The 51,427-nt window shown below is 73.0% G+C and carries 37 protein-coding genes and 1 pseudogene; 19 read left to right on the plus strand and 19 right to left on the minus strand.

The window, feature by feature from the left end; translation table 11 throughout:
- Positions 1-139: 139 nt before the first annotated feature.
- From AB0G28_RS40540 to AB0G28_RS40560, 5 genes are read right to left on the minus strand one after another with little or no spacing between them, the layout of a single operon-like run.
- Complete coding sequence (locus tag AB0G28_RS40540) at positions 140-1,579, minus strand: hypothetical protein (RefSeq protein WP_361102448.1); 1,440 nt, start codon at positions 1,577-1,579, stop codon at positions 140-142.
- 3 nt (positions 1,580-1,582) lie between these two features.
- Complete coding sequence (locus AB0G28_RS40545) at positions 1,583-3,949, minus strand: PKD domain-containing protein (protein WP_361102555.1); 2,367 nt, start codon at positions 3,947-3,949, stop codon at positions 1,583-1,585.
- Positions 3,950-3,968: 19 nt separating this feature from the next.
- Positions 3,969-6,350, minus strand: coding sequence for a transglutaminaseTgpA domain-containing protein (locus AB0G28_RS40550; RefSeq protein WP_361102451.1), 2,382 nt, complete (start codon positions 6,348-6,350; stop codon positions 3,969-3,971).
- The gene (locus tag AB0G28_RS40555; protein ID WP_361102454.1) at positions 6,347-7,495 is read right to left on the minus strand and encodes a DUF58 domain-containing protein; all 1,149 of its coding nucleotides are present in this window, start codon (positions 7,493-7,495) and stop codon (positions 6,347-6,349) included. Before AB0G28_RS40555 ends, AB0G28_RS40550 begins: the two co-directional genes overlap by 4 nt.
- 6 nt (positions 7,496-7,501) lie before the next feature.
- Complete coding sequence (locus tag AB0G28_RS40560) at positions 7,502-8,482, minus strand: MoxR family ATPase (protein ID WP_361102457.1); 981 nt, start codon at positions 8,480-8,482, stop codon at positions 7,502-7,504.
- Positions 8,483-8,629: 147 nt separating this feature from the next.
- Here AB0G28_RS40560 and AB0G28_RS40565 point away from each other — a divergent pair, with 147 nt between their 5' ends.
- Positions 8,630-10,969, plus strand: a complete 2,340-nt coding sequence (locus AB0G28_RS40565) for an Hsp70 family protein (protein WP_361102460.1) — start codon at positions 8,630-8,632, stop codon at positions 10,967-10,969.
- A gap of 93 nt (positions 10,970-11,062) precedes the next feature.
- Here AB0G28_RS40565 and AB0G28_RS40570 read toward each other — a convergent pair whose 3' ends face one another.
- The 5 genes from AB0G28_RS40570 to AB0G28_RS40590 form a co-directional block, all read right to left on the minus strand.
- Complete coding sequence (locus AB0G28_RS40570; protein ID WP_361102463.1) at positions 11,063-13,333, minus strand: DUF4157 domain-containing protein; 2,271 nt, start codon at positions 13,331-13,333, stop codon at positions 11,063-11,065.
- Positions 13,334-13,341: 8 nt separating this feature from the next.
- The gene (locus AB0G28_RS40575; protein ID WP_361102466.1) at positions 13,342-17,949 is read right to left on the minus strand and encodes a DUF4157 domain-containing protein; all 4,608 of its coding nucleotides are present in this window, start codon (positions 17,947-17,949) and stop codon (positions 13,342-13,344) included.
- Complete coding sequence (locus tag AB0G28_RS40580) at positions 17,946-19,487, minus strand: GTPase (protein ID WP_361102470.1); 1,542 nt, start codon at positions 19,485-19,487, stop codon at positions 17,946-17,948. The genes AB0G28_RS40575 and AB0G28_RS40580 overlap by 4 nt, the downstream gene beginning before the upstream one ends.
- Positions 19,488-19,767: 280 nt before the next feature.
- Positions 19,768-21,564, minus strand: coding sequence for a dynamin family protein (locus tag AB0G28_RS40585; RefSeq protein ID WP_361102473.1), 1,797 nt, complete (start codon positions 21,562-21,564; stop codon positions 19,768-19,770).
- A 2-nt stretch (positions 21,565-21,566) separates the two neighbouring features.
- The gene (locus AB0G28_RS40590) at positions 21,567-23,021 is read right to left on the minus strand and encodes an NlpC/P60 family protein (protein ID WP_361102475.1); all 1,455 of its coding nucleotides are present in this window, start codon (positions 23,019-23,021) and stop codon (positions 21,567-21,569) included.
- Between the two features lie 85 nt (positions 23,022-23,106).
- Between AB0G28_RS40590 and AB0G28_RS40595 the strand changes: the two genes are divergently transcribed.
- Entirely contained in the window at positions 23,107-25,053 is a 1,947-nt protein-coding gene (locus AB0G28_RS40595; RefSeq protein ID WP_361102478.1) for an ATP-binding protein, read from the plus strand.
- Entirely contained in the window at positions 25,037-25,810 is a 774-nt protein-coding gene (locus AB0G28_RS40600) for a DUF4255 domain-containing protein (RefSeq protein WP_361102481.1), read from the plus strand. The genes AB0G28_RS40595 and AB0G28_RS40600 overlap by 17 nt, the downstream gene beginning before the upstream one ends.
- Here the strand turns inward: AB0G28_RS40600 and AB0G28_RS40605 are convergent.
- Both AB0G28_RS40605 and AB0G28_RS40610 read right to left on the minus strand, forming a co-directional pair.
- Positions 25,791-27,197 (minus strand): alpha/beta hydrolase, encoded by a 1,407-nt coding sequence (locus AB0G28_RS40605; protein ID WP_361102484.1) that lies wholly within the window; start codon positions 27,195-27,197, stop codon positions 25,791-25,793. The genes AB0G28_RS40600 and AB0G28_RS40605 overlap by 20 nt on opposite strands.
- A 420-nt stretch (positions 27,198-27,617) precedes the next feature.
- Positions 27,618-28,793 carry a LacI family DNA-binding transcriptional regulator gene (locus tag AB0G28_RS40610; protein WP_361102487.1) on the minus strand — a complete coding sequence of 392 codons (1,176 nt, stop codon included), beginning with the start codon at positions 28,791-28,793 and terminating at the stop codon, positions 27,618-27,620.
- Here AB0G28_RS40610 and AB0G28_RS40615 point away from each other — a divergent pair.
- From AB0G28_RS40615 to AB0G28_RS40640, 6 genes are all read left to right on the plus strand, one after another.
- Positions 28,792-30,024, plus strand: coding sequence for an extracellular solute-binding protein (locus tag AB0G28_RS40615; RefSeq protein WP_361102490.1), 1,233 nt, complete (start codon positions 28,792-28,794; stop codon positions 30,022-30,024). The two genes, AB0G28_RS40610 and AB0G28_RS40615, sit on opposite strands and share 2 nt — an antisense overlap.
- Positions 30,025-30,032: 8 nt before the next feature.
- Positions 30,033-30,998, plus strand: coding sequence for a sugar ABC transporter permease (locus tag AB0G28_RS40620; RefSeq protein WP_361102493.1), 966 nt, complete (start codon positions 30,033-30,035; stop codon positions 30,996-30,998).
- The gene (locus AB0G28_RS40625; protein WP_361102496.1) at positions 30,995-31,804 is read left to right on the plus strand and encodes a carbohydrate ABC transporter permease; all 810 of its coding nucleotides are present in this window, start codon (positions 30,995-30,997) and stop codon (positions 31,802-31,804) included. Before AB0G28_RS40620 ends, AB0G28_RS40625 begins: the two co-directional genes overlap by 4 nt.
- Before the next feature lie 26 nt (positions 31,805-31,830).
- Positions 31,831-33,495, plus strand: coding sequence for a trehalase family glycosidase (locus tag AB0G28_RS40630; protein ID WP_361102499.1), 1,665 nt, complete (start codon positions 31,831-31,833; stop codon positions 33,493-33,495).
- Between the two features lie 191 nt (positions 33,496-33,686).
- Positions 33,687-34,913 carry a DUF222 domain-containing protein gene (locus tag AB0G28_RS40635; protein WP_361102502.1) on the plus strand — a complete coding sequence of 409 codons (1,227 nt, stop codon included), beginning with the start codon at positions 33,687-33,689 and terminating at the stop codon, positions 34,911-34,913.
- A 521-nt stretch (positions 34,914-35,434) separates the two neighbouring features.
- Complete coding sequence (locus AB0G28_RS40640; protein WP_361102505.1) at positions 35,435-38,311, plus strand: glycoside hydrolase family 9 protein; 2,877 nt, start codon at positions 35,435-35,437, stop codon at positions 38,309-38,311.
- 20 nt (positions 38,312-38,331) lie between these two features.
- On the opposite strand, the gene AB0G28_RS40645 is transcribed toward AB0G28_RS40640, so the two are convergent.
- A complete protein-coding gene (locus AB0G28_RS40645; RefSeq protein WP_361102508.1) occupies positions 38,332-39,228 on the minus strand; it encodes an ANTAR domain-containing protein in 897 nt (298 codons plus the stop codon).
- A 125-nt stretch (positions 39,229-39,353) separates the two neighbouring features.
- Here AB0G28_RS40645 and AB0G28_RS40650 point away from each other — a divergent pair, with 125 nt between their 5' ends.
- Positions 39,354-39,704, plus strand: coding sequence for a hypothetical protein (locus AB0G28_RS40650; protein WP_361102511.1), 351 nt, complete (start codon positions 39,354-39,356; stop codon positions 39,702-39,704).
- A 241-nt stretch (positions 39,705-39,945) separates the two neighbouring features.
- Here the strand turns inward: AB0G28_RS40650 and AB0G28_RS40655 are convergent, their stop codons facing one another.
- Positions 39,946-40,509, minus strand: a complete 564-nt coding sequence (locus AB0G28_RS40655; protein WP_361102514.1) for an ester cyclase — start codon at positions 40,507-40,509, stop codon at positions 39,946-39,948.
- 93 nt (positions 40,510-40,602) lie between these two features.
- Between AB0G28_RS40655 and AB0G28_RS40660 the strand changes: the two genes are divergently transcribed.
- Positions 40,603-41,274, plus strand: a complete 672-nt coding sequence (locus tag AB0G28_RS40660; protein ID WP_361102517.1) for a TetR family transcriptional regulator — start codon at positions 40,603-40,605, stop codon at positions 41,272-41,274.
- Between the two features lie 30 nt (positions 41,275-41,304).
- Here the strand turns inward: AB0G28_RS40660 and AB0G28_RS40665 are convergent, their stop codons facing one another.
- The 4 genes from AB0G28_RS40665 to AB0G28_RS40680 all read right to left on the minus strand — a co-directional run bounded on the left by AB0G28_RS40665 (position 41,305) and on the right by AB0G28_RS40680 (position 43,558).
- Complete coding sequence (locus AB0G28_RS40665) at positions 41,305-41,733, minus strand: Rieske (2Fe-2S) protein (protein ID WP_361102520.1); 429 nt, start codon at positions 41,731-41,733, stop codon at positions 41,305-41,307.
- Positions 41,734-41,742: 9 nt separating this feature from the next.
- Positions 41,743-42,288, minus strand: coding sequence for a DUF6529 family protein (locus AB0G28_RS40670; RefSeq protein WP_361102523.1), 546 nt, complete (start codon positions 42,286-42,288; stop codon positions 41,743-41,745).
- Positions 42,288-42,971 (minus strand): hypothetical protein, encoded by a 684-nt coding sequence (locus AB0G28_RS40675; RefSeq protein ID WP_361102526.1) that lies wholly within the window; start codon positions 42,969-42,971, stop codon positions 42,288-42,290. The genes AB0G28_RS40670 and AB0G28_RS40675 overlap by 1 nt, the downstream gene beginning before the upstream one ends.
- A gap of 122 nt (positions 42,972-43,093) precedes the next feature.
- Entirely contained in the window at positions 43,094-43,558 is a 465-nt protein-coding gene (locus AB0G28_RS40680) for a GNAT family N-acetyltransferase (RefSeq protein WP_361102529.1), read from the minus strand.
- Between the two features lie 94 nt (positions 43,559-43,652).
- Here AB0G28_RS40680 and AB0G28_RS40685 point away from each other — a divergent pair, with 94 nt between their 5' ends.
- From AB0G28_RS40685 to AB0G28_RS40695, 3 genes are read left to right on the plus strand one after another with little or no spacing between them, the layout of a single operon-like run.
- Positions 43,653-44,372 carry a dihydrofolate reductase family protein gene (locus tag AB0G28_RS40685; protein WP_361102532.1) on the plus strand — a complete coding sequence of 240 codons (720 nt, stop codon included), beginning with the start codon at positions 43,653-43,655 and terminating at the stop codon, positions 44,370-44,372.
- Between the two features lie 14 nt (positions 44,373-44,386).
- Entirely contained in the window at positions 44,387-44,749 is a 363-nt protein-coding gene (locus AB0G28_RS40690; RefSeq protein ID WP_361102535.1) for a YciI family protein, read from the plus strand.
- Positions 44,746-45,945, plus strand: a complete 1,200-nt coding sequence (locus tag AB0G28_RS40695; protein ID WP_361102538.1) for a DUF6596 domain-containing protein — start codon at positions 44,746-44,748, stop codon at positions 45,943-45,945. The genes AB0G28_RS40690 and AB0G28_RS40695 overlap by 4 nt, the downstream gene beginning before the upstream one ends.
- 27 nt (positions 45,946-45,972) lie before the next feature.
- Here the strand turns inward: AB0G28_RS40695 and AB0G28_RS40700 are convergent, their stop codons facing one another.
- Entirely contained in the window at positions 45,973-46,764 is a 792-nt protein-coding gene (locus AB0G28_RS40700; RefSeq protein ID WP_361102540.1) for a DUF3592 domain-containing protein, read from the minus strand.
- 163 nt (positions 46,765-46,927) lie between these two features.
- On the opposite strand from AB0G28_RS40700, the gene AB0G28_RS40705 reads away from it, so the two are divergent.
- The 5 genes and pseudogenes from AB0G28_RS40705 to AB0G28_RS40725 all read left to right on the plus strand — a co-directional run.
- Positions 46,928-47,443: a VOC family protein gene (locus tag AB0G28_RS40705; RefSeq protein ID WP_361102543.1), complete on the plus strand. Its 516-nt coding sequence runs from the start codon at positions 46,928-46,930 to the stop codon at positions 47,441-47,443.
- A gap of 90 nt (positions 47,444-47,533) precedes the next feature.
- Positions 47,534-48,610 (plus strand): substrate-binding domain-containing protein, encoded by a 1,077-nt coding sequence (locus AB0G28_RS40710; RefSeq protein WP_361102546.1) that lies wholly within the window; start codon positions 47,534-47,536, stop codon positions 48,608-48,610.
- Positions 48,611-48,690: 80 nt separating this feature from the next.
- On the plus strand, positions 48,691-49,998 hold the full coding sequence (locus tag AB0G28_RS40715) for a sugar ABC transporter substrate-binding protein (protein WP_361102549.1): 1,308 nt from the start codon (positions 48,691-48,693) through the stop codon (positions 49,996-49,998).
- A 9-nt stretch (positions 49,999-50,007) separates the two neighbouring features.
- On the plus strand, positions 50,008-50,958 hold the full coding sequence (locus tag AB0G28_RS40720) for a sugar ABC transporter permease (protein WP_361102552.1): 951 nt from the start codon (positions 50,008-50,010) through the stop codon (positions 50,956-50,958).
- A pseudogene (locus AB0G28_RS40725) lies at positions 50,955-51,427 on the plus strand (carbohydrate ABC transporter permease); the annotation flags it as partial. The gene AB0G28_RS40720 and the pseudogene AB0G28_RS40725, both read left to right, overlap by 4 nt.

Below are 51,427 nucleotides of genomic sequence, written 5' to 3' on the forward strand. Positions count from 1 at the left end.
GCTGCTGCTGTAGCAAGCGCCCCAATGTGGCGTTCGGTGCGTCCAACGCACCGAACGCCACATTGGGTGCGTTGGACGCAACCAACGCCACATTGGGTGCGTTGGACGCAACCAACGCCACATTGGGGCGCTGGGGCGCTTACTGCACCACGGTGTAGGACAGGGCCTTGATCGCCGTGTACTCCTTGGCCGTCGGGTCCGGGTTCGTGTGGCCGAACGTCACCGACGCGACCGACGTGCCCGCGGGCGCTTCGAACGCCACGTTGCCCGCCTGCACGGTGGCCGCGACCTGCTGGGTCGAGCCGTCGTCGAGCTGGGCCGTCAGCGTGTAGCTCGTCGTCGCGGGGGAGCCGGTGAAGCTCACCCGGACCCAGTGCGCCGGTGCCGTGAAGTCGATGCGGACCGGGTCGGTGTTGCACACGTCCGCGCCCGCCTGGCCCGAGCTGGTCAGGAAACTGCCGAAGCTGCCCGCGGTGCGCAACGCCACCGCCGTCGCGTCCTTGCAGCCCGGCGGCGCGTTCTGCGTGTCCGCCGACAGCTTGACGCCCTTGGCCGCGTACAGGTCGCCGGAGATGATCCGGTTGCCCGGGGGTGAGCCGTCCGGCAGGCGGCTGAAGTCCACCAGCCGCGCCCCGCTCGGGGTCGCCGTGCTCGCGGACGACGACGCCGCCGGCGCCGAAGACTGCGCCGGTGGCGGCGAAGACGACGGCTGCGCAGCCGAAGAAGCCGATGACGCCGGCTGCGAGGGCGAGGGGCTGCCCGGCGCGGACGGCGCTCCGCCGGGAGCCGCCGGCTGGCTCAGCGGCGCGACCTGCGCCGTGGGTGTCTCCTTGCCGCTGCGGATCAGCAACGCGCCACCGAGGGCGGCCCCGGCGAGGACCGCGACCCCGGCCGCGACGGTGGCGACCCGCAGCAGGCCGCCCGCGATCCGCGGCCGCTGCAGGAAGGTCACCGGCCGTTCCGCCTCGACGTCGCCGGCGTGCGCGCGCAGGGTCAGCCCGCGCCGCGCCTCCTGGCCGGTCAACGGCGGATCGGCCCGCACGACGACTTCGGCGCCGGCCGACATGCCCGGTTCGAGGTAGACCTCGCGGGGCCGGAACTCGAAGCCGACCCGGTTCTCCTGGTCCCGCCCGGCCAGGGCGACGGCCAGCGGTGTGTTGCCCTCGTTGGCCAGGTTCAGCACGTAGAGCCCGTTCTTGCCGCCGGTGACGATCTCCGGCTGCACGCCCAGCGTCAGCCCCGGAGCCGGGCGCACGTCGAGCGGCAGCTCTTCGCACCGGGAGACCTCCCGCTGGTACGGCGACCGCACCAGGACACCCAGCGCGTACGCCCCGGCGACCATCCCACCGTGGTCCGGCACGCTCACCCGCAGCCGGACCGTGCCCGTCTCCATCGGCCGCAGCTTCATCACGGCCGGTTCGGCCGAGAACAGGTCGTCCCGCGGCAGCCCGACGACCGTCGTGCCGAAGTGCTCCACGACGCGGCTCGCGTTCTGGATGGTCACTTCGAGCTCGGCGGACTCGCCGGGCCCCAGCGTGAGCCGCTCCGGCGTGAACGTGACCTTCAGTGCCCCGGCCATGGGTCAGCGCCAGTACTCGAGGATGTAGCCCCGGCGGTCGGAGCGCTTGTTGTCCCGGCCGATGAAGCACTGCTTGCTGTACTGCCGGGCGACGATCAGCCCGCGGACGGCGTCGGCCTGCGAGGTGAACGCTTCCATCAGCATGCCGCCGTCCCGCAGCGACCACCAGCGCCCGTCCGCGTCGTTGACCTCGACGATCGTCAGGTTCGAGCGGTTGAACGAGAGGCAGTCCTCGTTCGACACCGGCCCGGCGACACCCCGGCCGCCCTTCCAGTACTCCATCAGCCAGCGCGACTTCTTCGGGCTGTTCCGGCTGTCGAAGCAGTGCTGGGTGAAGCCCCGGGCGACCGACAGCGCGTTGTCCGCGTCCTGCCGGTTGTCCAGCGTGGCCATGAGGTGGTTGCCGCTGTCGACCAGGGTGAACCCGGCCGCGCCCTTGTCGACGATGGTCAGCTGGTTCGGGTCGTGGCTCACGCAGTCCTCCGGGGACGGCGGCGGCAGCGTGCTGGTGAAGGTGGCGCTCACGGCCTTGTCGGCGTCCATGGTCACCGTGCACGGACCCGCGCCGGAGCAGGCGCCACCCCAGCCCGAGAAGGCGAAGTCCCGGCCGGGCTGCGCGGCCAGGGTGATCGACTGTCCTTTGTCGACGGTCACGGTGCAGGTCGACGGACAGCTGATCCCACCGCCGGTGACACTCCCGGTCCCGGTGACGTTCACGGTCAGCCGGGCCTTCGGGATCTCGCTCACCGTGAGGCTCACGGACGTGGTGGCCTGCTGCCCGTCGGGCATGGTGGCCTGCACGCTGACCTGGTACGTCCGCGCGGTCGCCCAGTGGTGCACGACGAGCGCGCCGTCGCCCTGCGTGCTGTCCCCGAAGTCCCAGTGCGCGGTGGCCGGGGCGGTGCCGTGCTGGTCGGCGACCTTGGCCGTGACGTCCTCGCCGGCCATCGGGCTGCTCTTGCTCAGCGTGACCTGCAGGACCGGCGGCTCCGGGGGAGTGGTGCTCGGCGGGACGCCGGGGTCGGTCGGCGGCCCCGGGACGTCCGTGCCGGGCGGGAACTGGCCGTCGGTGGGCGGGATCCCGCCCGGCGGCACCTGGCCGTCGGTGGGGGTGACCTGGCCGCCCGGCGGGACCTGCGTGCCGCTCGGCGGGTTGTCGGTGCTGCCGGGTGACGCCGGCGGCGGCTGCTGGCCGGTCGGCGGCTGCGGTGCGGGTGCCTGGCCGCTGTCGGAATGCACGCCCTTCGCCGGGTCCTTCGGGTCGTACTTCGCGATGTCCCGCTTGGTGCCGTCCAGGTGGATGACGCCGGCGCGCTCGGTCGCGGGGTCGTTGAAGAAGACGATGCCGTCGCGGGTGAGCAGCTGGAACGTCGTCGGCGGGGTGAGCACCTGGGTCTTCGCGATCACCGCGGGCCGGGTGAGGTCGACGATGTAGACCTGGCCGGTCGTGTAGTCCGGGACGAACAGCCGGTCACCCGCCTCGACCGCGGCACCGAGCCGCCGGGTGGCGGCGTCGAGCGGGACCGTCGTGTCGCACGTGGCGGCGCCGAGGTCGCAGATGTCGAGAACGCCGCGGGAGGCGACGACGTACAGGCGGTCGCCGTGCGGTGAGCCGCTGATCTGCAGGGCGTCGTCGGGACGCAGGTCGAGCGGGATCGAGCCGGTGGTTTCGCCGCTGAGCGCGTCGACCGTCGTGGCGGTGCGCTCGGCCGGGTTGACCACGACGGGGTTGCCGTGTGCGACGGTGAGCAGGTTGCGGCCCGGGCGGGTGAACTGCCGGTGGGTGACGCGCTTGCCGTCGGCGATCCGGGTGAGGTCGCCGGTCGCGTCGTCGAGCGTCCAGAGCCGGTCGGCGTCGTCGAGCGCCGCCGTGCCGGCGGCGAGCTTGGCGGCCAGCGGCAGCGGCTCGCCACGCGGCTGGAGCGTGCGCGGGTCGCTGCTGGCGAGCAGCCCGCGCTGACTATCCAATGTGTACAGCGTGGTGCGGCCGGCGAACGCGGTCAGCCCGCCGCGGGCCGCGTCGATCGGGGCGACCGGCGGGGTGGCGTCGTAGGTGGCGCCGTCGACGCGGCGCACGGTCCCCGCGGTGCGGTCGACCGCGTAGGCGGTGGAACCCTGCTGGACGACGTCCACGGCGTGGCCCGGTGTGGCGACCTGGACCTGGGCGGCGACCTCGGCCGACGGGCCGTCGAGCAGCGTCAGCTGGCCGACGTTCGACGACGCCAGCCACGCCGAGCCGGACAGCAGCCGCACGTCCTGCTCCGGGTACCCGGCCCCGGCGACGGCGATCCCGCCCACCGCCACCGCCGCGGCGAGCCCGAGCAATCCGCCCCTCGCCCAGCGCCGTCGCAGGAACCCGAGACCAGCCATCACCACGTCATCCCCTCGGTCATCCCCTTGTCAGCTTTTCCAGCGCCCGCCGCCGGCGGCGGGCATCGCGCCGCCGGTCGAACAGCGGGCGCGGGTCGAACCAGGCCCGCAGCGCCACGAACGGCCCGCGCGTGCCCCGCAGCTCGCGGCGCAGCCGGGCGTCCAGGCCCCAGGCCTCGGCGACCGCCGTGTCGTCCGGTTCCACCGGGCTGTACACCGCGGCGGTGACCAGCGGCGCCAGCAGCGCGACGGCACCGGCGCGTTCGCCGAGCACCTCGCCCGCCTGGTGCGCGACCTCGCCGGCGGTCGACGACGCCGAGACGCGCACCCCGTTCTCGGTCAGCCGGTCGGTGGTTTCCTGCCACGCGCCGGTGATCCGCGCGGCCCGGCTGCCGCTCCGGCGGGCCCGGCGCCGCCGGACCTTCTCGACGGCCACCGCGATCGGCGTGAGCAGCACCAGCGCGCCGAGTCCGATGAGGACGATCAACGCCCAGTCGAGCGCGCTCAGCCGGCCGCCGGCGAGCTTCGGCAGGTCGGGGTCGACGCCGACCTGCGACGCCTTGCCGTGGTCGTCGGGCCGGTCGTTCGCGGTGTTCCCGGCCGGCGGGGTGTCCGGCTGCTTCGGCGCGACCCCGCCGTGCCGCAGCGGGTCCGTGGGGTCGAACGCCACCCAGCCGTAGCCGGCCAGGTGCACCTCCGGCCAGGCGTGCGCGTCGGCCGAGGTGACCGTGTAGGTGCCGTCCTTGAGGCGCGCCGGGTTCAGCAGGTAGCCGACCGCCACCCGGGTGGGGAACCCCTGCGAACGGGCCAGCACGGCGAACGCGGCGGCGAACTGCTCCGCGTAGCCCACCTGATCGGCGGGGTTGGCGCCGAAGAGGCGCCGCAGCGCGTCGTAGGAGTGGCCGGGCCGCGCGTCGAGGCTGTAGGGCAGCCGGCGCAGGCGCTCCTGCATGGCCATCAGCTTGGCCCACGGCTCGTCGACGGCGCCGGCCAGCGCCGCGGCCTGTTCCTGCAGTTCCGGCGGGAGCCCGGGTGGCAGGGCCGAGTCGTGGCCGTCGTCGGCGGCGGGCACCGCGTGCTCCAGCCCGTCCTTGCGGCCGACCTGGGTGACGAGGTCGTAGGCGAGCCCGGACAACGTCGGCGCGTCCGTCGCCAGCACCCCGGACTCCGCGCTGTAGCCCACGCGCGACGCGGTGGTGCGGACCGGCTCGCCGGCCTCGGGCAGGTAGGGACCGGACAGCCCGCTGATCCGCACGCTGAGCGACACCTGGCGCGGCGCGGTCAGGCTGTCGCTCGCCGGAAGGCTCTTCCCGGCCAGCAGGAACCGGTCGTGCGCCGCCCAGAGCGCGCCGTCGTAGTCGTCCAGCGCGGCGGTGCGGACGCGGTCGACGCCGGCCGGGTCGCCGGTGAAGCGCACGGTGAACAGCTCGCGGGCGGGTGCGCGCAGCTGGCTCTTGAGCGTGGCCAGCGGCGAGATCGTGTCCCCGATGTCGAGCTGCACCGGCAGGACCGTCCGCGGGTCGAACCGGTGCTGCCCGGTGGCGAGCGGGAGGTAGTGCATCCCGGCGAGCCCGGCGGCGGCCGCGACGAGCACGACCGGCACCCCGAACGCGAACCGGCCCCAAGCGGCGCGGGTGTCGGCGATGCGCGCGGCCGGATCGGCCGCGCCGGCGCGGGCCAGGACCAGGGTGAGCACGGAAACCAGGAACGCGCCCACGGGCAGGAACCCGCCGAGCGGGTGACCGGCGGTGAACAGCAGCGCGACGACGAAGGTCAGCAGCGGCGGAACCGCCGGTGCCAGCAGGGATTTCGTGCGCACCACGAGCGTCGCCGAGACCGTGGCGGCGATCCAGGTCAGCAGGGCCGGGGTGAACACCAGCTCGGGCGTGGCGTCGGCGGGGAGCGTGACGCTCAGCATCCGCGCCCAGCCCGACGTCAGCCCGGTGCCGAGGCCGCGCAGCGTTTCCCAGGTGGGCACGCCGTGCCGCAGCGTGGTGTGCCCGACCGCGAACACCGCGACCGGCAGGAAAGCGAGCAGGCAGGCCAGCAGCGTCGCCCATGTCCCCAGGCGCCGGGCCCCGGCGACGCCGGCGGTCAGCACGCCGCCGCCCGCCGCGACGAGCAAGGCGATCAGGAAGTCCAGGCCGCCGAAGAACGACAGGTACGGCAGGGCGGTGGTGGCCACCGCGACGGCGGCGAGGACCAGCTGCGGGTAGGCCGCCGCGCGCAGCACGCGTTCCACGGTGGACGACCGCGGCCTGGCCGGACGGCGACCGCCGTCGTCGGCGAGCGCGGTCTGGGCGGCTTCCACGGTCTGGGTGATCCGGCCGCCGTCGGCGGGTTCGCCCCGCGGGACGGTCTCCTCGCGGATGCGGACGGGGGTGGTGTGGCCGGTCGTCATGACGTCCGCGTCAGCTTGTTCCAGGCCTGCACGAACTCCTCGGTGCTGTGCGCCATCAGCGTCACGATCCCCGGCAGCCCGGTGGACCAGGCCTCGGGCCGCTCGGAGAACTGGACCAGGCTGGCCATCAGGAAGTGCCGCCGGACGACGGGCAGCACGCTCAGCGTGCGCGGGTCGGGCTCACCGGTCACCACGCCGAGCGAGACGCTGTCGTCGAGGGTCACCATGGACGGCAGCGCGGCCAGGCCGGGGTCGCCGGGGGAGCGTTCGGCGGCGGCCAGCAGGTCCATCGCCGCGAGGACGCCGCCGCTGCGCCCGTCGCCGGCGACCGCGCCACCCGCCGTGGTCCGCAGCTCCAAGGGGAAGCCGCCGCGGATCGCCGCCACGGCCAGCGACGCGGCCGCGCTGACCGCGTACTCGAACGTGGCGTCGGTGTAGCCCGCCGGGCTGGTGTCGAGCACGACCAGCAGCCGCGGCTGGTTCGGCACGACGTTGTGGCGCACCATCAGCCCGCCGGTCCGCGCGGTGGACTTCCAGTGGATCAGCCGGTAGTCGTCGCCCGGCACGTACTCGCGCAGGCTGTGGAACGCCACCCCGCCCTGCGGCGCGTAGCTCGACGTCGGGCCGTCCATGTCCCGCGTCTGCCCGGTGGGCACCGGTTCCACCCGGTGCAGTTTCGGGTGGACGTACAAGGTGGAGTAAGTGGAGTAGGTCTTGCCGACCTGCATCAGCCGCAGCGGGTCGGTGTGCCCGATGGTCAGCGGGCCGACCTGGTAGATGCCGCGTTTCCCGGTCGGCAGCGGGTAGTTCGCGGTGTGCTCCTGACCGGGCCGCAGGCTCGGCACCGGCACCTGCAGCCGGCCGCCCGCGACCGTTTCGCCGGCGAGGATCGGCGGGCTGCGCCGCCGTGCTTCGTTCGTCAGCGTGAGGACACCGAACGCCTCCTCGCCCGGCGACACCCGTTGCGGCCGGACGTCGCGGACCGCGGCCAGGTCGGGGCGCAGCAGCATCCACGCGGCCGCGAGCAGCAGCGCGGCCAGGCAGGCGAACCCGATGGCCACCAGTTCCGGGTAGTCGGCGAGCCAGCCGAGCGCGAGCAGCGCGACCGCGGTGGCGGCCAGCAGGAGTCCCGATCCGGTGGGCATCGCGCGTCACACACCGGCCGGGGACTGCGGCACCGGCACGGCCGCGAGGATGCGGTCCACGATGCCGTCGGCGGTGAACTCCTGCACCGCCGCCTCCGGGGTGAGCACCAGCCGGTGGCACAGCACCGCCTTCGCCATCTGCTTGACGTCGTCGGCGGTGACGAACGGACGCCCGTCGACGGCGGCGCGCGCCTGCGAGGCGGCCGCGAGCGCGTTGCTCGCGCGCGGGCTCGCGCCGAGCTTGAGCTGCGGGATCGTGCGGGTGGCGTTGGTGATCGTGACGATGAAGGCCTGCAGCGCCGGTGCCACGTACACCCCGCGCACGACGTCGATCATCTGCTGCAGCTCTTCGACGGTCGTGACCGGCCGCAGCTGTTCGGGCAGCCGGCGGGCGACGGCGTCGGCGACGATCCGGACCTCGTGCTCCGGGCTGGGGTAGCCGATCCGCAGCAGCATCATGAACCGGTCGAGCTGCGCTTCCGGCAGCGAGTAGGTGCCCTGCTGGTCGACCGGGTTCTGGGTGGCGATCACGAAGTTGGGGCGCGGCAGGGCGTAGGCGACGCGGTCGACGGTCACCTGGCGCTCGGCCATCGCCTCCAGCAGCGCGGACTGCGTCTTGGGGGAGGCGCGGTTGATCTCGTCGCCGAGCACGATGTTGGCGAACACCGGCCCTTCGCGGAACTGGAATTCCCGCTTTTCGGAGTCGTAGATCTGCACCCCCGTGACATCGGAGGGCAGCAGGTCCGGAGTGAACTGAATACGGTGCATCGAACCGCTGATGGAATGGGCCACGGCCTTCGCCAGTGAAGTTTTGGCGACACCGGGAACATCTTCGACAAGAATATGCCCCTCGGCGAGCAGCCCGACCACCACGTTCCACACCACGTTCGTCTTTCCGTGGATGAAATGCTCGATGTTGCGGACAAGATCGTTGCAGCGCCGCTGAACCCAGCCGACCCGCTCCCCGAGGTCAGTGCTGTAGGTCATTCGCTCCCCCAGGCTCCGGGTGTTCCGGAGCAGAAGGTTACTCGATTTCCGCCGGGCGTCCATGTCCGTTCGGGCTAAAATCCGTCCGCCGAATACCGATTTGACGTCGGCCGGGGGATCACCGGGCGTCCCCAGTACGGTTGGCCGGTGAGCTATCCCCTCGGTATCGACGTCGGGACCACGTATACGGCGGCCGCGCTGTGGCACGACGGGCGGGCGCAGACCGTGCCGCTCGGCGACCGGGCCAACGCGGTGCCGTCGGTGCTGTTCCTGCGCGAGGACGGCGCGGTGCTGGTGGGCGAGGCCGCGGCCCGGCGCGGCGTGCTCGAACCGGACCGGATGGCGCGGGAGTTCAAGCGCCGCATGGGCGACGACGTCCCGGTGCTCCTCGGCGGCCGCCGCTTCCCGGTGCACGAACTGACCGGGCGCGTGCTGCGGACGGTCGTCGAACGCGTTTCCGAGCAGCGTGGCGGACCACCGGGACACGTGGTGCTGACCCATCCGGCCGAGTGGGGCGACTACCGGAAGCGGCGGCTCGCGGAGGCGTCGCGCGCGGCCGGGCTGACCGACGTCGGCCTGCTGCCGGAACCGGTGGCCGCGGCGACCTGGTACGCGGCCCAGGAACGCGTCGAACCCGGCGCGCTGATCGCCATCTACGACTTCGGCGGCGGCACGTTCGACGCGAGCGTCGTCCGCAAGACCGCCGACAGCGTGCAGATCCACGGCGAGCCCGGCGGTGACGACCGGATCGGCGGGATCGACTTCGACCACGCGCTGTTCCGGCGGGTCTGCGCGAACGCCGGGGTGGACCCGGCGCGGTTCGACCCGGGCGACGGCGCGGCCGCCGCGGCGCTGGCGCAGCTGTTCGCGTCGGTGGTGGAGGCCAAGGAGGCGCTGTCGGCGGACATCGAGGTGCGGGTTCCGGTGGTGCTGCCCGGAATCACGCGCCAGGTGCTGGTCACCCGGGCCGAGTTCGAGGACCTGATCCGGACCCGCCTGGAAGGCACGGTCGGGGTGTTCGGCCAGGTGATCCGCCGCGCGGGGGTCTCGCCGTCGGACCTGCACGCGGTGCTGCTGGTCGGCGGGTCGAGCCGGATCCCGTTGGTGCGCGAGCTGTTGTCCGCCGAGCTGGGCATCAGGGTCGCGGTCGACGCGCACCCGAAGTACACCGTCAGCCTCGGTGCCGCGATCGCCGCGGCGCCGCGCGTCGCCGGCCCGCCCGCGGTGGTGCCGGGGCCGGTGCGGCAACCCCGGCCGCCGGTGCCGGTGCCGGGCCGTCCGGAGGTGAGCGCGCCGGTCGACCTGGTCCGCACCGGGCTGACCGGCGCCCCCGACGTGCCGGTGCCGGTGGTGCTGGTCCCGCCCGGCACCGCCGCCCCGCGGGAGGTGCTGCGCACCCGGGGGAACGCCGGCGTTCCGGCGAAGGGGCACGGCAGGCTGGTCGCCGTCCTGGTGACCGTCCTGGTGCTGGGGATCGTCGCGGCCGTGGCGTTCTTCGTCACCCGGCCGGCGGGCGACGCCGCGCCGAAGTCCCCGGCCCGTCCGGTGCCGGGCGGACCGGGCGCCGCGGCGGCGGGCACCCTGGAGCTGACCGGCGAGCTGGTCGTCCCGCCGGACGGCGCGGACGTCATGCGCGCGGTGGCGCGGCTGCCGTCCGGGACGCTGGTGGCGGTGGGGTTGTCCGCCGACCAGAAGCCGCGCGCGTGGCTGCGCCGTCCCGGTGCCGCGGTGGCCGCGGTATCGCCGCCGGGAGACGGGCAGGCGGCGCTGGCCGACGTCGTGGCTTCCGGGCCGGGCGTGGTCGCGGTGGGCTGGACGGGCGGCGGTCGTGACCGGCGGCCGGCGGTGTGGCTGTCGGCGACCGGCGAGCAGTGGCAGCTGCTGCCCGCGGGCGGTTCGTTCGTCCCCGGCGGCGGGGTCACCGAGCTGACCGCGGTCACGGCGGGCGGCGACGGGAAGCTGTACGCGGCCGGCGTCGACCGCGGCGGCGACCCGGCCGACGGCGACGTCGCGATTTTCGCCTCCGCGGACGGGAAAACGTGGGACCGGCTGCCGGCCACCGGGCTCGGCGGGCCGGGCCCGCAGGCGGTCACCCGCCTGATCCGCACGGCCGGCGGCCGGTTCCTCGCGGCCGGGTCGGCCCTGACCGGCGCGCGCCGCGGCCCGGCGCTCTGGACGTCCCCCGACGGCGTCGCGTGGACACCGGACGCGTCGGTCCCGCCCGGCTCGCCGTCGCTGCTCGGCCTGACCCAGCAGGCCGACGGCACGGTGCTCGCGTGCGGCTCGGTCGGCGCGGCGGACCAGCCGGCGGCCGGGTGCTGGACCCGCCGGGACGGCGAGGCGTGGCGACCCTGGACGGTCAAGGGCACGCCGTCGCCGCTGTACCTCTACGGCCTGGTGTCCACTCCGGACGGTGTGGTGCTCGCCGGCGCGGGCCGCGACGGGTCCACAGTGGACGCCGGGCTGTGGACGGCGCACCCCGGCTGAGCGGGCGCCCGGGCTCGCCGAATGTCTTGAACGACTCGTTCCTGTCGTCGGATGTCCTGAACGAGTCGTTCAGGACATCGCGCCGCATCGTCGTCACGGGCCGGGTGGGACGCACGGCACCAGCGGCGCGGGCGGTGGGGCCGAACGGTTCGCGGCCGGGATGCCGACCAGCTTGCCGACGAAGTCGGTGGGGTGGGCGATTAGCTCATCGAGCAGGGCCAGCACCGCGGGACGCGGGTGGACGACGACCGGCGTGACGGTGATCGGCGGCCCGCCCGGGATGAGCGGCAGGCCGAGGTCCGGCACCGGGATGGTCCGGTCGGCGAGCTCGGGCGCGGTGGCGGCCTGCGTGCGGGCGTCGGCGACGTAATGCGCGATCCAGGCGTCCACTTCGGACGCCATCACGTCGGTGAGCGTGCCCCAGTGCCAGTCCTCTTGGGGATCGTTCATGCCGGGCACCTCCCGCGGCACGTACCGCTCGATCGCCGCGTACGGCGGGGTGCCGAACTCCTCCACGAGCTTCTGCTGCGCCCACACGAGGTCGGGTGGCTCTTCGCCGGTGGCCACGTACTGCAGCTCCGCCCGCCGGTCGGCCGGGTACTGGGCCTGCTCGGCGGAGACGAGCTGGTGTTCCCCGGCCGTCACCGAGACGAGCTGGTGCGGCGCGACACCGCGGTTCATCAGGTAGGTCGCGACGGCTTCGGCCCGCCGCGCGCCGAGGGCGTCGTTGTACTGGTCGGTCCCGAGCGGGCAGGTGTGACCGACGATCCGGAGCACGATCTCCGGGTGCGCGGTCAGGTGGTCCGCCGCGCGGTCGAGCGCGGTGGCGGCGGCGGGGTCGAGCGCGGCCGAGTCGAAGGCGAAGTGCACGACGCCGGGCCGGTCACCCGCGGGCCGCCCATGGTCGCGCCCGCGGATCTCGCCGAGCGCGCGGGCCCGCACCAGCTGTTCCCGTGCGGTGATCACGGCGAGTTCGGCCTGGTCGCGGCTGGTCGGGCTGCAGGCGAGCCTGCTGTCGCCGAACGCCTGCCACGGCGCCGGGTGCGCGTCGCTGGCGACCCACAGGCCGCGTTCGTTGTCGTGGTCGTGCAGGGTGCCGCTGATCGCCCCGGAGATGCCGAGCCCGAACAGCGGCTCGAACTGCGCGTGGATCCGGTCGTCGAGGTAGGCCAGCACGGCGCGCAGGATGAGGTCGAACTCCTGGCGCGCGAGGAAGGCCGGCGCGTTCATCTGCCGCGCGAGGTCGTCGGTGAGGGCCTGGGTGATCCGTTCGCGGACGTGGGCGACGAACGCGGGGAGCACCCGCGGCGTGAAGTCGTCCTGGTACCAGGCGACGATTTCCGCGCGCGGCGTGCGGACGTGCCCGGCGGAGAAGGAGTCGGTGAGGAAGTGCTGGCCGAAGGCCTCGGTGAGCTGGGCGGTCTGCCAGCCGGGCTCGCTGCCGTCGATCCCCGCCTGCATCGCCGCCGCCAGCGCGGCTTCGTGGTGCCCGCGCCAGGTGTCGATCGCGGTGCCGCCGCCGGCGAAGTGGGCGATGTTGTGCATGGCCAGGTCGATGTACCGGCTGTTGCCCGCCTGGTCCCCGGTCGGTGTGGGCAGCCCGGCCGGGATGGGCCCGCGCACGCCGTCGTGCTCGAGCCGGTGCCGCAGCCGCGCCTTGCCGTCGGGCGTGGCCACGGCGGCCTGCAGTTCGCCGACGGAGCCGTACTCGTCCCCGGCCAGCGCGACGACTTCACCCCACGTCAGGGTCACCCCGCCGCCGAGGTCGATGTCGGCGTAGGTGGCGTCGCCGAGCTGTTCGTGTTCGAAACCGGAGAAGCGGTGCAGGCCCGCTTGCTGTCCACTGTGGACGTCACTGGTCCGCCCGGCGGCCAGCAGCCCGGCGACCCGTTCGGCTTCGTGTTCGGCGGGGTGGTCCGGAGTGCTGACCGACAGCGGCCCGCTTCTCGTGGCGGCGGGCTGCTGCAGGGTGTGCGTGACCTCGTGGGCCAGCAGCCGGTACCCGGCGGCGGAGCCGGGATCGTAGTGCCCGCGCCCGAAGTAGATATCGGTCCCGACGGTGAAGGCATGGGCGTTGACCCGCTCGGCCAGCCCGGCGGCGGCCGAGCCGGTGTGCACCCGGACGTCGGCCAGCGAGGCCCCGAGCCCGGCTTCGAGGCTGTCCCGCTGCCCGGCGGGCAGCGGCTGCCCACCGGAGGGGAGGCTTTCGGCGAACCCCGCCGGAGCCTCCCCGGCGGCGGACCGGTAGAGGCGGCCGAGGGCGCCGTTCCCCGGCCCGGCGGCCACCCGGACCGGCTGTGGTTCGGGGACCGGCACCGGGACGGCGCCGGCCCGGGCCCGCTCACGCGGTCGCTGTCGGCTCATCGTGCGGCTCACCTCCGGGAAAGACGGGCGATTTCGCTGCGGATGTGGGCGATAGCACGTTCCTCGGCCTCCGCGGCCCGTTGCAGGGCGCGCGCGTCGTAGTTGCTGCGGCCGCGCCAATCCGACGTCCACAGCCGGTCGCCGCGGGAGCGGTTCATGCTCGAGTCGACCGCGAGCAGGATCTCCGGGTCGTTGATGATCATCCGCTGCTCGGCCAGGCCGAGTCGTTCGAACCCGGGCAGCTCGACGATCAGCCGGAGCGGGTAGACGTGGTCGACGTCCAGCGCTCCCGAGGGCGGGGGCAGCAGGGAGATCTGGTCGACCTTGCCCCGGCGCAGCACGGCGTACCGGGCGCGCTCGGTCACCGTGCGGGCGCGCATCCGGTCGTACAGGGGGAGGCTCGCGTCCGCGAGGTTGTCGAGAGCCCGCTCTTCGGCGGTCGCGAGCCTGTTGAATTCCGCTCCCGGAACGCCCCCGGCGGCCCGGACTTCCCGCAGTGTCAGTGTTTCGGGCTCGCGGCCGGGGAACACGTCCGCGAGGACGGCCTGTTCGTGCTCGGTGAGTGCTTCGAAGTTGATCGTTGGATGGCCGGGGACCTGCGCCGCTCTCAGCCGCTCCACCACGGCCGGGTACTCCTCGGCGAGGACACGCGCCGCGGCGGCCTGCTCCTGGGCGAAGCGGACTCCGGCGCGGGCGGCCGCGATCTTTTCCAGCGCGGCCGGGGACATCTCCCGGCTTCCGGGGATGGTCGTGCCGCAGAGGCTCCGCCTGCTGAACCGGCACCACGTGCCGTCCTCCCGGCGGCGCCAGGTGTGACCGTTGCCGAGGTCGACCTCGTCGACGTACCCGTCGGCGGTGCTGGCCTGCGGCTCGCTGCGGCGCACGATGTCGAACTCCGCCTCGAGCTGCTCGGTGCGCAACGCCGCGCCGTCCTCGATGGCCGAGCTCTCGGCCAGCAGGCGGGTCTGGGCTTCGGAACCGGACGGCGCGGTGCCGGGCGGGTGTCCGAGCACCTCCCGCAACTCGGCGTTGAGTTCCTGGCGCAGCGCTCCCGCCTCGTCGGCGGTGAGGTGGCTCTCCAGCTGCCCCAGCAGGCGGTCGACTTCGGCGGTCTGCCCCGCCTGCGCCGCCCGGCGGGCGTCCGCCAGCAGCGCCGACGCGCCCGCTTCGGCCAGCTTCCGCTCGATGCCCTGGCCGACGACGGCGTTCCAGAGCCGGCTCGCGCCCGCGCCCGCCAGCGGCATCGCGGCGCCCAGGAGACCGCCGGTCGCCAGGCCCGTCAGCCCGGCCACCAAGGCGGCTTCGCCGACCCGGACCAGGCCGGACCAGACGCCGCGGCGCCAGGTGGCCTCGTCGGTCATCGTGCCGAACGCTTCGCTCACCGCGCCGGAGAACGCACCGTCCAAAGCGGACTCGACGGCGCCGGCCGCGACCCGCCTGGCCAGCGACGAACCGGCCTCGACCGCGGCCCCGCTCGCCTCCTCGGCGACAGCTCCGGCGACGCGGGCGGCCCCGCTCGTCAGCGCGTGCCCGCCGACGCCCAGCAGCTGCGCGCCGCGGGCGGCCAGGGAGGCGCCGACCACCGCCAGCGCCGCGTCGACCGCGCCGAGCAGCGCGTCCCGGGCGCCGGTCGCCGACGCGGCGGTGTAGAAGTCGCCGCCGATCATCTCCCGGGTGATCACGCGGGAACCGGCGCCCGCGGCCGCGGCGAGCGCGACCACGCCCGGTGTCGCGGCGCCGCCGGTCGCGGCGATCACGACGACACCCGCGACCGTCGCCGCGATCATGCCCGCCAGCTCGCCCACCGTGTTGCTCGCCTGCTCGAACTCGCCCGCCCGGCCGGTGAACCGGTCGTGCAAGGCCGCCAGCGCCGCGAAGTCCACAGCGGACAGCGTGCGGGCGGCCCGCAGCGGCTCGAACCGCGCGGCGAACTCGCGTCCGGCGGCCACCATCGTCTCGTCGGCCTCGGTGAACCCGGCGGCCCCGCCGCGGTCAAGGCCCAGTTTGTCCTGCTCCTGCCGGTACATCAGCTCGGCCGCGCGGAACCGGCCTTCGCCGGTGGCCATCTCGTCGCGGGTCGGGTCGCTGCCGAGCACCGCCCACAGGACGCGCTGGTAGCCGGCGTCGTCGAAGGAGATGTGCAGGGTCGTCTGGGACGACCGCAGCTGCGCTTCGAACTCGCGGTACGCGGTGACCGCGGCGGCTTCGGCTTCCGTCGGCGGCCCGATCCGCGGCTCGGTGACCAGCAGGTACCCGGTACGCAGCTGCCCACGCTGGTCGTCGGTGAGCTCCGACGCGGCCGTGGCGAGGACGTCGGCGTCGCCGGTGAACGCCAGGAGCGCGCGCAGCGGGATGTGCGCGGGATCGGCGAGGATCGTCTCCATGATCGCGCGCTGGTCGCCGTGGACCTGCGCGTAGACGCCGAACGGGTCGGGTGCGGTGGCCTGGTACCGGGCCCGCCAGGCGGGGTTGCGCGCGATGCGCACCAGCTCCACGAAGAACGGACCCCACTGCCCGCCCTGCAAGGCGTCGTTGAGGTGGCCCAGCGTCTCGACGAACGCGTCGGCGGTGACGGCGTCGGTCACCCGCATCCGCTGGTACGGGGTCAGCCCGTCGATGACCGCGGCGACCGCCGGGTCGGCCAGCAGCTCACGGCGGAGCCGCTCGTCTTCGGCCTGGTCGGCGGCCGACGGCCCGCCGGGCCCGGGCGCGGTGGTGCGCGGTGCGTGCAAGCCGATCAGCGCGGCGCGGAGGGTGTCGACGTCGCCGCCGGCCATGAGGACGCGCTGCTTGGCGGTCTCGAACGCCTGCCGTCGCGCCTCCGCGGGGGTCGCGAACTGGCCGAGCCGCTGCGCGTCGGCGGCGAACGCGCCCGCGTCGCCTCGGGCATCGGCGAGCCGGCCGAGGAAGCCCGTGGCGTCCAGCGTCCCGTCGCTGCCCCGGTCGAACCGCAGCAGCTTGTCGAGGTCGTCCAGCTCGCGCAGCCGCGCCTCGATCGTGGCCCGGTCGGCCGGGGGCAGGGCGCCGGCCTGCAGGGACGCGCGCAGCGTGCCGCGTTCCTGGAAGAGCTGGACGGCACGGTCGACGACGTCCTGGACGGCCGCCATGTCGTCGCGGCGGCCTTCGGTGGCTTCGCGCAGCCGGGCGATGAGCGCGTCGGCTTCGCTGCCGTACGCGAGGTTGCGCAGCAGATCGCGCCGGGAGTCGCTCATCAGGCTGGAGATCGCCGGTTCGTGCGCGGTGTAGAACTGACGGCGCTGGGTGGGGGAGAGGTCCATCAGCGAGTCGAAGACCGCGTCCTCCTCGTCGTGGAAAACGCCGGGGGCGCGGCGCAGCAGCTGTTCGGCCGCGGCGTACCGGCCGTCCGGCGTCGGGTCGATCAGCGACCGCGCCTGGAACTCCTCCTTCGGTTCCATGGCGGCGTAGACCGGCGAGAGCGCGGCGGTGTCGCCGCGGGCCACGGCCCGTTCGTCGGCGCTCGCCGCCCTGATCACGTCCAGCTGGGCCTGTTCCAGTTCGCGCCAGCCCTCGTCGTAGAACCGGAGCCGCTCGACCAGCGTGAGGGCGGGCCACAGCAGCCGGATCCCGTGTTCGGCCTCGGGCGCGGGGCCCTGCGGGACCATGCCGAAGCCGTCGGGGTCGGCGATCGCCGCGGAGCCGCCGGTGAACAGCCAGCTCTCCAGCCGGGTACCGATCGCGGCGTTGACCGTGCCGCGCAGGGCGGTCAGCTCGGGCCGGGTGTGCCCGTCGAGCAGCCGGACCACGCCGGGGACGTCGTCACCGCGGACGGCGGTGATGATCGCGGGTGCCGCGGAGGTGTCCGGCGCGGGCGGACCGTCGCGGTGCACTCGCGCCAATGCGGAGTCCACTGTGGACACCGTGCCACCGGCCAGGAAGGCCTCGGCGGCTCGTTCGGCGGCCCGTTCGGCCGGGTCGGCGGGGTGGCTCAGCCACGACCCGGCCGCCCGCGGCCCGCCACCCTGGACGACGTGGGTGAGCTCGTGCGCCAGCAGCCGCTGCCCGCGCACGGTTTCCGGCCGGTACTCGCCGCGGGCGAAGTAGACGTCGTCGCCGATGGTGAACGCCCGGGCGCTGATGACCTCGGAGGCGGCCGCCGCGGCGCTGTCGGTGTGCAGCCGCACGTCGCCGAAGTCCGCGCCGAAGCGGTCTTCGGCGACCGAGCGGAACGCGTCCGGCAGGCCACTGCCCGCGCCGCTGCGGTCCAGGGCACCGAGGAACGCGGGTGAAGGCCCGGCCGTCCCGGTGGCCGACCGGCGGACCGGGTACTCCGGTTCTTCGTCGGTGCAGGAGCATGGGGCGCCGCCGCAGCGCCGGACCGGCGTCTCGATCGCCGACCGGTGGACGCGAAGTTCCGGCTCTTCGTCTTCCGTGCAGGAGCACGGGCCGGGCCCGCACCGCCGGACCTGCGCACCGAGCAGCCGGGAAGCCGCGGCGTTGCCACCGGCCGTGAAGTCGGTTCCGCCCGGCAGCGGACCGCCGGAGAAGCGGCTGAGCGCCGCGTTCCCCACCGCCGCCTGCCGTGGTCCGCGCCCCTGCGGTACCTGCTCGGGTTCGGCCTGGCGCGCGGGCCCGATCCGCCGGGTCAGTTCGGTCATGGGCGCGGCCCTCCCGGTCGCGGGGGAACCCGCAGCGATACGGTCCGTTCGACGTCCACCCGCTCCGGACGCGGCGGCGGCGACGGCGGGCCACCGACGTCGAGACCTTCGCAGGTGCGTTGCAGCACCTGGGCGGCCCGGGCCAGCGCCGGGTCGGTGAGCGGGTTCTGGGCGATGCGCCGCCAGTGCGTGTGCAGCTCCGTCAGCGCCGCGCGGGCCGCCGTCGCCGGGGCGTCCGGCGGCAGGCCCAGCCTGGTGGCGGGCGCCGCGCCGGCGCCGCCCAGGAGGCGTTCCATCTTCGCCAGCTCCGCCGGCGGGCCGGGGACCGCGCCCAGGCGGAGGTCGGTGAGCAGCCTGAGCTCGGTGAGCTCGTGGGCGTTGGCCCGCAGCCGTTCGACGGCCTGGCGCAGCCGCGGCGCCGCCGGGATCGGGTCCTCGCGGCAGACCGCCTCGACGAGCCTCAGCGCGCCGTCGGCCTTGAGCACGTCCCGCCGCTCGGCGAACTGGGTGAGCAGGAGGCGGCGCAGCTCGCCGAGCCCGCTGTGCTCCTCGAGTGCCGCCCGCAAGGCGTCCACAGTGGACGCCCCGGCGCGGACGCGGCCGAGGCTGAACCGGACGCCGTACACCCCGAGCACGTCCAGTAGCCGCTGCCGCGCTTCCGGGGTGACGTCGAGGCCGCGCACCGGCGAGGTGAACCGCCGCGTCGAGAGCAGGAGCGGCCGGGTCGTGGGCTCACCGGCGCCGGCGAGCGCCACCAGTGCGGTGAAGTCCTCAGTGGACAGTGTGGCCGCCGTCTCGGCGAGCAGCCCGGCGACCGGCAGCACCGTGTGCACCAGGCTGTGGATCCGCGGGTCGGCGCGGTAACCGGCGGCGACCCGAGCGGCGTGGCCGAGCGCGCCGGGATCGCCGCCGCCGAGCTCGTCGGCGCGCGACAGCACGCCCACCGCGTTGACCGGGGTGCCGCCCCCGGACGCCGCCTCGTGGAACGTGTCCAGGAAGTCCACATCGGACGAATGCAGGTGCCGCAGCAGGTACAGCACGGCGTCCACCGAGCCGGTCTCGCCGAGGAAGTCCTGGGTGCGCCGGCCCGCCGACTCGGTCAGCGAGCCCATGCCGGGCGTGTCGACGAGGATCATCCGGCTCAGCCACGCCGAAGGCAGCGCGACCTCCACCCGGTCGAGGTCCTCGGCGCGCAGGCCGGCCAGCTCGAGGAGCCACTGCCCGCCGGAGTCGGTGACCTTCAGCGGGATCGGCGGCCCGGACCGCGGAAAGGCGGTCGCGGCCGGCTGCGGACCGTGCCGGTACCAGGTGACGATCTTCGTGCACTCGCCCGCGTCGGTGGCCGCCACCCGCGCCCCGACGAGCGCGTTGAGCAGCGTCGACTTGCCGGCCTTCACCCGCCCGGCCAGCGCCACGCGCAGCGGCCCGGCCAGCTGCCGGACGGCTTGCCCGAGCCGCGCTTCGGCGGGACGTCCCCGGTAGGCGTGCGCGGCTTCGGTGAGCAGCGACCGTGCCTGCGCGGGCAGTCCGGGCGTCATCGCGCACCGCCGGCGAACCGGTCCGCAGCAGCTGGTCTCGCGCGTCCGAGGTTCGTTGACAGCGGCCCGGGTGCGCCCCAATGTGGCGTTCGGTGCGTCCAGCGCACCCAATGTGGCGTTCGGTGCGTCCAGCGCACCCAATGTGGCGTTCGGTGCGTTGGACGCAACCAACGCCACATTGGGGCGCTCCGCCCGAACGTCCAACAGCTTGTGACGCGCGCCACTATCGGCCGCGCCCCGGCCAGCTTGGGCTGGCTGGTTTGTGCGGGCAGCCCCGGCGTCATCGCGCACCGCCGGTGAACCGGTCGGCGGTAACCAGCAGCGCGTTGACGCGATCCAGCTCCGCCTTCGCCGCCGCACCACGGGCTGCCGCGTCGCCGTCGGCCGTACTGGCCGCCCTGGCCACCGCCGCCTGCTCGTGCTTGACCGCCGACACCAGCTCGGCGGCCTGGTCGAGGTAGTAGTCGCGGATGCGGCTGCGGCTGTGCCGGATCAGGTCCAGGGACGCGCGGTGGGCGTCGGCGCGGGCCTGGTTGAGGTAGTTCACGACCGTCCGCACCGCTTCGTTGCGGGCCGCGTCCAGCCTTGTGTTCCGGTAGCTGCGCACCGCCTTCACCGCGAAGATGCTGCCGAGCACCGCGGTCACCGGCAGCGCGATCAGCAGGCCGGGGTGCAGCGTCGTGACGAGCAGCGTCGTGACCACCGAGCTGGACAGCGACCAGCCGCGGGCGGCGTGCATGCCGACCTCCAGCTTGCTGCCCGCCCGCGCGCCGAGCTGACCGACCTGGACGTCGCTCGACGGCGCCACCGTGCGGTCGCCCAGCGCCCCCACCTCGTCGGCCGAGGCGTCGAACAGGGCGCCGATCTCCTCGGCCAGCTCGTCGATCGAGCGGAGCAGCGACGCGTGCGCGTCGGTCAGCTCCTCGTTGGTGCGGCGGTAGATCCGGGGCACGATCCCCGCCCACTCGCGCGTGGGGTCGCTTTCGCGGATGCCCCGGGTCAGCTCGGCCTCCAGCTGCCGCGTCCGGGTGGCCAGCTCGCTCTCCATCCGCACCTGGATGTCGGCGAACCGGTCGGTGATCGTGTTGAGCCAGCGCGAAGACGGGCTCGCCAGCCCCCGGGCGCGCTCGGCCCGGCGCTCGGTGTCCGGCCGCTGTTCCGGCCGTGTCAACGTGCTGTGCTCGGCGGCGAGGGAACCCGCGACCTGCCGCAGCGCGGTGCGGACCAGGGCCGCGGCGGCCGGCGCGGACTTGGCCGACCGTTCCGCCGCGCGCCACGCGCGCAGCCGGTCGGCCAGGACGGGGTAGCCGGATTCGGCGTTGAGCGCGGGATCCCCGGTGGTGACGGCCAGTTCGCGCAGCGGTGCCGACACCGCGACGATCTCGGCGTCGATCCCGGCGGCGCGCAGGTGTTCGCGGTCGAGGTCGAGGATGCGCCGCCAGTGCGGGTAGAAGTCGATCTTGGTCAGGGCGACCAGCAGCGTGGGACAGGCTTCGACGGCGTGCCGGAGGAACTCGACCTCCGTGGCGGTGAGCTCCTGCGACGCGTCGGTCACCATGATCACGCCGTCGGCCAGCGCGAGGGCGCGCATGGTCGCGGCCGCGGCGGCCGCCGCGAACCCGCCGCCGAGGCCCGGCGTGTCGGCGAGCACCAGCCCCTCGGCGAGGAGCTGCCGGGGGAGCGCGACTTCGACCGCGCGCAACCGGGTGCCATCCCCCGTGAGCCCGGTGCGCCCGTGCTCGGCGGCCGCCCGGACGTCCACCGGCCGCGGGCCGGCGGACTCGTCGTCGGGCACCAGCGTGGCGCCCGCCCGTTCGCCGTGGCGCACCAGCGTGGGCACCGCGCTGAACACCACCGGGTCGGTCCCGCACACCTCGACCCCGAGCAACGCGTTGACCAGCGTGCTCTTGCCCTTCTTGAACTCGCCCGCCACGAGCACGTGCCAGGCGCCGGAGGTCAGCCGGTGCTTGCACGCCACCAGCTTCTCGGCGAGGTCTTCGCGCCCGGCCGAGCGGGTCTCGCCGACGGCGGCGTCGAGCAGGGTGAGCAGGTCGGCGGTGTCCGCGGCGGAGGTCATGGTCAGTGCGCCCCGGAGACGTCGTGGTGGTCCGCCGGGTCGGCGTGGTGGTCGTCGAGCTGGGCGGACCACTGTTCCGCGTGGTGCAGGGCGTCGTCGACGCCGTCGTGGTCGAGGTCGTCGAGGGTGCCGCTCAGGTGGTCCGGTTCCGGCTCCGGCTCCGGTTCGGCAGGCGCTTCGGGAACGTGCGGTGCGGGTTCGGCGGCGGTGAGCTGCTGGCTCGCGGTGACCACGGCCGGATCGGCGTCGAGCACGGCGGGATCGTTGGCCAGGTGGTACTGGAAGTCGTCGACGACGTGCGCGGCGGGCGCGGGCGCCGGGTGGGAGCCGGCCGCGCCGTCCGAGACGCCGGGGATCACGACGGCGTACTGGAACCGCTTGGTGTTCGCCTCCCAGGAGCCGACGCCGTACTGCGTGCCCTTCGCCTCCATGGTCCGGCCGTTGCCGAGGCTGATCGCCACGTGGTTGTGCGCCGGGAGGCCCTTGTCGGGATCGGAGGAGAAGCTGAACAGCAGAGCGCCCGGCGTGTGGATCCCCTGTTCCACCGGGATCGTGAAGCCCCGCTTGTGCAGGAACTCGTACTGCTCCCACGCGGTGCGCGGCAGGTCGACGCCGACCTGGTGGGTGGCCCACTGCACCAGGTCCGAGCAGTCGAACGCGGCCGGGTCGGGGTCGTTCATGCCGGCGTGGGCGCCCCAGACGTAGTGGTCGCCGGTCTGGGCCACGGCGACGTCGAGGAACCGCTGCAGCTTCGAGGCGTCCCCGACGGCGGCCGGGTGGCCGGACGCCGGGTGGTCGCCGGAAGCCGGCGGCTCGTCCCCGAGCGGGATGCCGTACTCCTGCCCGGCCCGCCCGCCCGTCCCGTCCGTCGCCGCGGCGGTGTGCACGCCGTTGCCGGGATCGGGCTCGTCCAGGGGGATTCCGTACTCCTCACCGGCGCGGGCACCGGGCGCCGGGCCGGTGCCGGCGGCCGGGTGCGAGACGACGACGGCGTCGCTGCCGTCGCCGGTCGCGGGCCCCGCCGGCTTCCCGCCGCCCGTGGGCGACCCGGCGCCGACGTGGTCGCCGTAGCCCGCGGTGCCGGTCCACATGCCGTGGCCGCTGCCGTCGCCGTAGGCCACCGCGGCCGCTTCGGCCTGTGCCCGGTACCGCAGGTAGCGCGCGGAAAGCCCGCCGTGCGTCGTGGTCCACGGCGAGATGTCCGCGCCGCCGTGGGACACCGCGTACGCCGCCTTCGCGTTCGTGAGCGGGTCGTAGAGGTCGCCTTGGCCGAGCGCGGCGTGGGAGCGCACGTTGATCTGCCACAGGCCACGGCTGTCCTCGCCGTGGGGGTTGTGCGCCCCGCTGTTGCCCCCGGACTCCGCGAGGGCGACCGCGGTCATCGTCGCGGCGCGATCCGGGGAAAAACCGGCTTCGCGGGCGAACGCGTAAATCTGCTCGGCCGTAAATCGCGCCACGACCCCATACTAGGGTGGCCGATCGGTTCGTGGTGGCGTTCCGCCTGGCCGGTGCTAGGTTCGAGGCGGACCGACAGGGGGTGACGTGGCAGAGGAAGCTCCGCCGTGGCAGTTCATGGCCGACATCCTGCTGCAACGCGAAGCACTCCTGTGCCGGCTCGGGGAAGGGCTGCTGCCCCACGATTTCGCCGGTCTCTACGTGGTTTCCGAAGAAATCGACCGTATTCTGCGTGCTCTGCCGGGGATTTCGGGGCCGTCCGCGGAACGGGCCGAGGCGCTGGCGCGGCAGCTCGAACCGGGATTGACCACGGCTCGTCAGCAATTCTCCGAATACCTGGCCGGCACGTCCGTCTTCGCCGGAATCGTGCGGCACGCGCGGCTCGACGAATTGTCGGCGCAAACCCTCGCCCTGCTCGCCGCGGTGGAATGTTCACCGCACCGGATGCGGTTGGTGGCCTATTTTCAGGACAATGTCCAGCTGCCCCGGCTCACCTTCGCGAGCCTGGGGCGGCTGCTCGGCGACGGCGCCCGGGCGCTGGCCCCGGACGCCCCGCTGCGCCGCGCCGAACTCGCCGAGTCCGGCGCCGAAGGGCCGTGGGCCACACGGATGTGCTGGCCCGCACCGCGAGTCCTGTGGGCCCTGACCGGCGACGACTCCGCGGATCCCGCGCTGCCCCCGGGCGCCCGGCGGTTGCCCGCGTCCGAGGACGGCGTTCCGGCGCCGCCGCACCTGCTCCTGGTCGCGGGCGCGGACCGGGCCAGCCGGCTGGCGGCGGCCAGGAAAGCGTTGCCGCACAAGCCGTTCCTCGTATCTCCTCTGCCCGCGAACGACGCGGAGTGGGCCGCCGTGGTGCGCGAAGCCGGGCTCGGTGGCCGCGCGGCTTTCCTGGAGCTGACCGCCCCGCTCACGCGCGCCGCCGCCGACCGGATCGACCGCGCCGCGCACCTGGACTGGGTGCTCGGCTCGGCGGGCGAACTGGCCCTGGACACGCTGCCGGACCGGCCGTGGACCGAGCTGCGGCTCGAGTCGGCCGTGGCGGACGAAGCCGACTGGCAAGCGGCGTTCGGCACCCGGCCCGAACCCGCGTACCTGCTGAGCCGCGACCAGATCCGGCTGGTCGGCGCGGCCGCGGGCGGCGATCCCGCCCGGCTCGAGGCGGGCGTGCGGCGGCTGGCCGGCGGGCACCTCGACGGCCTCGCGGTCCGCATCCGCCCGCGGCGGCGGCCCGAGGACCTGGTGCTCCCCGACGACCGGACCGCGCAGCTGGACGAGCTGGTCGCGCGGTTCCGGCTGCGGCGGATCGTCCACGACGACTGGGGTTTCGCGCCGGTGGCCGCCGCGGGGGTGGTCGCGCTGTTCGCCGGCCCGTCCGGCACCGGCAAGACGCTCGCCGCGGAGATCGTGGCCGGACGGCTCGGGCTCGACCTCTACAAAGTCGACTTGTCGTCCGTGGTGAGCAAGTACATCGGCGAGACCGAGAAGAACCTCGAGCGGATCTTCGGTGCCGCGTCCGCCGGCGATCTCGTGCTGTTCTTCGACGAGGCCGACGCGCTGTTCGGCAAGCGCTCGGAGGTCTCCGACGCGCATGACCGGTACGCCAACATCGAGGTCGCCTACCTGCTGCAACGCCTGGAGGCCTACCAGGGGCTGGTCGTGCTCGCGACCAACCTGCAACGCAACATCGACGACGCGTTCCTGCGGCGGATCTCGGTGGCGGTGGACTTCGAACCCCCGGACGAGCGGCGGCGACGGCTGATCTGGGAGCGCGCCTTCCCGGCCGGCGCGCCGCTGGGCGAACCCCTCGACTTCGACTTCCTCGCCCGCCAGTTCCGCGTCACCGGCGGGGTCATCCGCAACGCGGCGCTGGGCGCGGCGTTCCTCGCCGCCGAGGACGGCGCCGCCGTGACGATGGACCGCGTGGCGCTGGCCCTCAAGCGCGAGTTCCAGAAGCTGGGCCGGCTGCGGACGGAGGCCGAGTTCGGCCCGTACTTCCCACTGGTGAACGGGGACGACGATGCTGCACCTGCTTGACGAGTCGCTGGAGGAGTTCCTGCGCGCCACCGTCGGCCCGGTGGCCAAGCGGGAGGTCGACGTCGCCTTCGCCGCGCCGGACAAGGACTGGGCCGCCAAGGTCTCCCGGCCGACGCTGAACCTCTACCTGTGGGACGTGCGGCGCAACCTCGACGACCGCGAATTCGGCGTGGAGACGGTCGCCGGCGCGGACGGGGCACGCTACCGGCGGGCGCGGCTGCCGCGGGTGGACTGCCGGTACCTGGTCACCGCGTGGACGTCCGACATCCGCGACGAGCATTCGCTGCTGGGCGACGCCCTCGCGGTGTTCCTGCGGTACCCGGAGCTGGAGAGCCGTTACCTGCGTGGGGCCTACCAGGCCGTGCGGCCGCTGCCGTCGATCGAGGTCGGCGCGGGCGACGGCCGCGACAACTCGGACTTCTGGTCGGCGCTGGGCGGCCAGCTCAAACCCGGGCTCGACATCACCGTGACGGCCACTGTGGACAGTGCGCTGCTCGTCCCGGTGGGCGAGGAGGTCCAGCGGTACGAGGTCGCCGTGACACCGGCCGGCTCGGCGCCCGAGAACCGCCTGTTCGTCGGCGGCCACAGCACCGCCGCGCCCGGCACCGTCGTCTCGACCCCGCACGGCGCCACGACGGTGGCCGACGACGGAACCTTCGTCGTCGCCGCGGAAGTGGGTGACGAGCTGGCGGTCGACGGGCAGCGGCGGGGCCGGGTCGAGGAGACCGGCCCGGGGCTCAGTCCCCCGGGCAGCTGACGTCCTGCCGGGGAGCCTCCAGCGTAAGCAGGTAGCGGTCCACCGTCGTCCGCGTGCAGGCAGTGCGCGCGAAGACGGCGTGGCCGGAACCTTCGAAGGTCAGCAGGGTGGTGTTCGCCGCGGCCTGGCGGTGGACGCCGACCGCCCAGGCGTACGGGGTCGCCGGGTCGAAGCGGGAGTTCACCAGCAGGATCCGCGGTGCTCGCGAGATGTTCAGCCGGTGCGGCGGGTTCGCGGGCGGCCCCGGGAGACCGAGGCACGTGGTGGCTTCGTAGTGACCGATCGAACGGCCGCGCATCAGCGGCGCCCGGCGCAGCTCTTCGGCGTGCAACGCGGAGTACTGGGCGAAGGTCCCGATCCGCAGGTCGAAGTCCTGGCAGACGACGGCCAGCCGGATCGACCGGTAGTTGTAGGAGAACTGGGCCGTCATCGGCGGCCGGCCGGCCGCGGTGTCCGCGATCACCCGGGCCACGTCGTCCCAGTCCGGGGTGTACATGTCCGAGAACACCCGGTCGGGAAGCCAGTCGGGCTCCGGCATCCCGTCGGCGACGGCGAGGGCCTGCTTCCAGGTGGCCACGACGTCCCGGCCGTGCAGCGCACAGGTCGCCGTCCGGTCGCACCACGCGGCGAACTGCCGGAACAGCTCTTCCGCGGAGGCGGCCCGGTCGACCATGAACCGCCGGACGTCGACGCTGTGGTCGATGACGCTGTCCAGCACCATCGCCCGCACCCGGTCGCCGTACTGCTCGGCGTACTGCTGGCCGAGCAGCGTGCCGTAGGAGATGCCGAGGACGCTGAGCTTGTCTTCCCCCAGCGCGCGGCGGACGGCGTCGAGGTCCCGGGCGTTGACGGCGGTGTCGGCGTGGTCGAAGACGGGCTGGTTGCGGGCCCGGCAATCGGCGATCGCCTGCCGGCTGTACTGCCGGAGAGCGTCGAACTCCGCGCGGTTCGCGGGTTCGTCGCTCGGCGGGGCGACCGAGTCGTCGCACTCGATGAACGAGCTGCGGCCGGTTCCGCGCAGGTCGAGGCCCACGATGTCGAACCGGGCCAGGATCTCCGGGCTGAACTTGTGGCCCGCGGCCAGCGCGAACTCCGCGTCCGAACTGCCGGGACCACCGGCATCGATCATCAGCACGCCGATGCGGTGCGCGGGATCGGTGGCCCGGTGCCGGGCCAGCGCGAGGTCGATCGCCGGCCCCCACGGCCGGTTCCACTCCAGGGGCACCCGCAGCGTGCCGCACTCGCCGTCCGGCGGCTCGGGACTGTCCGGGTCGTCGGGACAGGCCGTCCAGGTGATCGGCGACGGCGACCAGCCGGTGCCCGCCACGGCGGGTGTGCCGGCGACCGGCAGGAGAGCGCTTACCAGGACCGCCAAGAGAACCCGCACAGTTGCCCCTCCCCGCGTCGACCCGGCCCACCGTAGGGGTCCCGCGGTCCGGCCCACAAGCCGGGGCTACTCCGGCGTCGCTTCGTCGTGGCCGGGCTCCGGATCCGGTGCGCCGCGACGCTGTTTCCGTGCGCCTGAACGGCGTAGCGGGAACCGGCGTGTGTCGGAACCGGGGGCGGACCGGGGCTCACGGGCAGCCGCCCGGCGCGCACCGACGACGGTGATGATCAGGTGGTCGAGGGACGACATCGAAGCCTCTCAGCACAAGTCCGCGGACCCCTCCGGCACGATCTACCCCGGCGCCGCGGTCCGGAAACGCGGGGCCGCGAGGTCATTCTCCGCCGGTCGGGCCGGGCGGCGGGAAACGGTTACGGAGTCGGAAGCCGGGATCATCGAACCGGTTCGATTTCGGGTTGCGAATCAGGCGTGGCGTGGACGGGCGCCGGTGCTGGAGCGCAGCGAGATCGGCGGCTCCAGCAGGGCGTGCCGCGGGGCGGCGTCGCCGTCGGCGATCTGGGCCAGGAGCAGGTCGACGGCCAGCCGGCCCAGCTCGACGGCCGGCACGTCGGCCGCGGTGAGCGGCGGGTGGAAGTCCTCGGCCAGCCGCTCGGCGATGACGCCGGTGAGCGAGAAGTCGCGGGGCACTTCCAGCCCGGCCCGGTGCAGGGCGCGCTGGACGCCAGGCAGGGCGGCTTCGTTGATCGTCACCGCCGCGGTCACCGAAGGCCACTGCGTGCGGATCTCTTCGAAGCAGGCCAGGCCGGCGGCCGCTTCGTCCGCGCAGCACACGGTGCGCGCGGTGAGCCCGCGCGCGGCCGTGGCCTCGAGGAAGCCGGTCGCCGAACGCAGGGCGGGGCCGTAGCCCGCGGCGACGAGCTCGGCCGACCGGTTGATGAGCACGACCTCCTCGTGCCCGAGGTCGGCGAGGTGGTGCACGCAGCGCGTGATCAGGGCGCCGTAGTCGACGTCGACCCACCAGGACGCCCCCGGGTGCTCGACGTGGCCGATGGTCACGAACGGCAGGCTCGCCTGGCTCAGCCGCTCGACCCGCGGGTCTTCGAGGAGGATCTCCATCAGGATCACGCCGTCGACCCGCCGCCCGGTGACGATGCGCTCGAACGAGCGGTCGTGGTCGCCGCCGCTGGGGGAGAGCAGGACGTCGAGGTCGTGGGCGGCGGCCGCGTCGACGACACTGCCGACGAACCCCAGCTGGACGTCGGTCAGCCGGCGGCTGGCCGGGGGCACGACCAGGCCCAGGGTGCGCGTGCGGCCTTCGGCCAGCGCGCGGGCGCTGGCGTTGGGCCGGTAGCCGAGTTCGGCGATGACGTCGTTGATGCGCTGCACGGTGGCCGCCGAAACCGGCCGCTTGCCGCTGAGGGCGTAGGACACGGTGCTGCGCGAAACTCCCGCGCGCCGCGCGATCTCCCCGATGTTCATGCCACTCCCGACCCGTCGTCCAGAACCGGTTCGATCGTAGTACACGCAGTATTGCGCAGTGGTGCCTTCGCGGTTTACGGTGACGCCGCTCGCCAGCATCGAACCGGTTCGATGCGGCCGGGAACGTCGTCGCAGGTGCCGACAGGAAGGACCTCCCATGAAGCGTCACCCGATCATCCGGCTGCTGGCTGTGGCCGTCGCCGCGACGACACTGGCCGCCTGCTCCTCCGGAACGGCTCCCACCGCGACCGGCGGCGGTACTTTCGCGGTCTGGGACCCCTACCCGCAGTTCGACGCGAGCTCCGCGTGGGCGAAGGTCATCGACAAGTGCGGCGCCGAAGCCGGCGTCAAGATCGCGAGGCAGGCGTTCGACACGACCGACCTCACCAACAAGGTGCTGCTCGCCGCCCAGCAGAACACGGCCCCGAACGTGCTGGTGGTGGACAACCCGGTGGTCTCGACCCTGGCCGAGGCCGGGGTGCTGAAGTCCAATTCCGACACCGGCCTCGACGCCGCGCAGGTCGCCCCGAACCTGCTGGCCGCCGCCGACGTCAAGGGCCAGGTGTACGGCGTCCCGATCGGCGCGAACACGTTGGCGCTGTATTACAACAAGAAGGTGCTGACCGCGGCCGGCGTCGACCCGGCGTCGGTGAAGGACTGGGCGTCGCTCAACGCGGCACTGGCCAAGGTGAAGGCCGCGGGCAAGAAGGGCATCACGTTCTCCGCCATCGGCACCGAGGAAGGCACCTTCCAGTTCCTCCCGTGGTTCTGGGGCGCGGGCGCGAACCTGACCGACCTGTCCTCGGCCGACGCCGTCTCGGCGCTCACGCAGTGGAAGTCCTGGCTGGACCAGGGTTACGCGCCGAACTCCGTCGTCGGCAACACGCAGACCACCAGCTGGCAGGAGTTCGCCACCGGCGACTACGCCTTCGCCGAGAACGGGACCTGGCAGCTGCAGAACGCGAAGAAGGCCGGCTTCGACTACGGCGTCCTCGCGATCCCGGGCCGCACCGGGGGAGCGGCCCCGGCCCCGACCGGCGGCGAGTTCGTCACCGTGCCCGCCCAGAGCAGCCCGGACGCCGAGAAGACCGCGGGCAAGATCGCGTCCTGCCTGACCAGCCCGGCCAACGTCCTCGACTCCGATTCGGCGCTGACCTACGTCTCCGCGGTGCCGTCCGTGCAGGAGAAGCAGGTCGCCGCCCAGCCGGAGCTGAAGGTGTGGGTCGACGCGGTGAAGGTCGCGAAGGGCCGCACGGGCGACAACCTCGGCACGCGCTACCCGCGGATCTCGGAGCCGCTGTGGGGTGCCGTGCAGTCCGCGCTGACCGGCGCGAAGGCCCCCGGCGCCGCGCTCTCGGCCGCGCAGGCGACCGCCGCCGCGGCGAAGTAGGCCGGCTCATGCAGGACATCCGCGAGCCGGTCGTGCTCACCGCCCGTCCGGACGCTCCGGCGCCCGGGCGGGCCGGGCGCCGGAGCGTCCGGCGACGGCGGCAGCAGCTCCTGGCGTGGGCGTTCCTCCTGCCGCTCGTCGCCTACCTCGTGCTGTGCTACGGCTACCCGCTGGCGACGAACATCGACCTCAGCCTCCGCGGCTACACGGTCCGCACCTTCGTCCACGGCGGGGCGCCGCTGGTGTGGTTCGACAACTACGTCACGGTGTTCGGCGATCCGACGTTCCGCACGGCGCTGCTCAACACGCTCGTCTTCACCGCCGCGTCGCTGCTGTTCCAGTACGGCATCGGCCTGGCGATGGCGGTGTTCTTCGCCCGGAACTTCCGCCTGGGCCCGACCCTGCGGGCCCTGTTCCTCGTGCCCTGGCTGCTGCCCCTGATCGTTTCCGGCTCGACCTGGGCGTGGCTGCTCAACAGCGAATCCGGCGTCGTCAATTCCGTGCTCGGCTGGTTCGGCGCCGGCCGGATCGACTGGCTGACGTCGCCGTCGTGGTCGCTGGTCTCGGTGATCATCGCGAACATCTGGATCGGCGTGCCCTTCAACCTCGTCGTCCTGCACAGCGGCCTGCAGAACATCCCGGCCGAGGTCTACGAAGCGGCGTCGCTCGACGGCGCCGGCGCCTGGCAGCGGTTCCGGCACATCACGTTCCCGCTCCTGCGGCCGGTCTCGGCGATCACCCTGCTGCTGGGGCTGGTCTACACGCTGAAGGTGTTCGACGTCATCTGGATCATGACCAAGGGCGGCCCCGGCGGGTCGTCGACCACCCTGGCCACCTGGTCCTACCAGCTCGGGTTCGGCAGCATGCTCCCGCGGTTCGGGCCCGGTGCCGCCGTGGGCAACGTGCTCATCCTGCTGGCCCTGGTCGCGGGGCTGCTCTACATCCGGACGCAGCGCAGGCAGGAGGAAGCGTGACCCGGCACTGGCGCACCGCGGTCGGGCTCGTCCTCACCGCCGTGATGTTGTTCCCCGTCTACTGGATGGTCAACGTGTCGCTGACCCCGGCCGGGCGGATGCGCAAGTCCCCGCCCGACTGGTTCCCCGCCGACCCGACTTTCGAGGGCTACCAACGGGTCCTGAGCGAACAGCTGCCGTACTTCGCGACCAGCCTGTTCGTCGCGCTCGGCACGGTCGCGCTGACCCTGGCCCTGGCCGCGCCTTCGGCGTACGCGCTGGCGAAGCTCCGCCCGCGCGGCCACCGGTCGCTGGGCTTCGTGCTGCTGGTCGCCCAGATGGTCCCCGGCATCATCATGGCGCTGGGGTTCTACGGCATCTACGTCAAGCTGGGCGTCACGAACACGGCCTGGGGACTGGTCCTGGCCGACTCGACGATCGCGGTGCCGTTCGCCGTGCTCATCCTCACGTCGTTCATGACTTCGGTGCCGGACGAGCTCGTCCAGGCGGCCACGATCGACGGCGCGGGCGCGGTGCGCACGTTCTGGTCGGTGGTGCTGCCCGCGAGCCGCAACGGGGTCGTGACCGCCGGGCTCTTCTCGTTCCTGTGGGCCTGGTCCGACTTCGTCTTCGCGGCGACGCTCGACGGCGGCGGCTCGATGCGGCCGCTGACCCTGGGCATCTACCGCTACATCGGCAACAACAACCAGGAGTGGAACTCCATCATGGCGACGGCGGTGGTCGCCTCCGTGCCGGCCGCCGTGCTCCTCGTGCTGGCGCAGCGTTTCGTCGCCGCCGGCGTCACCGCGGGCGCCGTCAAGGACTAGGCCCCCTTCCGGAAAGGACAACCTCTGTGCCCACGGGCGAATTCTCGCTGCGGGAGATCCCGTTCAGCTACCCGGGATCGTGGCTCGACGTCTCCCCGGTGGTGGCCCAGGCCACCCTCGCCGACGACCTGCACCTGGTGTCCCACCGCCACGGCATGCACGCGGTCCTGGCCCTGGTCCCCGGCGACGGCGGCGACCAGGTGACGGCCACGCCGTCCGAGCTCGCGTGGGCCCAAGGGCGGATCAGAGCGGCGTTCGCGTCCCCGGAGGCGCTCCGGATCACCGGGCGCGGCCTCGAGCTGCGGATCAGGGCGGCGGAGCCCACGCTGACGCCGTTCACCGGCACGTACTTCTTCACCGACCCGGTCGACGGCTCGGGCATCTTCACCTCCTACGAAACCGGCTACCGCTACCGCATCACCGTCCTTTCCGGACAGGCGCGGCACATCGGAGCCGAAGCACTGGGCACGGCCGAGCGCGCCGTCGTCGTCAGCGGCGACGCGTGGGAGGTGGCGATCGAGGAACTGCCCGGAGCCCGCGCACCGTACGTGCCGGAGCGGACGTTCGACGAGGTGGTCGCGGCGGCCCAGGCGGAGTTCATGACGTTCACCGACGACGTGGCGCCCTGGCGTAGCGACCGCACCCCGGCGGCCGAGCTGGCCTGTTACGTGCTCTGGTCGGCCGTCGTGGGGCCGTCCGGGTTCGTCGGCCGCCCGGCGGTGCTGATGTCGAAGCACTGGATGGACAAGGTGTGGAGCTGGGACCACTGCTTCAACGCCCTCGCCCTCGCCGGCGGCCGCCCCGGGCTGGCGTGGGACCAGTTCCAGGTCGTGTTCGACCACCAGGACGACCAGGGTGCCCTGCCGGACTCGATCACCCACGCGGAGGTGCTGCGCAACTTCGTCAAGCCCCCGATCCACGGCTGGACGCTGAGCCGCCTGCGCGGCCGTCTTCCCGGCGGCCTGCCGGAAACGGAGCGGGCCTACGAACAGCTGGCGGCGTGGACGACGTTCTGGCTGGACCACCGCCGCGTACCGGGCCAGCCGTTCGCGCACTACGAGCACGGAAACGACAGCGGCTGGGACAACGCGACACCGTTCGCCTCACATCGGCTCGTGCGGACCCCGGACCTCGCTGCCTTTCTGGTGCTGCAGCTGAACGAACTGGCTGCCATGGCTGCCTCGCTTGAAGACACGGACGCTGCCGCGCGATGGCGGTCTCTCGCGGACGAGCTGTTGAAGGCGCTGCTGGACCAGCTGTGGGACGGCAGCCGGTTCGTCAGCCGGCCCGCCTCGCCCGGCGCCAGCTTGCTCGACCTCATGCCGATCGTGCTCGGTTCGCAGCTGCCGCCGGACGTGCGCGACAAGGTCGTGGCTGGGCTCGAGGAGCACCTCACCGACATCGGGCTGGCCACCGAGCAGCCGGCGTCTTCCTTTTATGAAGCGGATGGTTACTGGCGGGGTCCGGTTTGGGCACCTGCGACCGTGCTCATCGAAGACGGTCTTCGGCGGGCTGGTGCTGTTGAGCTCGCCGATCGGGTCAGTGCCCGGTTCAGGGCGGTGTGCGAGAAGTCCGGGTTCGCGGAGAACTTCGACGCCTTGAGCGGTGAGGGTTTGCGCGATCGTGCGTACACCTGGACGGCCAGTGCTTACCTTCTTCTCGCTGGGGATGCTGAGCGGCTTTCAAGATGACGGCTTCGCCGAGGCGTGGGAAATCGGCGCTCTCTGTGGTTGCTTGTGTTTGTGGTCGCCGGCGCCGATTCCCCACGCGCCGAGTCTCTCTGCCGCCTTTCTCGTGGGGTGTTCTGTAGCGGTGGCGCTTCTGCTTGATTGGCACCTGATCGTGTGATGACAGGTGTTCGATTGTTGGTGATCATGGAGTTATGACCGAACGCGCGATGTGGCAGAACGAGGTGGCTCTGGCCGACCGTGTCGGTTCGCTGCTCGCGACCGTGCGGTCTGCCGAGGCCGAGCTGGGTGCATTGCTGGTGGAGATCGAGCAGCGGGGTGTGCTGGAGCTGTTCGGCTACCGATCCGTGCCCCGGCTGCTCGAGCATCTGGCGGATGTCCCGAAATCGTCGGCCGAGCGGATGGTGAAACGGGCCCGGGCGGTCAATTCCGGCCGGAACCTCGACGGCACCCCGATCCCCGCGGTGGCCACCGCCACCGGGGTGACCGCCCGCTCCGGGCGGTTGAGTAATCCGATGATCGATGTGATCGTCGGGGTGTTGCAGGACATTCCGCCGGAGCATCGGGAGGGTGCTGAGCGGCATCTGTTGTCGTTCGCGGAGGAGGCGGGGCATCGGCAGGTCGCCGCCCTGGGCGCGCGGATCCTGGCCCACCTGGATCCGGACGGCCCCGAACCCGACGACACCGAACCCGCCACCCCCACCCGCGAAATCTCGTTGCAGCGTAAGCGGTCTGGGATCTGGGAGATCAGCGGCAAGCTGGATGACGAGACCGGTGCCCGGGCCAGCGCCCTGCTCGACTCCCTCGCCCAGCGTCGCAGCACCGGCGAGGGCCCGGATCTGCGGTCGCCGCAGGAACGCTACGGCGACGCCTTCTCCGACGCCATCGACCTGGCGCTGAACTCTCCGGACCTGCCGGTGCAGGCCGGGGAACGCGCACATGTCATGGTCGCGGTCTCCCTCGCAGACTTGCGGTCCGGGATCGGTACCGCGCTGCTGGGGGACACGGGAACGATCTCGGCGGCCGAGGCCCGGTTGCATGCCTGCGACTGCACGGTCATCCCCGCGGTTCTCGGTGCCCACAGTGAGCCCCTTGATGTGGGGCGGCTGCGTCGCCTGGTTCCGCGGGGTATCCGCCACGCCCTGTACCTGCGTGATCGGGGTTGTGCGTTTCCGGGTTGTCCTCGGCCACCGCGGCACTGTCAAGGCCACCACGTTCGGCACTGGGCTGATGACGGTCCCACCGAGCTGGGGAATCTGGTGCTGATGTGCGCCCATCACCATCGGTTGCTGCACCGCTCCGGGTGGGAGGTCCGTATCGCCGCCGACGGTCTTCCGGAGTTCCTGCCCCCGGTGTTCCTGGACAGGCGACGAAAACCGAGGCGCAACAACCTCCACCAACCCCTGCCCTTCGCGGCATAACCGAACACGGGACAGGCCCGCAGCCACACGGCTACGGGCCTACACCCACGCCTTGATGCTGCAATAGTGGACAGGCCAACGGGCGGAGCGTTCCGATGCCGACAGCCATCGCGGAATCTCATTCCGTGTCCCGTGTGGACATTTGCCCGAGGTCACCGTGGTGGGGGAGACGAAGTCGGCGCGGACCGCTTCGTTCCCGCCGAGCCCCGGAACCCCAAGAAGCCTGCATCCGGCAGCGCCAGGCGTCCAGTGGGCGGCCGCCCGGCAGTGCGCCTGGCCATCCGGGTGTCTCGCCAAAACGACCAACAGGTCCGTAGCAGCCGATCCGCCCCACCTGATGCGGACATCCCGACCGCATCCACAGCGGGGCGGCTACCCGCCGACGCTGCCATCCCCTCCAGGCGTCTCGACCAGCAGACCAGTCCAGTGCGGATATTGCCAACCACAGGCCGAGCCGTTTACAGTCTCCTTCCTGGGAGCGCTCCCAACCTGCGTCCTACTCGATGACGAGGAGATGGCGAATGCGGGCAAGGAAGTTGCGGACCGGTCTGGCCTTGCTGGCCGCGGCGGCGCTCGGGCTGACGGCCGGTTCCGTACCCGCGTCGGCCGCCGATTACGAGCGGCTGCTCAACGGGACCTTCTCCGGTGGCACCATCGATCCCTGGTGGGCCGGGTCCGGCACCACCGGCCGCGTCGCCGGTGGGGAGTTCTGCACCGATGTCACCGGTGGTAGCGCCAACGGCTACGACGCGCTGGCCGGACAAAACGGCGTTCCCTTCGAGGCCGGGCAGCAGTACACGCTGACCTTCGACGCGCATGCCACGACCACCCAGCAAATCTCCGCCGTCGCCGGGGAAGCCGTCTCACCTTACCGGCAGATCTCGCGGACCGACCTGACGGTCACGCCCGCCACCCAGCACTTCACCGTCACCTTCACGTCCACCTTGGACTTCCCGAACGCCGGCAACGGCCAGCTGGCCTTCTGGTTCGGCGGCCAGGCCGCGAACAACACCGTCTGCCTCGACAACATCTCCCTGATCGGCGGTGTCATCCCGCCCGGTGGCCTGCCGCCGACCAGTGGCATCCGGGTGAACCAGGAAAGTTACACACCCGGCCTGCCCAAGAAGGCCACCGTCATCAGCGACTCCACCTCACCTCTGACGTGGACGCTGAAGAACTCCGCCGGCGCCGCCGTGGCCACCGGCCAGACCCGGCCGCGCGGGGCGGACGCCGCTTCCGGCGAGAAGGTGCACGAGATCGACTTCTCCGCCTATGACACCGCGGGGACCGGCTACACACTGACCGTCGGCTCCGAAACCAGCTTCCCGTTCGCCATCTCCGCGGACGGGCTGAAGAAACTCCGCTACGACTCGCTCGCGTTCTTCTACCACCAGCGCAGCGGCATCGCGATCGACGCCCGGTACGCGGGCGCGGCCTACGCTCGGCCCGCCGGGCACCTGAACGTCGCGCCCAACCAGGGGGACGACAACGTTCCCTGCCGGTCGGACCTGAACTGCGGCTACACCCTCGACGTGCGCGGTGGCTGGTACGACGCCGGCGACCACGGGAAGTACGTGGTCAACGGCGGCATCGCGACCTGGGAACTGCTCGACGAGTACGAGCGCGCGCTGCGGATGGGGGACCCGGGCGCGCTGGGCGACGGGAAGCTCGCGATCCCGGAACAGGGCAACGGCGTACCCGACATCCTGGACGAGGCGCGCTGGGAGGTCGACTTCCTGCTGGAAATGCAGGTTCCCGAGGGCAAGCCGAACGCGGGCATGGTGCACCACAAGATCCACGACGCGCAGTGGACGAGCCTGCCCACCCGCCCCGACCAGGACAGCCAGCCGCGCCGGCTCTCCCCGCCGAGCACGGCCGCCACGCTCAACATGGCCGCCGTCGCCGCGCAGGCGTCGCGGTTGTGGCGGACCATCGACCCGGCGTACTCGGCGAAGCTGCTCGCCGCGGCCGAGAAGGCCTACGCCGCCGCGAAAGCCAACCCCGCCGTGCTCGCCGATCCCAACGACGGCACCGGGGGCGGCACCTACAGCGACAACACCGTGACCGACGAGTTCTACTGGGCCGCCGCGGAGCTGTACACGACGACCCTCAAGAGCGCCTACCGCGCCGACGTCACCGGCTCCTCGCTCTACCGCGGTGTCAGCTTCAACACCCACGGCTTCGACTGGGGCTCGACCGGCGCCCTCGGTGACATCACGCTCGCCCTGGTGCCGAACGACCTTCCGGCGGCCGACGTCGCGGCGATCAAGACGGCGATCACCACGACCGCCGACAGCCACCTGGCGCAGATGGCCGCCATGGGCTACCCCGCGCCCTACCGCACGGCCGACGGCACCTACGAGTGGGGCTCCAACGGCCTGGTGGCCAACAACGGCGTCGTGCTCGGCCTGGCGTACGACTTCACCAAGCAGGACAAGTACCGCGACGGCGCGTTCGCCGCGATGGACTACCTGCTCGGCCGCAACCCGGCGAACTACTCCTACGTCTCCGGCCACGGCGACCAGGCCGTGCAGAACGTGCACCACCGGTTCTGGGCGCACGAGCTGGACCCGTCGCTGCCGACCGCCCCGCCCGGCGCGCTGTCCGGCGGCCCCAACAGCGGCCTGCAGGACCCGACCGCGGCGCGGCTGCTCACCGGCTGCGCGCCCCAGCGCTGCTTCGTCGACGACATCCAGGCGTACTCGGTGAACGAGGTCGCCATCAACTGGAACTCGGCGCTGGCCTGGCTGGCGAACTGGACCGCGGAGAAGTCGCCGTCCACTGTGGACACGACCCCGCCCGCCGCCGCGGGCAAGCCCGCGGTCTCCGCCGTGACCGGCACCGGAGCGACGGTGACCTGGACGGCGTCCGCGGATCCGGAGAGCGGGATCAAGGGCTACGACGTGGTCAGTGTGACCGGCTCGGGCCGCAAGGTCCTCGCCACCGTCACCGGGACGAGCGCGACGTTGACCGGCCTGACGCCGTCGACCGCCTACACCCTGGTCGTGGTGGCCCGCAACGGCGCGGGTCTCGCCGGTCCGGACTCGCCGTCCGCGCAGTTCACGACGCTGCCCGACAAGCCGGCCGGCGGGTGCGCGGTGACGTACACGGCGAACACCTGGAACGGCGGGTTCACCGCCGCCCTCACCCTGACCAACACCGGCACCACGGCCTGGCCGACCTGGGCGCTGAAGTTCTCCTTCCCGGGCAACCAGAAGGTGACGCAGGGCTGGTCGGCGACGTGGTCGCAGTCCGGCCCGGACGTGACCGCGACGGCCATGCCCTGGAACGGCTCGGTGGCGCCCGGGAAGTCGGTGTCGATCGGCTTCAACGGTGGCTACACGGGGAGCAACCCGAACCCGTCGGCGTTCACGGTGAACGGGAAGGCGTGCGGCTGAGCACCTTCGCGCCGGCGCCGTCAGTCCTCTTCGGCCGGGGGAGCCAGCACGCTGTGGTCCCGGACGAGGGCCCCGGCGATGTCGGCCAGCTTGACGTTGAGGTCCTGCGAGGTACGTCGCAGCAGCGCGAACGCCGCCTCGGCGTCGAGGCCCTGGCGAGCCATCAGGATTCCCTTGGCCTGGCCGATCACGTCCCGGGACGTGATCGCCCGGCGGAGGTGGGTGCGCTCCAGTTCGGCGGTCTCGACGCCGTGGGTGTGGGCCAGCGCGAGCGAGGCGTGCGTGGCCAGCAGCAGCGCGCGGTGGCGGTCGGTCTCGGTGATGCCGCCGCGGTGGGCGTAGATGTTGAGCGCGCCGCTGAGCCCGGCCGGCCGGGACGGCAGCAGGGCGGTGGACAGGACGGCGCCGAGGCCGTGAGCGGTGGCGACGGCGGCGAATTGCGGCCACGCCGAGGTCGTCGCGAGGTCCTGATCCAGGGCGTACGCGGGGCCGTCGGGGCGAGCGGCGTCCAGGCAGGGACCGGATCCGGTGCGGTACTGGACGTTGTCGAGGTCGGCGGCGACGTCCGGCGTTTCGACCGGGGTGAAGAAGTGTCCGCCGGGGTCGCGCAGGGTAATGCTGACCAGCCGCGCGTGCGGGACGACGACGGTCGCCGCCGCGACCACGTGCTGCAGGGCCTGGGTGACGCTCGTGGCGCCGAGCAGCAGCCGGGTGAGGTCCGCCAGCTGCTCGCCGAGCCGTCGCTCGCCGGTGTGGGCGGTGATCGCCTCCGCCACACCGGCGAACACGGGCAGGGTGGCGGAGGGCAAGCCGGTCCGGAGGAGCCGGGCGGTGACGCTGCCGGGGTCGAGCACGGCCGCGGAGCGGACGCCCTGGCCCGCCCGGGTGACCGCGAACTCGCCCCAGGGCACGGACACCGGCGGCGGTGAGCACGTCGATGTCGCGCAGGTCGACGACCACCAGGCGCGGTGGCGGGACGGCACCGGTGGCCTCGAGCAGCCGGTCCAGCGTGGCCGCGGCGGAGCCGGTGTCGAGTGTTCCGGTGACCCGCAGGACGAGTGCCTGCTCGGCCGCCACCGGCGCGATTTCGATCTCGGCAGCCATGTCCCACCTCCCCGTCCGGGCGTCGAACCGGGGTTACCCGACGGGGCACGGTCGTAACCCGCCGGGCGGCCCCTTGCCCGGCGTCCGGTCAGGGGGAGGGATCTTCCGCAGCGGGGATCTCGGCCGCGCGCCGCCGGTCGAGATCCGCGTCCTGCCGGTGCGTCGCGGCCCTGTCCCGGTGCTCGGCGGCAGTGGGGCCGCCTGCTCGCGCGGCCACGTCGTGTTGCTCGGCGGCACGGTCATGTGCGTTCGCCGAACGCTGCAGAGCGGCTCGCAGCCGGGTCCGTGAGGTCCGCTCACGCTGCTGAGCCGCCGCCAGTTCCGGACCTTTCCACGCCGGCCCGTCCCTCTCTGCCGGCCGCCAATCGCCTGCCGCTGCCATCCGGGCAAGGTCGTGCCACCGCCGGCGGGCCTCTTCGGCACGCCGGCCGGCACGCCGGGCCGCTTCCGCGGCGGCCGCGCCTGGAGCTTCGTGGTCGGCCACACCACCACTGTCCCACGCGCCGGTTCGCGCGCGTGGTCCTCCCGGGTCAGTCGTCGAGGTCGGGGGCGACGGTGCGGGTCAGCCGCGGGTCCGGTTCGCCGCCGGCCATGGCGAGCGCCCCGGCCACCACGCGGCCGAGCTTGAGCAGGTCGGCCGGTTTCTTCTTGTCCAGCCCGCCGACCAGCTGCTTGAGGATGGTGAGCTGGTCGAAGTAGATGCGCTCGACGACGAGGTTTTCCTCGGCGTCGAAGACGAAGTACGCGGTCATCCGGGTGCGGTGCTTCGAGCCGGTGGGCGGGATCCTGCCGAGCGGGCCGCGGTGGGTGCCGGTGAGCCAGAACTCGACGATGACGGCGTCGTGGGCGTGGCGGAAGGCGATGATCTCGTGGTCCTGGTCGGGGAACGCCACGCGGGTGTCGTGGTAGTACCCGCGGACTTCGCGGTCGCCGTCGTGGACGGTCATCTGCGCGACGAGCTCGTAGTGCGGGTGCGGGAACGTCGAGAGGGTGGCGTCCCAGTCCTGGCGGACTTCGTCCCGGAAGTGGTCGAGGACGAGCTTTTCGCGGGCCCGCAGCACGTCTTCGGGCGGCAGGGTGAAGCGGGAGCGCATCGCGACCACCTTTGTCCACGTCGTGGGTTTAATGCCCCGCACGTTATACCCACAGTGTGGATTTCGGCAAGGGCGTCCGGCAGGATGACGGCCATGACCACCGCACGACGGGGACGTCCGCCCAAGGGCGAGAGCCGGCTGTCCCGCGAGGCGATCGTCCGGGCGACCTTGCGGGTCATCGACGCCGAGGGCGTCACCGCGGTCAGCATGCGCGCGGTCGGGCGGGTCCTCGGCGTCGACGCGAAGAGCCTGTACAACCACGTCGAGGGCAAGGACGACCTCCTCGACGCGGTCGCCGAACACCTCCTGGGCGCCATCGCGCTGCCCGGACGCACCGGCGACCTGCGCGCCGACCTGCGGGCGATCGCCTACGCCTTCCGCGAACGGGCACTGGCCCATCCCGAGGCGGCTTCGCTCGTGCTCACCCGGCAGCTCGGTTCGTTCGAAGGGCTGGCCCCGATCGACGCGGTCTTGACCGTCCTGCGCGCCGCGGGCTGTCCCGCCGGGGAGGCTGTCCACCTCCTCCGGGCGCTCGTCGCCACCCTCATCGGGTCCCTGCTGCGGGAGGTCGACGCGGGCCCCACCTACGGCACCACCGACATCGCGGGCATCGCCCGGCGCCAGGCGACGTTGAAGGGCAGCGGCCTGCCCGCGGTCGCCGACGCGGCGCCGCACCTCGCCCGCTTCGACGCCGCCGCAGAGTACGAGTTCGCGGTCGACCTCGCGCTCGACGCCGTGGCCGCCCGGCTCGGCTCTGCCGGCTGATGTCGAGCCGGCTGCCTCCGCGGAAACAACCTAGGTCAGCGTGATCTTGCCGTTCGCCACGGTGACCGCCTTCTTGCCGAGAGGCTTCGACGCCGGGCCGTTCGCCACCGAGCCGTCGGCGACCTTGAACTTGCTGCCGTGGCACGGGCAGTCGATGGTGCCGTTCGCGACGGTGCCGACCGTGCAGCCCTGGTGGGTGCAGATCGCCGAGAAGGCCGCGAACGTGCCCGCCACCGGCTGGGTCACGACCACCTGCTGGTCCGCGAACACCTTGCCGCCGCCGACCGGGATCTCGCTCGCGGCGCCCAGCTCGGTCCCGCCCGGCGGCGCGGCCTGTGGTGCGGATGACGGTGTGCCCGAGCTGCCGCCGTAGGTGCTGCAGCCCGCCACCAGGCCCGCGCCGGCCGCCGCGATCGCCGTGCGGCGGGTGAGCTCCGGGCCCGTGTCGTCGTTGCCCACGATCGCTCCCTAGAAGGTCAAGCCCGATTGGGTGAAGAACCACAGTGACGCGCTCAGCCACAGCCCGACGAGAGCGGTGAACACGAGCCCGCCGAGGACGGGGAGCGACCAGCCGGGCGCGCCGTCCTTCCGCAGCAGCAGCATCTTCGCGACGAACGCGCCGTAGAAGAAGCAACCCAGCAGGGAGTGCAGGAGGACGCGCGTGTCGAACGACTGGAACCCGAGCGCGTAGAGGCAGTGCAGCGCGACCGGGATCGACACGAGGAACGCCAGCCGCCCCGACCAGCGGTGCACCGGCGCGACCCACGCGGGCGCCGCGCGCCCGAGCTTGCCGTACATCGCCAGCGCCGAAAGCAGCTGCACCACGGCCAGCACGACGACGACCGTGGCCAGCCACGCCTTCACCGACTGCGGGCTGGAGAAGCCGGCGACGTTCACCGCGACGCCGGTCGGCGTGTGCAGGCTGCCGTAGACGCCGAGCACCACCGAGACGACGGCGCCGACGGCCAGCGGCACCAGGAGCGCGGCCGCGGCGCGGTTGCCCGCCGTGGTCATCAGAAGTCACCCGCCCCGGTCAGGCCGCTGACCGGCTCGGCGGTCACGGGCGTGCCGTCGACCGTCGCGGTGCCGGCCGCGGCGTCGAGCGCCGGAGCGGCCGCCGAGTCCTCGTCCGTCGTGAGGATGCCGACCTGGCTGCCGTCGGGCTGCACGATCCAGCCCACCTTCGCCGTCTTGCCCTTGACCTTCGGCGCCGCCCGGTAGAGCCCCGCGGGCTTCTTCGCCGTGGGCGCGGTGAACTGCCAGGTCTTGCCGGACGCCGTCACGGTCCCGGTGACGGACGCGGCATCGAAACTACCGGACAGGCTGGAGTTCTTCGCTCCTTTGAGGTCGAGCTTCCCGCCGGTCGTCACGCCCTGCAGCCAGGCTTCGATCTTCTTGCCGTCGCAGAGGTAGGCGATCGCGTGGCCGTCGCGCACCGACACCGCGACGGACGCGCCGCCGCCGGTGACGCGCCCCGCGTAGTCCGCCCGTGCGGGCGCTTCCGCTTGGGGCGCCTCGGTTTTCGGCGCCCCAGGCGTCTCGGACGTCTTGGGCGGCGCTGCCGTGGCGCTCGCGGCCGCGTTGGCGGTCCCGGCGACGGGCGCGGCGCCCGTCCCGGTCGCCAGGTTGACGACTCCGATCCCGCCGGCGAGCACGACTCCGGCGAGCAGTGTGAACAATGGTCCGGGATTCTTCATGGTCTTCCCCGCATTCCCCTAACCGGCCACCCTGCCCATAACACGGAGGTCGGCGCGAAACAGCTCAACGCTACGCGCGGAAAAGAGGTATCGCTTAGCGGCTGCAACCGGTTGCCCGGCGGTCACCACACGAGCCGCAGCACGGTTTCCCCGTGGTCGATCTCCCCGGTCGGCGAGAACCCGTACTTCCGGTAGAAGGCGCCCGGTCCGTCGTCGCCGGGCTGGTGGCTCGTGAGCAGTTCCGCGCCGCCGTCGGCCCGCACCAGCGAGACGACCTCGTCCAGCACCGCGCGGCCGATCCCGCGGCCCTGGTGCCGCCCGTCGACGAGCAGCCGCCACAGGAAGTACGGCCCGAGGATGCCGGGCCGGCCGGGCGGCACGTTCCAGCTGAGCATCACGAACGCGACCGGCTCGCCGCCCGAGTAGACGGCCCGGTACCAGGGCTCGCCCTCGGGCGTCGTGGCGGCGTCCTCCAGCGACTTGGCCACCGAAGCGACGAACCGCTCCTGGCCGGGCCGCACGCGCAGCGCGCACACCGCGTCGCGGTTCTCGTCGGTGATCTCGACCAGGCGCACCGGTGTCGTCACATCGCTCCCGTCGGCATGTCGAGGATGGGCGGTCGGCTCCGACTGGAGGGTATCGGCGGCCGGCGGGGCCGCCACCGCGAGTGGAGCACGAACGATGACCAAGGTGACCGCCCAGATGTCGGTGTCTCTCGACGGCTTCTACACCGGACCACGGGACACGCGGAACCCCCAGGACATGAGCGGCTGGATGCGGGGCCCCGAAGCGCCCGGTTTCTTCCGGGTGACCCGCTGGGCCGTCGACGCCATGGCCTGGCGCGAGCGGCAGGGCTTCGCCGGCGGCGAGCAGTCGGCCGACTCGGAGATCGTCGCGGAGACCTTCGCCGCGGCCGGCGCCTACGTCATGGGCCGCCGAATGTTCGACGCCGGCGAGGTCCCCTGGGGCGAAGAGCCGCCGTTCCGGGCCCCGGTGTTCGTCGTCACCCACCGGCCCCGGGCGGTCCTCGAACGCCGGGGCGGCACCTCCTTCACCTTCGTCACCGACGGGCTCGGACGGGCCGTCGAGCTGGCCCGGGCCGCCGCCGGCGGCAAGGACGTGGCGGTGGCCGGCGGCGGGGAGCTCCTGCGGCAGGTGCTGACCGCCGGGCTGCTCGACCAGCTCGAGCTGCACATCGCCCCGGTGCTGCTGGGCGACGGCCAGCGGCTGTTCGACGGCGGCCTCGGCCTCGGCGCGGACGACGGCATCGAGCTGGTCCCCACGCGGGTCGTCGAGACGCCCGGCGTGACCCACATCCGCTATACCGTCACGGGGCGGTCGAAGCTGGTCCTGGACGATCGTGGCGCCAGTGGCGACCTGGTCACGCCGGCCCGGCAGTGAGAGAGGAACGACCCGTGAAGTACATGCTGCTGATCTACGGCAACGAGGAAGCCTTCACCTCGGTGGGCGCGGAGACCCTCGCCGAGATCATCCGCGAGACCGACGCGCTCAACCAGGAGCTGTTCGAGTCGGGCGAGCTGGTCGGTGCCTACGGCGTCGCCGACCAGGAGAACGCCAAGATGGTCCGGGTCACCGACGGGACGCCGGTGGTCACCGACGGCCCCTACGCCGAGGCCAAGGAGTTCCTGGGCAGCTTCATGATCGTCGACTGCGACAGCCCGGAACGGGCGCTGGAGATCGCGGCCCGGGCCCCTTCGGCGCGGTACTGGGGTGTCGAGGTCCGGCCGCTGATGCACGAGGCGAACGTCGAGCCGTGACGGGCTGGCAGGCCGTCCGGCGGCTGGTCCCCGAGGTGCTCGGGGTGCTGGTGCGCCGGTACGGCCGGTTCGACGCCTGCGAGGACGCCGTCCAGGAGGCGCTGGCGGAGGCCGCGGCGCAGTGGCCGGTGCGGGGGTGGCCGGAGAACCCCCGGGCGTGGCTGGTGACGGTGGCGTCGCGCCGCCTCGCCGACCAGGTGCGCAGCGACGCCGCCCGCCGCCGGCGGGAGGAGGCCGACGCCCTCCGCACGCCGCCCGCCGGCGGCGAGACCGAAGCCGGTGACGATACGCTCACGCTCCTGTTCCTGTGCTGCCACCCGGCGCTGACGCCGTCGTCGCAGATCGCGCTGACGCTGCGGGCCGTCGGCGGCCTGTCGACGGCCGAAATCGCCCGCGCCTTCCTCGTGCCTGAGGCGACCATGGCCCAGCGCATCAGCCGGGCCAAGCACCGCCTCAAGGGAGCCGGCTTCACGCTGCCGCCACCGGCCGAGCAGGCGGCTCGGCTCGGCGTCGTGCTCCACGTGGTCTACCTCGTCTTCAACGAGGGCTACACGGCCACGTCGGGGACGAGGCTGGTGCGGGCCGAGCTGACGGCCGAGGCCATCCGGCTGGCCCGCGAGCTGCACCGGTTGGTCCCCGGCGACGGCGAGGTGGCCGGGCTCCTGGCCCTGCTGCTGCTGACCGACGCCCGGCGCCGGGCCCGCACGGCCCCGGACGGGTCGCTGGTGCCGCTGAGCGAGCAGGACCGCACCCTCTGGGACGCCGAAGCCATCGCCGAAGGCGTGGCCCTGGTGACCGGTGCCCTGGCGCGGGGCCCGGTCGGCCCGTACCAGCTCCAGGCCGCCATCGCCGCGGTCCACGACGAGGCACAGACCGCCGACGTCACCGACTGGCCGCAGATCCTGGCCCTCTACACGGTTCTGGAGCGCGTGGCCCCCAACCCGGCGGTGACACTCAACCGGGCGGTCGCGGTGGCCGAAGTCCACGGACCGGCGGCCGGCCTGGCCCTGCTCGACGCCCTCTCGGCCGACGAGCGCATCGCGGCTTCCCACCACCTCGTGTCCGTGCGGGCCCACCTGCTGGAGCTGGCCGGCGACCACGCCGCGGCCCGCACCGGCTACCAGGAGGCGGCCCGGCGCACCACCAGCGAGCCCGAGAGACGCCACCTCCTGACCCGCGCCGCGCGGCTGGGGTGACCCGTACTCGCCGGTTGTCTCCTGGGCCTAAGTTCCCGGCCACGTCCGGGGTTCCGTCCCGAACGCCGGCACCGCGTACGGCCGCCGTCCAGGGCCGGTCTCGAAGAGGACGACCATTTCCCGGTCCGCGCCGCCCACCCATGCCGGCCGGTCGGGCTGGTGCCGCAGCCTGGTGCTGCCGTGGCTGGACAGTGTCGCCCGCAGTGCGGCCCGGCTGCCGTCGCGGTATTCGACGAGCAGGTCCGGCCGGTGCCCGTACCTGTGCGTGTCGGGCCGGACGGTGACCGTGGCCGGCCGCCAGCCGGTGCGCAGCACGGCCTGGTGCCGCAGCGACCACCGGCCCCAGCCGATCAGGCTGAAGACCACGGCCGCCACCAAGCCCCCGCCGAGCATCCAGAAGTAGGCGGTCCCGCGGGGGTCGACGCCGTCTTCCAGCGTCGTGCGCGCGCGGGACGGGTCGGCGGGGTCGTAGACCACCGTGACCTGCGAGCCCTTGGCGTAGAGCCGGTTCGAGCTGAGGGGGATGGAGGCGAAGTGCAGTTTGCCCCGCACGTCGTAGGCGACGTGGATCCCGGGTGGGTGTTGTTCGACCAGCAGCACCTCCCCGGGCACGCGGGCACCGTCCTGCAGGAGCCGGTCGGCGGATGATCGGTAGAGGACGAGCCCGGTGAAGGCGCCGCCGGCGGCCACGAGCCACAGCGCGGCGATGACCAGCGCCCGCCACCCCAGCACGCGCAGCCTGCGGGTCTCGGCGGTCAGGTCCACGCTGTCGTGGCCGTCCGCCCCCGCCGGCGGCAGCCACTCCGAATCGTCCGGCACGCGTTCAGTTTTCCACAGGTCAGCGAGCCGGAAGGCCCAGCACGCGGCCCCGGGCACCTTCGCGGCCCTGAACACCATGGGCTACAACATTTCCATGCTGAGGACACGATCTGTCCTATATCGCGGTTAGCGTGCGATCACCAACACGCGAAAGGGACTCACGATGACTGCCACTCCCGACGGCTACACCACGGTCGCCCCCTGGGTCGTCACCAAGGACACCGGAGCGCTGCTGGACTTCGTCAAAGCGGCCTTCGACGGCGTCGAACTGGGCCGGGTGCCGCTGGCGGACGGCAGCATCGGGCACGCCGAGATCCGGATCGGCGACACGGTGGTGCTCGCGTTCGACCAGCGGGAGGACTGGCCCGACATGCCGTCGCTGCTGCGGGTTTTCGTGCCCGACGCCGACATCGCGTTCGCCGCCGCGCTGCGAGCGGGCGGCCGCGAGGTGACCGCGTTGTCGGACAGCGCCTTCGGCCAGCGCGGCGGCCGGGTCCGCGACCCGTTCGGCAACATCTGGTGGATCACCGCCGCCCTCGAAACGGTGGCGCCGGAAGAGGGCATGCGCCGGCTGGGCGAGCCCCGGTACCAGGAACAGATGCGGTTCGCGCAGGAAACCCTCGACGCCGAACTCAGCGGCCGGGCCCGGGGACGCGCGAGCGAGGTGGTCACGTCGTAGCGGCGCTGGGGAAACTGGCTCCGCCGATCCTCCGCTGATCGTTATGCTGGGCGAAACGATCGAACGAACAGCCGGCGAACGAAGGTCGAGATGCGGGAGTCGGGAGAGGACCGGCGGCGGCGGATCCTGGCCGTGGTGGAGGCGCGTGGCCAGGCGCGGGTCACCGAGCTCGCCGCGGAGCTGACGGTTTCGGTCATCACCGTGCGCCGGGACGTCGAGGAGCTGGCCAGGGCCGGCCGGCTGCGGCGGGGCCACGGCGTCGTCCGCTCGCTGGTCCCGCTGAGGCCGCAGCCGGCACCCGCCCCGGCCGGCGGCGGCCCGGTGGTGCTCGTCGTGCCCGAACGGCACGCCTACCTCACCGAGGTCCTGCACGGCGCCCGCGGCGCGCTGGAGGAGGCCGACGTCCGCGTCGTGCTGCACCCGGCGCCGCAGGTTCCCGGCGCCGAACGGACGATCGTCGAGCGGCTGCTGGCCGACGACGCCCGGGGCGTGCTCGTCGCGCCGCGCTGGCGCACCGTGGACGCCGAGGAGGCGGACGACGGCTGGCTGGCCGCCGCCGACGTCCCCGTCGTCCTGATGGAACGCCGGCCGCGGCCGGGAAGTGCCCTGCACGCCAGGGATTCCGTGTGCAGCGACCACTGGTACGGCGTCCACCTCGCCGTGACGCACCTGCTCGCCCTCGGGCACCGGAGGATCGTCCTGGCCGCGCGCGACGACAGTCCCACCGCGCGGGCGCTGCGCGCGGCGTTCGCGGACATCTGCGCCGGGCGCCCCGAGATCGAGGACTGGACCGTGGTGCTCAGCGCGCCGGGCGCCGGCCAGGAGCCCGTGTGCGATCTCGAGCCGCTCGCCGACGTGCTGCGCGCTCACGCCGCGACCGGCGTGATCATGCACGGCGACGTCGACGCCCTCATGCTCGTCCAGCAGCTGGCGGACGCCGGGATCACCGTGCCCGGCGGCTGTTCGGTCGTGGCCTACGACGACGTCGTGGCGGCGCTGGGCAGCACCCCGCTGACCGCGATCGCGCCGCCGAAGGCCGAGGTCGGCCGGCTGGCCGCGGAACTGCTGCTGGAGCGGCTGCGCGGACGGGCCGGCCGGCCGGCGCGGCGGGTCGCCGTCCTGCCGGAACTGAAGGTGCGGGGGTCGACGCGGTCGCTGATCGATTGACCGAGTTGTCCGGGCCTATTGACCGGAATTCGTTCAGGCGCCCAGACTGCGGGGGAGTTCGCGACCCGCAGGAGGCATCGATGCCTGTCCGACCCAGCCGCCGGACCGTTCTCGCCGCGGGTCTCGCCTTCCCGCTGGCGGCCGCCTGCTCGGGACCCGGCGGGGACGCCCCGCGCGGTGCCACCCGGATCACGTTCTGGTCGGCGCTGCGCGGCAGCCAGCAGGTGGTCGACGCGTTCAACCGGTCGCAGAACCGGATCCACGTGGTGTTCCAGCAGATCCCGTCCGGGGACCAGGGCGGGTACGCGAAGCTGAGCAACGCGGTCCGCGCGGGCAACGCACCGGACGTCGCCACCATCGAATACCCGCAGGTGCCCGGGTTCGCCATCGACGGGGTGGCCCGGGACATCACCGATCTCGTCTCCGACCGGCTGCGCGCCAAGCTCCTCCCGCAGGCGTTGCGCCTGACGACGTTCGCCGGGCGGGTGTTCACCGTGCCGCTGGACGTCGAGCCGATGGTGCTGCACTACCGCACGGATCTGTTCGCCCAGCACGGTTCCGGCCCGCCGCGGACGTGGGACGAGTTCACGGCGGTGGCCCGCAAGGTCCGCGACGACCGGCGTCGGCTGGTGGCCTTCGCGACCGACGGGGCGACCCAGTTCGCGGCGGTCTCGTGGCAGGCGGGCGCGCAGTGGTTCGACACTTCCGGCGGTGCATGGAACGTCTCGCTCGCCGACGACGCGACCCGCCGCGTGGCCGGGTACTGGCAGGACCTGATCGACGACGGGCTGGTGTTCGCCAACGGGGTCGCGGGCCGGCAAGGCGACGCGCAGATCGGGCAGGGGCTCGTGCTGGCCCGGCTCAGCGGCGCGTGGGACGCCGGTGCGCAGATGAAGGCCCGGCCGGGGCAGAAGGGCAAGTGGGCGATCGCGCCGCTGCCCCAGTGGGATCCGGCGCGGCCGGCGGTCGGGACGCACGGTGGTTCGACGTTCGCCGTCACGCGTGACAGCGCTTTCCCGGAAGCCGCGATGGAGTTCATCGAATGGCAGGTGTCGCACCCGGACGCGTTGCGCGCCCGGCTTTCCAGCGGCACCAGCAGCCAGTACCCGGCCGCGCCGGGCCTGGTCGAGGTCGGGCGGAAGGCGTTCGACCGCCGCTACTACGGCGGCCAGGACATCTACCGGCTGTTCGAGGCCGAGGCCGCGAAGATCCGGGACGGCTGGACGTGGGGGCCGCGGATGAGTGCGACCCAGCGGGTCCTGCAGGACGGGTTCGCCCGGGCGGGCGCCGGCCAGGGCACCCTCCTGGATGCCGTCCGCGACGCCCAGCGCGCGACCATGCCGGACCTGATCGCCCTGGGGCTGGCGACCACCGAGCACAGCAGCTGAGGGAGACCGATGACGACGACACTCGCGCGTCCGGAAAGCGCTTCCAGAACGCCGGTACCCCGGGTCCGGAAGCGGCACCGGCAGGGCACCGCCTGCGCGGTGCTGATGGCCCCGTTCTTCGTGCTGCTGGTGGTGGTCTTCCTCCTGCCGGCCGCGACGGCGCTGTGGCTGAGCTTCTTCGGCGCTGACGAACCGGGCCTCGGGTTCGGCCCGGAACACACGATCTTCGTGGGCTTGCGCAGCTACGCCGCCGTCCTGGCCGATCCGACGTTCCTGAGCGGGCTCGGGGTCGTCGCGCTGTACTGCCTGCTGTACCTGCCGCTGCTGGTCGTCTGCTCCCTCGGGCTCGCCCTGCTGCTCGACTCCGGGGTCTCGCGGCTGCGCGGGTCGGCGCGGCTCGCGTTGTTCCTGCCGCACGCGGTGCCCGGCATCATCGCCGCGATCATCTGGCTCTACCTCTACATCCCCGGTCTGTCCCCGGTGGTGGACCTGTTCGGCAAGGCCGGGATCACGGTGGACTTCCTCGGCGTCCACACCGTCATCCCGGCGATGGTGAACATCGCGCTGTGGAGCAACCTCGGCTACAACGTCGTCGTCTTCTACGCCGCCCTGCAGGCTGTGCCGCGCGAGGTGGTCGAGGCGGCGGTGGTGGACGGCGCCGGCGGGGTCCGGACCGCGCTGTGGGTCAAGACGCCGATGATCCGCGCGTCGATCGTGATGGTGGTGCTGTTCACGCTGATCTGGTCGCTGCAGCTGTTCACCGAGCCGATGCTGCTGTCGCAAGCCACGCCGATGATCACCGCGCGGTTCTCGCCGAGCATGTACATCTACGACGCCGCGTTCACCCGCAACAACTACGGGCTCGCCGCGGCCGCGTCGGTGATCCTGCTGGCGTGCACGATCGCGCTGTCCTACGGCGTCACCCGCTGGACCAACCGCACCCGGGAGGTGGCCGCGTGAACCCGCCGAAGTTCCTCGGCCGTGCGGCCGTCAACGCCTGCGTGGCGATCTCCGTGCTCTACACCCTGCTTCCCGCGTTGTGGCTGGTGCTCGCCGCGATGAAGGACCGGGACGCGTTGTTCGGCAGTGACATCCTTTCGCTGCAGGGGTTCTCGCCGCTGAAGAACCTGCAGGACCTGTTCGCCATGGACAAGGGCATCTACGGCCGCTGGTACCTCAACAGCCTGCTGTACGCCGTCGGCGGCGCCGCCGTCAGCGCCCTGGTGAGCATCGCCTGCGGCTACGCCTTCGACAAGTACGTCTTCCGGCACAAGGAAAAGCTGTTCGGGCTGGTGCTGGCCGCGGTGATGGTGCCGCAGACCGTGCTCGCGCTGCCGCTGTACCTGCTCGCCTCGAGCACCGGCGTCGTCGACACGGTGTGGGCGGTCTTCATCCCGGTGCTGTTCAACCCCTTCGGCGTCTACCTCGG

Origin of the sequence: Amycolatopsis sp. NPDC021455 (assembly GCF_040640995.1) — a bacterium.
Lineage (GTDB): Bacteria > Actinomycetota > Actinomycetes > Mycobacteriales > Pseudonocardiaceae > Amycolatopsis.

Coding starts and splice junctions, on each gene's coding strand:
- AB0G28_RS40540 (WP_361102448.1), bottom strand. CDS start 1,579: ATGGCCGGGGCACTGAAGGTCACGTTCACGCCGGAGCGGCTCACGCTG.
- AB0G28_RS40545 (WP_361102555.1), bottom strand. CDS start 3,949: ATGGCTGGTCTCGGGTTCCTGCGACGGCGCTGGGCGAGGGGCGGATTG.
- AB0G28_RS40550 (WP_361102451.1), bottom strand. CDS start 6,350: ATGACGACCGGCCACACCACCCCCGTCCGCATCCGCGAGGAGACCGTC.
- AB0G28_RS40555 (WP_361102454.1), bottom strand. CDS start 7,495: ATGCCCACCGGATCGGGACTCCTGCTGGCCGCCACCGCGGTCGCGCTG.
- AB0G28_RS40560 (WP_361102457.1), bottom strand. CDS start 8,482: ATGACCTACAGCACTGACCTCGGGGAGCGGGTCGGCTGGGTTCAGCGG.
- AB0G28_RS40570 (WP_361102463.1), bottom strand. CDS start 13,333: ATGAGCCGACAGCGACCGCGTGAGCGGGCCCGGGCCGGCGCCGTCCCG.
- AB0G28_RS40575 (WP_361102466.1), bottom strand. CDS start 17,949: ATGACCGAACTGACCCGGCGGATCGGGCCCGCGCGCCAGGCCGAACCC.
- AB0G28_RS40580 (WP_361102470.1), bottom strand. CDS start 19,487: ATGACGCCCGGACTGCCCGCGCAGGCACGGTCGCTGCTCACCGAAGCC.
- AB0G28_RS40585 (WP_361102473.1), bottom strand. CDS start 21,564: ATGACCTCCGCCGCGGACACCGCCGACCTGCTCACCCTGCTCGACGCC.
- AB0G28_RS40600 (WP_361102481.1), top strand. CDS start 25,037: ATGCTGCACCTGCTTGACGAGTCGCTGGAGGAGTTCCTGCGCGCCACC.
- AB0G28_RS40615 (WP_361102490.1), top strand. CDS start 28,792: ATGAAGCGTCACCCGATCATCCGGCTGCTGGCTGTGGCCGTCGCCGCG.
- AB0G28_RS40610 (WP_361102487.1), bottom strand. CDS start 28,793: ATGGGAGGTCCTTCCTGTCGGCACCTGCGACGACGTTCCCGGCCGCAT.
- AB0G28_RS40620 (WP_361102493.1), top strand. CDS start 30,033: ATGCAGGACATCCGCGAGCCGGTCGTGCTCACCGCCCGTCCGGACGCT.
- AB0G28_RS40635 (WP_361102502.1), top strand. CDS start 33,687: ATGACCGAACGCGCGATGTGGCAGAACGAGGTGGCTCTGGCCGACCGT.
- AB0G28_RS40640 (WP_361102505.1), top strand. CDS start 35,435: ATGCGGGCAAGGAAGTTGCGGACCGGTCTGGCCTTGCTGGCCGCGGCG.
- AB0G28_RS40655 (WP_361102514.1), bottom strand. CDS start 40,509: ATGCGCTCCCGCTTCACCCTGCCGCCCGAAGACGTGCTGCGGGCCCGC.
- AB0G28_RS40660 (WP_361102517.1), top strand. CDS start 40,603: ATGACCACCGCACGACGGGGACGTCCGCCCAAGGGCGAGAGCCGGCTG.
- AB0G28_RS40670 (WP_361102523.1), bottom strand. CDS start 42,288: ATGACCACGGCGGGCAACCGCGCCGCGGCCGCGCTCCTGGTGCCGCTG.
- AB0G28_RS40675 (WP_361102526.1), bottom strand. CDS start 42,971: ATGAAGAATCCCGGACCATTGTTCACACTGCTCGCCGGAGTCGTGCTC.
- AB0G28_RS40685 (WP_361102532.1), top strand. CDS start 43,653: ATGACCAAGGTGACCGCCCAGATGTCGGTGTCTCTCGACGGCTTCTAC.
- AB0G28_RS40705 (WP_361102543.1), top strand. CDS start 46,928: ATGACTGCCACTCCCGACGGCTACACCACGGTCGCCCCCTGGGTCGTC.
- AB0G28_RS40710 (WP_361102546.1), top strand. CDS start 47,534: ATGCGGGAGTCGGGAGAGGACCGGCGGCGGCGGATCCTGGCCGTGGTG.
- AB0G28_RS40715 (WP_361102549.1), top strand. CDS start 48,691: ATGCCTGTCCGACCCAGCCGCCGGACCGTTCTCGCCGCGGGTCTCGCC.
- AB0G28_RS40720 (WP_361102552.1), top strand. CDS start 50,008: ATGACGACGACACTCGCGCGTCCGGAAAGCGCTTCCAGAACGCCGGTA.